Source organism: Burkholderia sp. S171, assembly GCF_009766085.1.
Classification (GTDB): Bacteria; Pseudomonadota; Gammaproteobacteria; order Burkholderiales; family Burkholderiaceae; genus Caballeronia.
Map to the genome: position 1 here is coordinate 762 of NZ_LMUF01000071.1, position 52,601 is coordinate 53,362.

A 52,601-nucleotide genomic window follows, 5' to 3' on the forward strand; every position below is an offset into this window, starting at 1 on the left:
AGCAGACCACTAACGCTAAGAGCAGCACCCCGGCATAGATCTCGACCACTAACACCGAAAGCAGCAACCCGGCACTAACCCCAACCGCTACCCTAAAACCTGGCGCCCCCCCCATACCCTCCCACGCTCAACGCCCCAAATGCCCCTTCAACGTATCGCGGAATTTCTGAATCAAAGGTTCCTTCGACCGCCCCCGCCTGACGATCAACGCAAACGGCGCCTGATAGCCGAACCCCGCCGGCGCGAGAGCCCGAAGCCGGCCCTTGTCCACCCACGCCTGCGCGTAATGCTCCGGCAGGAAGCCAATAAACGCACCGGACAAGATCAGGATCAGTTGCCCTTCCATACTGTCCACCGTCGCTTCGCTACGCTTGAACCCATGCCGCGCCAACTCTGTCTGACTCCAGTAGGCGCGCCCGACCATCCGTTGCTGGCTGATCGTTTCCTGCGGGATCTGACGCTCGTTAAAGAGCGGATGGCTGTCGCTGCAATACAACCAGTGTTGCTCGCGATAAAGCGAATGGTAGATCAGCCCGTTCATGCGCAACTGAAACGCGCCGATCGCCAGATCAAGACGGTTGCCCAGCACACTAAGCTGCAATTCATAAGGGCTTTGCACATGCAAATGCAAATGCAGCGCCGGATGCTCGCGCGTAAATGCACCAATGATGTCGGAGAGCGGCAAGGCCTTATCGCTGACCGTGGAGTCCAGTACGCCAAGCTTGATACTGCCGCGGAGTTCTCCACGCAGCCCCGCAGCGTAACGCTCGAAACCGTCCACCTCGCCGAGCAGCCGCAACGCTTCCTGATGGAACTCTTCACCCTTTGGCGTCAGACTAAAACCACCGCGTCCGCGATGACACAGCACCACGCCCACCAGCGACTCCAATTGGCTCATGTAAGTGCTGATAGCCGACGTGGACAAGTTGAGTTCCTGCTGCGCCGCGGCAAAACCCTGGTGTCGGATCACGCAAGTGAAAATGCGCAGAAGGCGTGCTTCAGGCAAAACAGTGGCCACATCAAACTCCATCGAATACGGTAAATAGCACCCAGCGAACTGTCCGATGACGAGACAGTCAAGCAATGCCCTCGGGCCGGACGTGCCGATACTTTAGAAATAACTGAACTAAATATTTCGCGCCAGCACTTTGTCGGTGCGTCTATGAGCGCCAGAATTCAACGCAGACAGTTCGACGAATGAAAGTGAGGACGTGCCATGGAAAAGATCTTTCACCAACCGCTCGGCGGTAACGAAATGCCGCGCTTTGGCGGCATCGCCACCATGATGCGCTTGCCGCATCTCGTCTCGGCTGCGGGCCTGGACGCTGCGTTTATAGGCGTCCCGCTCGACATCGGCGCGTCCTTGCGGGCCGGTACGCGATTCGGCCCGCGCGGGATTCGCGCCGAGTCTGTCATGATCCGGCCTTACAACATGGCGACGGGCGCCGCTCCGTTTGACTCGCTCTCCGTGGCCGATATTGGCGACGTAGCCATCAACACTTTCAATCTGCTGGACGCGGTGCGGATCATCGAAGAGTCGTATAACCGCATTGTCGAGCAAGATGTGGTGCCGCTGACCCTCGGCGGCGATCACACCATTACGCTGCCCATCTTGCGTGCGCTGCATCGCAAGCATGGCAAGATCGGCCTCGTGCATGTCGATGCTCATGCGGACGTCAACGACCACATGTTCGGCGAGAAGATCGCCCACGGCACGACCTTCCGGCGCGCGGTGGAGGAGGGCCTGCTCGATTGCGATCGTGTGGTACAAATCGGTCTGCGTGCGCAGGGTTATACCGCCGACGACTTCAACTGGAGCCGCCGGCAAGGCTTTCGCGTGGTGCAGGCGGAAGAGTGCTGGCACAAGTCGCTTGAGCCCCTGATGGCTGAAGTCCGGGCCAAGGTGGCGGGCGGTCCGGTGTACCTGAGCTTCGACATCGACGGTATCGATCCAGCGTGGGCACCGGGCACGGGCACGCCCGAGATTGGCGGCCTGACGACCATTCAAGGCATTGAGATCATCCGTGGTTGTCATGGGCTGGATCTGATCGGATGCGATCTGGTCGAAGTCTCGCCACCCTACGATACGAGCGGGAACACGTCGCTGCTGGGAGCGAACCTGCTTTATGAAATGCTGTGCGTGCTGCCGGGCGTGAAACGTCGTTAAGCTTCGACTCAGGCTTCGTTGTTAAGCCCCCAAGCCGCATCATCAGAAGGAAGGAACGGATCATGGAATCAAGTACTACGTCCATTGTGGCGGCCGAACAAAAGGTCCGCGAGGATCTGGCGGCGCTGTATCGGCTGATGGCGCATTTCCGCATGACGGACATGATCGACACGCACATTACCGCGCGTTTGCCGGGCTCGAAACCCGCGTTCCTGATCAACCGCTACGGCGTGTTGTTCCACGAGATGCGCGCTTCGGATCTTGTGAAGATCGACTACGAGGGCAAGGTGATCGACGAGCGTGCACGCGATACGCCCGAACTCTTTATCGTCAATGAGGCCGGTTTTACGATCCACTCGGCGGTTCACATGGCGCGCGAAGACATCGCGTTCGTCGTGCATACGCATACGGCGGCGGGGACCGCTGTGTCGGCGCAAGAGCAAGGGCTTTTGCCTATCAGCCAGCATGCGCTGAAGTTCTACGGCAAGCTGGGTTATCACGACTATGAAGGCATCGCACTTGACCTGGCCGAGCGTGACCGTCTGGTTGCCGATCTCGGCCCGCACAAGGCGATGATCCTGCGCAACCATGGCCTGCTCGCGGGTGGTGCGACCGCTGCACACGCGTTTCACGAGATCTACTTTCTCGAGCGTGCTTGCCAGGCGCAGGTGCAGGCGCTGGCCGGAGGCGTGCCATTGCGGATACCGCCAGAGCATGTTCGCGAACTCACCGCGCGGCAGTTTGAATCGGAAGGTGCGGACCCCATCATCGAATTGGCATGGCAAGCGGCGCTGCGCCTGATAGCCGATAACCTTCCCGATTACCGGTCCTGATCCGCCGTCCGGCCGCATGATTCTCACGTCGTGCGCCGGTGTTTCCTGATCTCTTGTCGGGCCACTCTTCAAGCCACTCATGACCAAGCTCGTACTCATCAGCCGAGACTACGACATGTCGGCGCTTGCGCCTGCGATCGTCGCAGCGGCACCCGAACTGCAGGTCCATTCATTCGGCGCGCCCGACACCAACGATGCGCAAGTCGCCGTGTGCTGGAATCCACCGGCGGGCGCATTGCGCTCGCTGCCTGACCTCCGGCTGGTGCACGGCATTGCTGCCGGCGTCGACAACATCTTGTGCGATCCCCATCTGCCTGCTGTACCGATATGCCGCGTAGTCGACCCATATCAGGCACGCGCCATGAGCGAATTCGTGATGTGGGGTGCACTGCATTTTCATCGACAGTTCGATCAGGTGCTTGCCAATCAACGAGCCGGAATTTGGCAGGTGCCGGCGCAAAAACTCGCAATCGATTGCACCATCGGCGTGATGGGACTCGGGGAAATTGGCGCGCGGGTTGCCACCGATCTATTGCACGCTGGTTTTACCGTAAAGGGCTGGGCGCGCAGCACCAAAACGCTGTCGAGTATCCAGTCATTCAGCGGCCGGGACGCGTTGCCGGCGTTCCTGTCGGGTGTCGATATCCTCGTGTGCCTGTTGCCTCTGACTAGCGAGACGCGCGGTTTGTTGAACGCCGATGTATTAAGGCAATTGAACCCGGGCGCGAAGTTGATTCATGTTGGCCGGGGCGAACATCTGGTGATGGACGCATTGCTTGCGGCCTTGTCTGACGGGCACATGGACGGTGCAATCGTCGATGTTTTTCCTAACGAACCGCTACTGCCCGATGATCCTCTTTGGCGCCATCCGAAGCTCATCGTTACGCCGCATATGGCGGCAATCGCGAGCCTCGAAACCATTGGTTCGCAGATTGCTGAGAACGTGCGGCGTCTGGTGCGTGGCCAGCCGCTTAACAATCAGGTGGACGTGGGTCAGCGGCAGTGAACGTCAGCGGGGCTGCGAGCCCGCGCTGACTTCATGCAGGAGCTACCCCCGCTCCTGAAGACATTCGCTAGCTGAAACGTTTCCAGCCGCGAACGTCACCGTGCCCAGTGTTGTCGATCATTTCCACAACGCGCAACGCGATATGGCTTTGGACCCGAATGCCTGCTCGCCGGGTATGGTCGCGGTGATCGTGTAGAAATCCCACGGCTCCTTCGACTCAGACGGTTTCTTCACCTGCATCAGGTACATGTCGTGAATCATGCTGCCGTCGGGCCGGATATAACCCTTGGCGTACATGTCGTCGATCTTCATCGTGTGCAGTTGCTCCATCACCTTCGTGCTGTCGGTTGAACCTGCCGCCTGCACCGCCTTCAGGTAGGTGGTCGCGGCCGAATAGTCCGCGGCCTGCAGGCTGGTAGGCATTTTCTTCATCTTGGCGAAATAGCGCTGCGCCCATTTGCGGGTCTCGGCATCCTTGTTCCAATACCAGCTGTCGGTCGCGAGAAGACCTTGGGCGGTCTCGAGTCCGAGGCTGTGGATATCGGTGAGGAAGATCAGCAGGGCGGCAATCCTCATCGACTTGGTCAGGCCGAATTCCTTTGCTGCCTTGATCGAGTTGATCGCGTCGCCGCCCGCGTTTGCAAGGCCCAGGACCTGGGCCTTCGACGCCTGCGCCTGCAACAGGAACGACGAGAAATCCGATGCCGATAACGGATGCCGCACCGCGCCGAGCACCTGCCCGCCATTCGCTTTCACCACCTCAGACGTGTTCTTTTCCAGGGCCTTGCCAAAGGCATAGTCGGCGGTCAGGAAGTACCAGGTCTTGCCGCCTTGCTTCGTCACGGCCAGACCGGTGCCGTTGGCGAGCGCGACGGTGTCATAGGCGTAGTGGACCGTGTAGGGCGTGCATTGCTCGTTGGTCAGCGCGTCGGCACCGGCGCCCACGTTGATGTACGGAATCTTCTTTTCAGCGGCAATCTGGTTGGTTGCGAGCGCGGTCGCCGAATTCGTGCCGCCGATGATTCCGTTGACGCCGTCGCGGTCAATCCACTCGCGCGCCTTCGATGCCGCAATGTCCGCCTTGTTCTGGTGATCGCCATACAGCAGTTCGATGGGCTTGCCATTCACCTTGCCACCGAAGTCGTCGATCGCCATGCGGATGGCTTCGAGACCTCCCTGGCCATCGGAGTCGGAGTAAAGGCCTGAAAGGTCTGTAATGAAACCGAGTTTGACTGAGTCGGCTGCTGCATGCGCCGCGCTCGCGGTGAAGCTCAGGATGGCTGCCGTGATGAGGCCGCGCGCAGAGCGTCGGGCGAGGGTGTTGTTCATTCCTGTCTCCATGGGTTCTTATAAGCGGCAGCGAGGCTGCTGGGTATTCCGAGCAATCCGTCAGGATCGAAAATAGCCGCTTGGGACGAATGAAGTCAAGGCTTACAGCATTGATGATGTGAGAAGACCGGGTATACCGGGGGCTGATCGTTACGCTGCGTTCCGCTGTTACACCTCCGGGGCGGTGGTTTATTCTCGGGCGCAACTATGGATGCCAGCGACCAGCGGTGCCCGCGCTTACTCGTCCACTGCCTCGCTTATTTTTTGAGCTGATTCGACATTTTTGCGGTTGTCAGGTACTACGTATTACTGATTAAAAATTTAAACCAAGCTACCGATCGTACATTACGACTTCGTCCCGATGCTCGTTGGACTGTTTATTGCGCTTCGGGCAGGATCTCCAGAAGCAATTCGGCCGGACGGCATAGACGCGTGCCGGCGGGTGTCACCACGAACGGACGATTGATGAGAACGGGGTGCGTCAGCATGGCGTCCAGCAATTGCTCGTCCGTTACCGCTGCGTCGGCGAGGTTGAGTTCCGCGAACAGCTTCTCTTTCTCCCTGATCGCTTGCCGGACGCTTAACCCGGAATCCTTGATCATCTGGACAAGAGTGCTGCGACTGGGCGGCGTCTTGAGGTACTCGATAACTTCCGGTTCAATGCCTGCAGTGCGGATCAGCGCCAGGGAAGTGCGCGACGTGCCGCAGGCGGGGTTATGGTAAATCGTGACAGTCATGCTTTGCCTCCCATGAATTGTTAACGAGGGGTTTCGCTTTATCGATGCCGTTCAGCGGAGGCGTGTCGAATGGCGCCGAAGTTCGTCGAATAGAAAATTAAACGGCCATTCTAGCGAACCTTGACCAAGCCGTCGGCTACAAATGCAGCCTGATCTGTGCCGCGAAGGCGCGAATAACTTCTTCGTTTCGCGAGAGAAACATCCACTGACCAACGCGGGTCGAAACGAGCAGCCTTGCTTCTATCAATGCCGCGACGTGCGCTGATACGGTCGACTGAGACAGCCCGCTGCGTGCGTGGATTGCGTTCGACGGTACCCCACAACCCAGGTCGATGCATCCTCGCGCAAAGTACTTGTTTGGCGTCTTTAACCAGCTCAGGATCTCGCGCCGGAACGGGTTTGCGAGTGCCTTATAAATTAAATTCTCGTCAGCCATAGATTTCGCCAAACACCACGATAGAAGCTGAAAAAATAGGAGAGAGGTAGCGACGAAACGCAAAGCGACGCCTTTGAGTCGTAGCATTCATTGCGACACCCGAACTCATCTGCGCTAGAACATGTCCGCAGCATTCTTGTGCGCAATGACTTGGGTTTGCGCTTCTTCCACGACTCGTGAGGGAATGAAGGGACCGGTGATCATGTTCGCGTAGCTTTGGCCAGGGCCTACCATCGGAAATACATCGGCGTTGTAGTCGATCATCACCTCAAGGAAGGCGGGTCCGTCAAATTCCACGAATTCCCTCAGCGTGTCCTCAAGCTCGTCTACCGCTTGAGCGCGACGGGCAAAATTAAAACCATCGGCTTGTGCCGCCATCACAAAGTCCTTGCTATGGAGCGCCTTGTCGCTGGTAAACATCCGCCCTTCGTAAAAGAGACGCTGCCACTGCCGGATCATTCCGTCCCCCCGATTGTTGAGCAGCAATACTTTGACGGGGATGCCGTAGGTGCTTGCCGTCTCCAGTTCGCCCATATTCATCCGAATGCTTCCATCGCCGTCGATGTCGATCACAAGTGCATCCGGTCGGGCCAATTGCGCGCCAATCGCCGCGGGCAGCCCAAAACCCATGGTTCCCATGCTGCCTGATGTCAGAAAGCTTCGAGGCTCGACGCACTCGAAAAACTGCGCAGCCCACATCTGATGCTGGCCGACGCCCGTTGTGATGATCGCTCGTCCACCCGTGATTTCGCTGAGCTGTTCGATAACCCGCTGCGGCTGGATCGCGAGGCTTTTTCGATCGTAGTTCATCCCGAAGGTCCGCTTCAGATCCATCACGTGCTCAAGCCAGTCGGACGATGACCGGGTCTCCGGACTGTGCTTGATCAAAGACGATAAGGCATCCTTTGCATCCCCCACGTGACTCCAGTGCACGCGTTTGACCTTGTTAATCTCCGCCTCGTCGATGTCGATATGAGCGACATGACGGGCGGCGCGAGCGAATGATTCGGGCCGGCCACCGGCGACCCGGTCGTCGAATCGCGCGCCCACCGCAATGAGAAAGTCGCAGTCGTCAACGGCGTAATTCGCGCAAGCGGCGCCATGCATGCCGAGCATCCCGAGACACAGTTCGTGTTTTGCAGGTATCGCACCAAGACCCATGAGCGTGGTCACAACCGGAATTCCGTTGCGCTCGGAGAACATTCGTAGCTCGGCGCTCGCACGCGCCGTGATGACGCCCCCGCCAACATAGAGCAACGGCCGCTTACTCTGCCGCAATAGATCGAAGAAAGCGTTAGCTTTATCCCCGTCAAGACGCGCGCCTTTCGCCACCATCCGGAGACGATCGGAATAGCCGCGAAAATGCAGCGTACCGTGCCCGTGATAGGGCCCCGTCCAGTTCTGGATGTCTTTTGGCACGTCCACGACGACTGGACCAGGCCGGCCGCTGCGCGCAATGTCGAACGCGCTTCGCAGTGTTTGCTCGAGCTTCGTCGGGTCCGTAATCAGAAACACATGCTTCGCGCACGCCGACATGATGTTGAAGACGGGCGCCTCCTGAAACGCATCGCTGCCGATTGCGGCACGCGGCACTTGTCCGCAGATGAGGACGACGGGAATCGAATCGCCGTAACAGTCGGCGATTGGCGTCAGGGCGTTGGTCGCGCCCGGGCCTGACGTGACCATGAAGACGCCGACTTTTCCGCTGGCCCGCGCATAGCCGGCGGCCATAAAGCCCGCGGCCTGCTCATTGGCCGGCACCACAAACTTGATTTGACGCTCGGCATGTGCCGCGTTCGTTTCGTTATAACGAAACACGGCGTCGTACGTCGGCAGAATCGCGCCGCCGCTGTATCCAAATATTGTGTCGACGCCTTGCTCGGCGAGTACGCGCAGGATGATGTCAGCCCCCGAGAGCGTTTCGCTCGGATTCGTTGGGCTCAGATCGGCGGGTGAAGCAATGATTGGGTTTTGGGTCATGACTGCCTCGACAAGGACATCGTAATGCTGCTGGCGAATGCTTCACCAAGGTCCTCCCTGATGAGAGCCAAGGCCATCTGGATACCGTCACTTACTCCGTGCGACGAGTACAGGTTGCCATCCCTTAAGCAGCGTTGATTGCGCATGACGTGGACCAAGGGATACTCGGACGAGAGGCGTTGCGCGTCGCGCCGATGCGTGGTCAACGAACGATGATCGGCAAGCCCGGCGCGCGCGATCAACAAGGCTCCGTTGGACACCGACGCGAGCCTTCGCACTCTACGTCCGGTAACGCTGAGCCAGTCCACCAGTGCACCATGCTCATCTCCCGGACTGATGACCGGAGAACCTGGGACTACGACGATGTCGAACGAAGTTCGCAAATCGAGCAGACATTCCGTCGTGCCTACCGCTACGCCATTCGAGCACACGACCGGCCCAGGGAATGGCCCCACGAGATGCTGCTCGTACAACGTGGCGCCCCACAAACGGTTCGCTTCGTGGAAAACGTCCATTGGGCCTGTTATTTCGAGTAGCCGAAATCCTGCGTACAGCATCATCGCAACATGCATGAGCCGTTACTCCTCAAATTCACTGCATACGAGCGTCGCGCGTTAACGGAAAGCACGACCTTCGAAGAGGCGGCCCTGGCCGCATTCACGAGTCCCAAGTCTACTCAGCCGGCACGGGAGAGGAAACACGTGGATGTCGCCATGCTGGGCCAATTAACGTGAGATTTGGGCCAACGGCGCGGCTGCGGTAACGTCGTACGTTTTGTTGAGCTGCGTCCGGAAGTTAATGTCCATCGCACATCGCTTTAGTGCAGTTTCGTTACGCGGGCGCAAAAGACTCTTACCGGCTAGCCCATCACCGTTTTTGGGCTATTGCGGTAATCTCGCCTGTCGCGCGTCAATACAGGTTGGTCGGCTTGGTCCAGTCGTTCGGGTGAAGCCAAGCGAATCGCTAGTATCGAAAGCGAGCTCAATAACGAGCTCAATAACGGGCTTACCAACTCCACGAAGGGTCAATGCATGAAAGTCGCCATTGTTATATTCGATGGTGTCCAGTCGCTCGATGTTGCGGGCCCCCTCGACGTGTTCGCGGAAGCAAACACGATCCTTTCCGATGAGCAGAAATATGAAGTCTCCCTTGTGGGTCCCCGGGCCGGCACCGTGACCTGCTCGAACGGAATGGGGCTTTCCGTGCCGTATGGTTACGCGGATCTCGATACCCAATGGGACCTGCTACTGGTCACGGGAGGGCCGCAATTGCCCGACGCCAAACTATCAGACGACTTTCTAACGTGGCTCCAAAATCAGGCTAAAGGCGCGGCACGGTTCGGTTCCGTTTGCAATGGGGCGTTCGTGCTCGCCCATGCGGGACTGCTCGACGGCAAGGAAGTGACAACACACTGGGCAGACGCGGGCCGCCTCGCTCGCGAATTTCCGCAGGCGTGTGTGCAGCCCGACAAGATCTTCGTTCGTGCCGGCCGCCTCTTTACCTCGGCTGGCGTGACGGCTGGCATCGATCTGTGCCTGTCGCTGGTCGCTGAAGACTGGGGTCACGAACTGGCGGTGCATGTTGCTAAACGTCTTGTGGTTTATATCCAGCGCGAAGGTGGCCAGTCTCAGTACAGCCCGTATGTTGGAGCGGGGAGGGACGAAGATCCGATCATCCGCAAAGTGCACCGCTATGTGACCGAGCATTTAACCGATGCGTTGTCGATCGAACAACTCGCGGGCGCGGTTGCAGTGAGCCGACGGACCTTCTCGAGATTATTTGCGAAGTATGCAAAGGTGACGCCGTCGGTGTTTGTTGAGCAGGTTCGCGTCGACAGCGCGAGGAAGTTGCTCGAAGACTCGGATGCACCGCTGAAGACCGTGGCGTTTAAATGCGGGTTTCGCAGTGCCACGCATATGCGCACGACTTTCTCCCGACGGCTGGAGGTAACACCCAAACAATATCGGCAACGTTTTCGTGGCGAAGCAGGCCAGCAGCCATGGGCGGATAACGGTGCCGGCAAACAGGTCTTTTTTCAATGACTGTCATATCTGCGAATGACGTTGATTCCCAACAATCCCTTCCTGATGTCCTTGAACCGGGTTTATCGATAATATTCTGCGGAATCAATCCAGGGATGCGAGCGGTATCGACAGGTCATCACTTTGAGGGCAGGGGCAATCGGTTCTGGCGGGTCATGCATCTTGCAGGCTTTACGCCCGAACAGCTTCGTCCCGAAGACGACCGCTCGATTCTTCGATACGGCTGTGGTCTCACCACGGTAGTTTCGCGGCCCACGGCGCAGGCCGCCGAGCTATCGCGATTGGAGATTGAACTGGCCGGCGATGCTTTCCGGCGAAAGATCGAATACTACGCACCCCGGAACATCGTCTTCCTGGGAAAGATGGCGCTCTCGGCAATCTCGGGTTCGCGCGATATCGATTGGGGCCTGCAAACCAGGCCATTCGGTGGCGCACGCGCGTGGGTCGTACCCAATCCAAGCGGCCTGAACCGGGCGTTCGACCTCGATGCGCTGGTCGCCGCCTACCGGGACGTTCGCATCGCAGTAGCGTCCACACCCTGAAGGTGCGCGTTTTTACGTAGCGTCTCCGTCACGAATTCGACGAACGCGCGAATCTTGCCGCTGGTGCTTCGGCGCTCTACATGGAGCAGACTGACCGGGACCGACTCGGGCTCAAATGCGCTCAGGATAGGCTGGAGCCTGCCATCGTCGACCTCGGGCGCCGCCTGGTACGACAGAAACTGGGTTATCCCTACACCGTCAACAGCGGCGAGAATGGCTGCGGGACCCAGGTCCACAATCATCCGCGGCCGAAGTCTGACAGGCAACCTTGAGCCGTTCTCGTTGAACACCCACTCAAGCGGCAGCGAGACGCCCGTGAATGACACAACATGGTGATTGGCCAGATCCCGGGGGTGAAGGGGTTCGCCGTGCGCGGCAAGATAAGACGGCGCCGCATACGTCCTGCGCCGCACAGAACCCAGCGGAATGGCGAATGTGGAGGAGTCGCCAAGATGGCCCACACGGATGGCGATATCCACCCCCTCCTCCAGAAGCCGCGTGGTTCGATCGGCATACACCGCGGTGATGCTGACGTCCGGATAACGCAACGCGAACGCGTTGACCAAAGGTGCAACGTATCGCTGGCCGAACAGGACCGGCGCGGAGATGGTCAATGTACCGACGGGTTTGAGTTGATCAGCCGCAATGTGTGCTTCTGCATCCGTGATGGCGTCCAGCACCGTCCTGCAGGCTTCGAGGTAGGTCAACCCTGCATCGGTCGGACGAACTGATCGAGTCGTCCGGGCAAGCAGCGGTGTGCCGAGGCGCGACTCGAGCGAACTGACCGCCCGCGAGACTGCGGCGGACGACATGCCTACTTTGTCGGCCGCGCCAGTAAAGCTGCCCCGGTCGACGATGGCTACAAAAATCTCCATCTCACGCAATTTATCCATTTCGCTTCCCTCGGGTCCCCGCATTCATATGACGTGATTTTATGCGTTGTGATGTGCACGGTGACGAATCGCGTCATTGGATCGTTTATTCGACATGGCAAGAAGCGGCCATTCATGTTTTTGTACGCGCTAGGGGAGTTTGCCTTATCCGCTTGAAAAAGACTCTTTCAGCGCGTGAAGGTTATCAGCGCATCAGCGGTTTGGTTGGCAGGATTCACCCACTCTTTGGCCGAATACGCGACTAGCTGCGGCCCCTTTCAATGGGCCTATCTCGGACAATTACTCCATGCCGTAAAGCCCAACCAACGCGAAAGAGGTTTCCATGTTTACCGCAATGCTTGAAGTTCACCCCATCCCTGAACAGTTCGATGCCTATCTCGGCATGGCCAAGATGCTGCGTCCTGAGCTCGAGAAGATCGAGGGGTTTATCGACAACAACCGCTATGCAAGTCTCACGCGCGACGGATGGCTTCTTTCGCTGTCGAGTTGGCGCGATGAGAAAGCACTCGTGCGGTGGCGCAGCCAGGAGACGCACCACAAGATCATGCAGGCTGCGCGTGACCGGGTGTTTTCCGACTATCGCTTGCGCATTGGACAAACCGTCAGCGACACGCGCGTTCCCACGGGACACGTCTTGCTTGAGCAGCGCCTGGATGTCACCGCGACGGGTCAAGGAACGGCCGTGACGCTGCATGATGGAAAGTTCTCGCCGGAGTGGATCAGGCAGGTTGGCGCAGAAGGAGTAGCGAAATCATTTGGCTTGGATACAAGTGCGTCCGGCTTTGTTTCCTGGGACGTATTCGACCATCTGATGACACCAGGGGACGCGATCGCGGTGGTGACGTGGCGCGACCATGCGGCGGCTGCAGCATTCCTGGGCAATGCGGCGTCGGTGGAGGTTTCGCGCCTGCGCAATATCCGCATCGTCCGGGAGTACGGAATGTTCGATCGACGGGAAGCACCGCAATACTTCAAAGAGGTGCAAGCGAGGGCGTAAGTCGGTCGCGTCCCGGCATTGGCGTTGGAGGATCGTCGTTTTTCGCAGGATCTAAAAATGAATCTATTTAGAATTCCTATTGAATATGAGAAACAAGGGAGTCCTATGGCTACAGGAAACTATTCAGCAACTGAAACGGCAACGCCGACCGTCGCAGAGTCGTCCGAAGTCGTTCCAGTGCCGACACAATCCGCGCTTTCGCTCCGTCTTGCCGTCGGCCTCGTTGGAATGCTGCTCGCGTCGCTATTGGCCATTCTCAACGAACAGGTCACTGCTGTGTCGATGGCGGACATTCAGGGCGCGTTCTCGATCGGCCATGACGATGGAACCTGGCTGACCGCTCTGTTCGAAGCGGCGAATGTGGCTACGATGGTGTTCGCCCCGTGGTTCGGGATCACCTTCACGCTCAAGCGATTCACGATCGGCGCCGTGATCGCGACAATGCTCTTCGGCATCCTTTGCCCCTTCGCGCCGAACCTGCTTACGCTGTATGTGTTGCGCGTCTTGCAGGGGATTGCGGGTGGATGCCTTCCGCCGATGTTGATCATCGTGGCGCTGCGCTATCTTCCGCCCAAGGTGAAGCTGTACGGCCTTGCAGGGTACGCGCTCACGGCAACCTTTGGACCGGCGCTCGGCACACCGCTTGCCGCATTGTGGACCGAGTATGTCGGCTGGCAAATGGCCTTCTGGCAAATCGTGCCGCTGGGTATCGCGTGCTGCGTGGGGATCCAGCAAGGGCTGCCTCCCGATCCGCTGAAACTTGAACGGCTCAAAGCATTCAACTGGACCGGGTTTCTGACGGGGTTCCCAGCCGTCGCCATGCTCGTGACCGGCCTTCTGCAAGGAGATCGTCTTGACTGGCTCAATTCCGATTTTATCCGCGTGATGTTCGTGGGGGGCGGGTTGCTGTTCGCGACATTCCTCGTCAACGAGTGGTATCACCCGCTGCCTTTTTTCAAGCTGCAATTGCTGTCGCGCAGAAACTTCACGCATGGACTAATGACGCTGGTCGGCGCGGTAATACTGCTAGTGGGCGTGGCTGCAATACCCGGCCAATATCTGGCCAAGGTTCACGCCTACAGGCCACTGCAGACTGCGCCGTTGTCGTTGCTGGTGGCCATCCCGCTATTGATCACGCTTCCTTTGACGGCTGCCGTCCTGAATCTGAAGCGGGTTGACCACCGGTGGGTCATGGCAATTGGATTGGGTCTCATGACCACCACGTGCCTGATGGGGAGTTTCATTACGTCCGAGTGGATCCGCAACAATTTCTACTGGCTTCAATCCCTGCAAATCGTTGCGCAACCGATGGTGATCCTGGGAATCCTGATGGGCGTAACGACGGGCTTGGCGCCCACCGACGGTCCATTTGCTTCAGCGATGTTCAACTCGCTTAAAACGTTTTCCGCAGCTTTGGCGACGGGTCTTATCGAAGGGTTGGGTACAGATCGCGAACATCTTCATTCGAACGTGCTCGTGGACCACTTGGGCAATCACGCGCTTGTGACGAGCCAAAGCATCGACGCGGCTCATGGTCTTGGCGAACTTGCACACCGGCTCCACGAGCAGGCAGTGGTGCTGACATCGGCGGATCTTTATCGCGTCATGGCGGGAGTTGCCATCGCCGTTCTTTTCCTGGTGCCCGTGTTACCCGTGCGTATTTATCCACCGTGGTGCGCCACGCCCCCCTCTTCGCATTAAGGGACGATATCTATCATGTCATCCATTGCCCGATCTCCCCTCAAGATTATTCGTATTGCCGCTCTGGTTGTCGCAGTCGGCGTTGGCGCATGGGCTTGCTCAAGCCTGTTAATCCACTCGAATACCGAATCCACAAACGACGCATACGTAGAGGCCGATTTCACCCTCGTGGCGCCGCGTATTGCCGGCCAGATATCCGACGTTTTTGTCGACGACAATCAATCAGTGAAAGCCGGGCAATTACTGGTGCGTATTGATGACCGTGACTTCAAGGCCGCACTAATGAGCGCAGAAGCGGACGTGGCTGCGGCAAAGGCATCGGTTGCAAACTACGACGCGGAGATCGCACGGCAGCCGTCGCTCGTCGAGCAGACTCGCGCGACACTCAAGTCCGACGATGCGTCTATCGAGTTTGCGCGAGCCAACGCCTCGCGGTATCAGAACCTCTCGGATGCCGGCGCAGGAACGGCTCAGGAGCAGCAGCACGCCTCGAGCACGCTTGCCGAGCAACTCGCACAGCAGGCCCACGATAGGGCTGCCATGGCGTCGACCGAGCAGAACCTGGACGTACTGCGGACACAACGCGATAAGGCCGCTGGCGCGCTCGCACGCGCCGAGGCGGCGCTTGAGCAAGCGAAGCTCAACGTGTCCTACACGGAGATACACGCGCCAATCGATGGCAAGGTCGGCCGGCGCTCTGCTCGGGTTGGTGCATTCATCACGCCCGGTGCGCCGGTTCTTGCGATCGTGCCGCTTTCCGAAGCCTATGTCGTCGCCAACTTCCAAGAAAACCAGATCACCGACATGCGGCCTGGCGAAAGCGTGCGGATCAAGGTCGACAGCTTTCCTGGCGTTGTGATTCACGGCCGTGTCGATAGCCTCGCCCCTGCAACCGGCGTGAGCTTCGCGCCCATCGCACCCGACAACGCGACGGGCAACTTCACGAAGGTCGTCCAACGCGTACCGGTCAAGATCGCCATTGACCGCGGTCAGGAGGCAGCGTCTGCATTGAGCGTGGGGCTGTCTGTGGAAACGGAAGTTGCCGTCGGCCGGCATGGCGCTACGTCAGTTGAAAGGGGAGATGAAAAATGAATACGAACGACTTTTCCTTCAGCGCGTTAGTGTTGGAGATACTGGCGTGCCTTGTGATAGCGGGTTGCACCGTGGGGCCGAATTTCGAATCTCCAACAACCTCCACGCCGCCGCAAGTTTTCGAGCGGACCCAAGCTGCGCAAGCACCCAGCAAGGCCGTCGAAGCCGGTTTTAATTCAGACTGGTGGACACTGTTTAACGATCCCACGTTGAACGCACTCGAACAGCAACTGGCCGATGCGAACCTTGACGTAGCGGCAGCATCGGCGCGCCTTCGGCAGAGCCGGGCCGAACAGCGCGTGGCGGGTGCGGCGCAATATCCGACGCTCGACGGCGCTGCGTCGTATGACCGCGAGCGCGGAAGTCCGAACGGTATTCTGTCGCTGCTCGGGGTGAGTCCGACCGAAACGCAATCGCAATCCGCTTCGGGTGCCTCGCCGCTTGGCGTGGCGCCGTTGCCGGGTTCCAAGGGCTCACCGGCTTACAACCTCTATCAAGCCGGTTTCGATGCATCGTGGGAACTCGACATCTGGGGCCGCAATCGCCGCGGTGTCGAAGCCGCATCCGCGTTGGCGGACGCTTCCTACGAAGACCGAAACGCAGTCTTGTTGTCGGCACGCGCAGAACTCGCGCGAGACTATATCGAGTTGCGCGACACACAGTCATTGCTGAGGATCGCGAAACAAAACCTTGAGCTGGCGCGCAATACCACGAAGCTCACGCAAATAAGGGTGCATGAAGGCGTGACGACGGATCTGGACGTGGCCAACGCTTCCGCACAGGCGGAGTCAATCGAAAGCCTGATTCCTACGCTTGAATCGCGATGCGAAACCACGATCAACGCCATAGGCGTATTGCTCGCGGAAGAACCGGGCGCGCTTCAACAAACGCTCGTCGAGGCGCATGACGTGCCCGAATTGCCTGGTCAAGTTCCCATCGGCTTTCCGTCGGAATTGGTGCAACGCAGACCCGATATCAGGCGAGCGGAAGCGCAACTGCATGCGGCCACGGCGTCGATCGGCATGGCAAAAGCCGATTTCTATCCGCGTATTTCACTTAATGGCAGCGCAGGTTTCCAGACGCTTCAACTTTCGAGTCTCGCCAACTGGGCGTCGGGACAGTTTGTTGTCGGACCCTCCATTACCATGCCGATCTTCGAGGGCGGGCGCCTCAAGGGGACGCTGAACCTGCGTGAGGCCCAGCAACAGGAGGCTGCGATCGTCTACAAACACACGGTACTCAATGCTTGGCGCGAGGTGGACGATGCACTTGTTGTCTACGATGCCGAGCAGCGCCGCCGCGATCGGCTGACGGAGGTGGTTGCCCTGAACCAGCGCGCACTCTCGGTAGCGCAGCAGCGCTACAAGGCTGGAGCACTTGATTATCTTGACGTGCTGAACGTGCAGAAGCAATTGCTCGAGGGGCAAAGCAACCTTGAACAAAGCAAGGCGACTGCGGACGCCAATCTCATCACCCTGTGCAAGGCGCTCGGCGGCGGCTGGCAATCGACTTACGACAACCGATACGTCTCGCGCTAACGCACCCACGGGGCGGCAGACGCGCATACATTTCGATTGTTATTTAAATGTAAGCCAGAGAGAGTGACGGCATTCACTCAAGTGACGTCTGAGTTTGCCGTTAAAGGGTATGGGCCGAATGACGCCGTCGGCTTCGGTTGCGTTCGCAGTCATCGATGCGCGCTACCGCTTGAATATCGATGTGAGATATAAAAGTGAGACGAACATGTTTTCGACGATTAAAGGCCGCCTGGGCATTGCCATGGCGCTTCTGGGTTTGTTGCTGATCGTGATCGGCGGGCTGGGGCTGTGGGGAATGAGCCGCGGTAACGACACGACTCGCGGGCTTTTCATGAACCAGATGCCTAGCGCTGTCGCGGCCGGCAACGCCGAAATGTTTACCGCCCGTGAGCGGCTCAGCTTCGATCGCGCGGCTTTGCTGGTTGGCAAGCCCGCCGCTGCGGAAACAGCCATTGGACGCGGTGCTTTGATGCGCACCCGCGCGGACAAGGAGTGGGCAACCTACGCTGCGCTGCCCCAGGGTCCGGGCGAACGCAAACTAGCCGATGACTTCCAGGCCAAGCGCCTTGAACTCCAGAAGCTGATGGATGACGGATACGCCAATATCAGGGCGAACGACGCAGACAAGATTGTCGCGTCTGCTGAATCCATGCAGGTTGCGTTCAACCAGCTGGCTGCGTTCGGCGAAGCGCTTCGCAAGTATCAATTCGACTCAGCCAAGAGCGACTACGACAACTCGCAGGAATCATTCGGCGACTTCCGCTTTATTAGCATTGCTGCCATTCTGGTCGGCCTCGCGGCAGCCCTGTTCTCCTGGCTTTCGCTGCGTCGTTCGATCGGGCGTCCGCTTGAAGAAGCGCTTGCGCAATTCGATGCAATCGCCGCCGGCGACCTGCGCCGCGAGTTGATCGTCACCTCGCGCGACGAGATGGGGCAACTGCTGTCGGGCCTCGCCAAGATGCAGGCGAGCCTTGTGAGCACGGTACGCACGGTGCGCTCGGGCAGTGAATCGATCGCCTCGGCGACCAAGCAGATTGCGGCGGGTAATATCGATTTGTCGTCGCGCACGGAAGAGCAGGCGTCGGCGTTGCAGGAAACGGCATCGAGCATGGACGAGTTGACCGGGACCGTGAAGCAGAATGCGGAGAACGCGCGTCAGGCAAGCTCGTTGGCCGCCAGCGCGTCGGACATTGCGAACAAGGGCAGCACGGTTGTTTCGCAAGTGGTCACCACCATGGGCGACATCAACCAGAGTTCAACGAAGATCGCGGACATCATTACGATCATCGAAGGCATCGCGTTCCAGACCAACATCCTGGCGCTGAACGCAGCGGTGGAAGCGGCGCGTGCCGGCGAGCAAGGTCGAGGTTTTGCGGTCGTGGCGGCAGAGGTTCGCAGTCTCGCGCAACGGTCGTCAGCGGCAGCGAAGGAGATCAAGGAGTTGATCAACACGTCGGTCTCGCGTGTGCAGACGGGCACGACGCTGGTGGGCGATGCGGGGCGCACGATGTCCGAAATCATCGGCGCGGTGCAGCGTGTGACGGACATCATGGGCGAGATCGCGGCGGCGTCCGAAGAGCAGAGCAGCGGCATTGATCAAGTGGCGCGCGCGGTCACGCAAATGGATGAAGTGACTCAGCAAAATGCGGCGCTTGTGGAAGAAGCCGCAGCCGCGGCGCAATCGCTGGAGGATCAGGCGGGTGCTTTGAAGGCAGCTGTTTCGGTGTTCCAGTTGGACGACAGGGGTCTGGAAAGCGGCAAGACGGCGCTCAGCGTGAAACCAGCGCGAGGGGCGGCGCATCGTGCGTCGGCGGTGCCGAAGGCACGCGCGATTGCCGTGAGTTCGAGTCCGGTTGCAGCGGTTGCAGCGGCTCCCCGGCTCAAGACACCGGCGCTGATCAAAGAGAAGTCCAAGCCCGTTGCATTGGCCGGCGCTGCGGATTGGGAGGCGTTTTAACTAGCGGCTTGATTTGATTGGGCCTGCGGTCTCAGGGAGGCGTTCGATGTTCGCGCCTCCCGACCGCGACAGGTTCGCGATTCGATCCGCCAAGGCATTCGGATGCAAGATCCGAGCTTTTTATCGCCACTTTGCAATCCCGCATCACGCTTACTTCGCGGGCAATGGCGACGGACTCATTCGTTTCATGCGCCTTCTTTCGAGGAAGGTCCATAGCGTCAAGCCGCCATACGTCGCGTATCGAAGAGTAGTAGAAACGTTGGCGATCCACGCAGCATCTCCCCACTCGATATTCAGCAGCAATCGCACGGCATTCTCCACCGTCAGACCCAGTCCCCACACCAGTGTCATCTTTCGAATGACCGCCACGAGGTCAGGGTTGTCGCGCCACCATTGCTCGAACTGAGCCGTTCCTCCGTCCTGCTCGCGGGAAACAGTCGACCGCCCGAGATAAAACACGAGCGGCCGTGGAAAAGCGAGTGAAATCAAAAACGCGATGCCGATCAAACCCGAGATGACGGGCTCTTCAAAAAGGCGCGTACGCGCGTTGTCGATATAGGACGAAACCGCCAGTGAGAATAACGTGCCGACCAGCACGATTGCGCTTAGCGCATCAAAGTGGCGCAAGCGTAAAAGATCCCAGGTCATCCAGGCTATTAGCGGCAGCGTCGAGGCGGCCAGTGCGCCAAGGTGGCCCCACTGCGGATACGCAAGGTGATAGGCGAGCCACGGGAAGAGCACGTTGATGCAGATCGCGGATAAATATCGGGCCCGGTTGTTCATACGAATTGCCTGAGTGACGAAGTTCGGCGCTGCCGAGGTGCCGGCGCGGTGTGAACAAACACACCCGCGCCACAAACATAATGGCGGTCATCAATGAAATGATAAGACCGCTCGAAAACTTTGGCGCACTTCTTTTGATGTTGAAACAACGAGTACGGCTGAATTCCTAGCGCTGCTTAAGCGCTGCCGCATCAAAGCATCGAAACGCAAGGCTGATGCGTGGCCCGTCAACGCCGCTCATCTTCGGTATGCCGTGATTGTGCGTAAACTGCGATGCGTAGCTCATCATGATCACACTGCCCGCATGCAGGTCCACATTGAGCGTGCGGCCCTTGCCCGACTTCGCGCGGATTGTCATGCGTCGGGTCGCACCCAGCGACAAAATTGCTAAGGGCGCTTTCTGCACCAGCCCTTGCGTCTTGTCGTTATGGGGCGCAACGCTGTCGTTGCCGTCGCGATACAGATTCAAGCCGACGCTGTTGAACTGTGCGCCGGCAATCGCGCGCACTTGGATTGCAGCCTCCATCAGAGGCTCCGGCAAGTCTGGTGCGTCCAGCGAGAAATGCGCCATCAGCCTGGGCACGTCGACCTCGCGTTCGTACATCAGGCGACGCTGATTGCCCCACGTCACTTGGCCAAGCGCCTGCTCAAACCACGCGTGCGCAGTCTCTTGCGTGACCACGTCGGGCAGGTAACGAATCCCGCTTTCGGCGTCTTCCACAAGGTCGAGCGGCACGGCATCGAACAGATCGCTTTGAAGCACGACAATTCCTTTCCTGGTTTTTCCTGGATTCGGCTAATTAATCTGCCGCGAACGGCAATTCACCCTGAACCGATTGCGGCTCTGCGACCTCTGACCCCGCCGGTAGCAACGCCGTCACGCGTACGCCGAGCAAACGCAGCCGCCGGTCCAGCGGCACGCGTTTCAGGCACTCGGTCGCGGCGCGCCGGATCTCTGTTGCATCGGCCGTTGGAAACGGGACCGTCAGGTCCCGCGTGACCGTGCTGAAGTCGTTGTAGCGCAGCTTGATGCCGACCGTGCGACCTTCGTACCCCTTGCGACGCAGGTCGTCGGCTACGCGCGTACACAGGTCGGTGAACGTTGCCGAGAGTTCTGCGCGATCGTGGCGTGCATGCAGGTCGCGCTCGAAGGTGGTTTCGCGGCTCATCGACTTAGGCTCGGAGCTGACCACCACGGGCCGTTCGTCAAACCCCTGCGCCACTTCCAGGAGCCATGCCGAGTAAGTCCGGCCAAAGCGGGCCTGCAGTATCTCCGGGTCCGCGCGCGCCAGATCACCGACGGTCTCAATGCCGATAGCCGCCAGTTTTTCATTCGCCTTCGGCCCGATGCCGTTCACCTTGCGTACGGGCAGTGGCCAGATTCGCAACGGTATGTCGGCGGGGGTGAGGATGGTCAGGCCGTCGGGTTTATCCAGTTCCGAGCCGATCTTCGCCAGCAGCTTGTTCGGCGCGACGCTGATGGAACACGACAGGGCGGTCGCGTCGCGTACGGCCTGCTTGATGCGTGCGGCGGTCTCGGCGGGGTCGCCCGGCAGGTCCGTCAGGTCGATATAGATTTCATCGATACCCCGATTCTCGATTTGCGTGGTGAACGTGGCCACCGCCTCCTTGAAGAGGCGCGAGTAGTGCCGGTACGAATCGAAGTCGGTGGGCAGCAGGATGGCGTCGGGCGCGAGCTGCGCTGCTTTCATCATGCCCATGGCGGAAAACACGCCGAGCGCGCGCGCCTCGTAGGTCGAGGTGGTAACAACGCCGCGGCCCGCGTAATCGCGCAGCCGTTTAAAACGCCGGGTGCCGTCAGCCAGTGTTTCGGGCGTAGCGTTCCTGCCGCCGCCGATCACGACCGGCTGGCCGCGCAGTTCCGGATAGCGCAGCAGTTCAACGGACGCATAAAAAGCGTCCATGTCTAGATGCGCAATGTGCCGCGTGGTTGTCACCGCTGCGCTCCAGCACGCAAGCGGCTCAACGCGATTGATGCGCAAGAAGCGGATGTGCCGATATTTTTGCTGAGATCCGACATGACCCGAATAGCTGTATGGATGTACAGTATTTTACATCAAAAGTGCCGGGCGCAATACGGCAGGTGAGGAGAATTGGTCGGACGGGTGGTCATTAGAAATCAAAGACTTGCCAATAAATTCGATCACGCGCCAGATTAAACAGGACTGAATATATTGGACTTGGCGTCATTTCGCTTGAAAGGATACGGCCGCGAAGACGCGGGAATTCGCCGACGCAAGGTCGCGGTCAAACAGAGGCTCGCCTGCGTTCTGATACGGTTCCCACGTAACTATCAAATGCCGTCACGAGATGCTGGATCGCCTGTTCGAGGTCATCCGCCGACGCTGGCGTTTCAAAAGACGGAATCGTTTGCATCGTTTCCTTCGTCGTCAGGGCTCTCAGCAGTCTGGCGGTCATCTCATCGTAGCGATTGGCACGCTCCCGGTCATATGCGTCGGGTTCCCCGCTCCGAAGGACTTCGATCACCGCGGCGGCGCCGCAAACCACCCGCACCGCGACGGTCAAGTTCCGCAATTGTTCGAGCCGCGCAGATCGCCGCTGGCCCTCCAAAAGCATACGTTCTCTCGCAACTTCAAGCCGTGAGCTGGCCAGACCGGCTTCGCGTTGGAGGCGATCGAGGGAGTCGGTTGATCCTCCAGCCATCCGAAGGACGGCGGACGCGAATGCCATGTTGGCCGAAATCGCGGCTGAGATCGCGGCATTCAGCGCGTTACTCTCCTTCGGCGGCCAGAGAAGAAAACCCGCGGCCACGCCTACGCAGGCACCGACGAATTCATTGGCAAGACGGGCGCCCCCCATCTTACGCGGCGCTCCTTAGCGAAGTGCGGCCGCCACCGCCTCATCAATCTGCAGCGCAAAGCGGGCTTCAACATTGGGCACCGTGAAGCCAATTGACAGTTCCAGATACGCATCGCCAAGCACCAGCTGAACGAATGTCGCTGCCCGCAATGCAGCCGTCGATTTGTTAAATCGCTTTCGCAGAATTTGTGCGGCGAAGGCACGCACGACCTTTGCGCCGTTCTCGTAAAACACTTGGCCCAGTTCCGGAAACCGCTCGGCCTCAGCAACGATGGCCCGATAAAGCCGCAGATAATCCGGCGTAATAAGGCTTCGTGCCAGCATCCATCCCAACTCGCGCAACTCGGCTTCGGGTGCGCCATCGGTTTGCTCGCCCTGGGCTCCGGCGAGCAAGACGCCCACTTGAGCGCACATCTCGCTGACCAGACCCACGAAGAGCGCCTCCTTCGACTTGAAGTGCCGATAGACCGTCTGCTTGCCGACGCCAGCGGCCGCGGCGACATCGTCCATTGTTGCCAAGCCGAAACCCTGGCTTAAAAAAACAGTTTTCGCGCCGTCGAGGATGGCGGACCGCTTACGGCGTTGCAGCGGGCTCAGGTCGGGGAGAGAAGAAGTATCCATGCAAGATAAATAACAGATCGTTGAGTAGTTGACAAGACTGGTCAGTCTCGTTTAGATTGCGTCAAACGAGACCGATGAGTCTCGTTTGTATGACTATTCGACTTCGCAACCCATCCTTGGAGAATGCTTTGAAACTGTTCATGACAGGTGGTACTGGCTTTATCGGGCAAGCGGTCGCGCGCAAGGCAATCAGCCTCGGCCATCAGGTGACGGCGCTGGTGCGCGAGGAGAGTTCGCCGGCCGCGAGCGCGCTGGCACGTCTCGGTGTGACGCTGCATCCCGGCGACCTGCGCGAGCCGCAGTCTTTCGCTGCGACTGCCGGCGCCGCTGATGGCGTGGTGCACATGGCATCGACCAACGATGCTTCTGCCGCTGCTGTTGACGAGGCTGCGGCTGTAGCGATGCTTTCACATCTGCATCCGGGCGCGGCGTTTGTCTATACGTCGGGCACCTGGGTCTACGGCAATACGGAGGGCGAGCCCGCGACTGAAGCATCGGCGCTGAACTCCACACCACTCGTCGCGTGGCGGCCCGCAGTGGAGCAACAGGTGCTGGCGCTGGCAGCACGCCGCTCGATTGCCGCAGTGATCCTCAGGCCGGCAATGGTGCACGGCTACGGCGGCGGTGTCTTCGGCATGCATGCCGGCATGGCCCGTCAGACCGGCAGTGTGAGGGTCGTCGGCGGTGGTCGCAATCACTGGCCGGCCGTTCACGTCGATGACCTCGCCACGGCCTACCTGAGCGCGGTGGAGCAGGCAGCAAGTGGGGACGATCAGGTCGCGGGACAGATCTTCAACGTGGTCGCGGAAGAAGCCGTTGCCGTTGCCGAAATGGGTGAAGCGATTCGGGCCTCGGTCGGTGCGGAGCGCGTCGAATTGTGGCCGCTCGACGATGCTCGCCAGTCGCTTGGGCCGTTTGCCGATGCACTGGCGCTCGACCAGACGGTAAGCGGCCAGCATGCCCGGCGAGTCCTTGCATGGGAACCCCACGGCCCCGGCCTGATTGCGGACCTCTCTGTGCAGAAGCACGATGAGCCAGGCAGCGGAGCATGACGATGGCGTTAAACACTGGATCCTTCGAATCGATTCTCGCGATGATCGTAGCGGTTCTCTTCGCGGTTGCCGGGGTGGTCAATCTCGCAGGACTCGGCGCGGTGAAGCGCGACTTCGCACGCTGGGGTTATCCGGCATGGTTTCGGTTGCTCTGTGGTGTTCTCGAGTTGCTCAGTGCAGCACTTCTTCTTGGACCACCAACCAGAGTGTTAGGCCTGACGCTGGCCGGTGCGATCATGATTGGCGCGCTCTTCACATTGCTAAGAAATCGGGAGCCGTTCCAGCATCTCGCCCCGGCGCTGATCTTCTCGGCTCTCGTTGCGGTGACGGTGGCGGTCCACGCTTGAGGCTTGCTCGCCAGCAGGCGAGTGAGCCCGGGATATGAACCGCGTGCTTGCGCTGGGTGGCGCTTTGTCGAGAACGTGTGTGCGCGAACATTAAAGTTGCGCTGACGCAGGTAGTGTTCGGTAAGCAGACAATAAAGTGCGCGTTAGCCACGGTGATTTGCGCCGCATGTCGGCGCTGCACAGGGATGACTGCCGATATGAAACCTAAACCACTCGCATCATTCTATGAATCAGGTCGTTTGCGCTACCTATAAACCTGCATTGCAACGGGGCCGTCCGTCGACTGGGGTAAAGGGTTCTGTCGATACGATCAGGGCGGACGTCCCTGCATCGAACCCGCGCTGCAATAGCGGTAAGCGGGAGCCAGGCGAGACAGCTTTTACAACGCTTGACGCCGCTGCGGGCGCGTCAATGACAGGCTCCGGAGAGGGCATGCAAAACCACGACTCGTCGTTTGACTCCGCCTTCGCCTCACTAACACCAAGCGACGGTCCCGACAACACGCGATCGCCGTTCAAGAGTGTGTTTCCCCCTACTGGCACCGCACGGGTCGCAGCGCAAGTCGATGTTGAGACTACGCGCGGCAACGCGCTGCGTGGCGCGCGTGTCGCGGCGCCGCAGGTTTATCCGGGCAACGGCGCCATCCGGACAAGCCTGCCGCTTCCGGCTCAGTCGGTCTTTCATGAAGCGTGGTGGCTCGACCTCGCGACCGACGGCAACTGGCGCGCGGCGACTGTGCGGCGGGGTAACGAGATCGTCGGCGAGATGCCGTACTCGCTCGGGCGCAAGGGACTGTGGCGCACGTCGCAGATGCCGCCGCTCACGCGCACACTTGGACCCGTCCTCAAACCTTTCGCAGGCGATCCCGCGCACACGATGCTTGATCGCATTGACATCACCACGCAGCTCATCGCGCAGATTCCGGAAGTCGACAGCTTTTATCAAATCTTCGATCCGCGCGTGGAAGATGCCCTCGCGTTCGGGCTCAACGGTTTTACCGTATCGACGCGTTATACGCTGCAGTTCGCTCCGGAACGCGACGTGGAGCAACTGTGGAAGGGATTGAACGGCAAGACCCGCAACCTGATCCGCACCGCGCAGAAATTTCTGAGGGTTGCACCAATCGAGTCACCTGCCGAATTCAACCGGTTCTACGAATCCAATCTCGCAGTACGCCACCGCTCGAACATCTACGGCACGGAGTTGATGCAGCGGCTCGTCAGCGCGTTCGTCGAGCGGGGCGCGGGGTATCTGCTTGGCGCCTACGACGCGAACGGTGTTCTCGTAGCGGCGATTGGCGTGACCTTCGACTCGCACGCGGCGTACTACCTTCTGTCCTCCCGCAGTCCGAGCGCTCATGGCGGCGCGATCAGCGTGCTGATCTGGGCCGCGATCCAGGATGCGATGAAGCGGGAACTCACCTTCGATTTCGACGGTATCCCCAACGCGAATACCTACCGCTTTCTGAGTGGCTTCAATCCGACGCTTAAGCCGAGACTCGTAGTCGAGCGGCACAAACCCGTCTGGTCGATGGCCAAGGCTGCACGACGCCTGGTCCTACCGAAGAAACCTGGATGGTTCTTGTCGACTATGTGAGGGGATGTGGGTGAGGGAGTTTGACGCGCGGACTTAGGAGCAGCCTTGCCGGCGTTTGTGTTTGTTATTCCCAGGTGCCGCGCCGCTTGTGCTCTGCGATGTATCCGGGCTTGCGCCCGTCGAGAAAGACAGGCTTTTGCGGTGCGCTTCTCTGCTTCAGGCTTCGCCGAGTTCCGGCGCTTGCGCCATGGCGAGAGATGGCCGCTTGTCAGCGATATCTGCATGAGCTGTCTGAGCGGCCGCCGCAGCGTTGTCGGCGGCTTTGTCAGTCGCTTTGTCAGCGGCTTTGCCGGCGCTGGCGCTTGCTCTCGCCGCGCGCATATCGACCAGCTTTTTCGCGAGACGCTTGGCGTAAAACGCCAGTCTCCCCCGCTGCGTGGTAGCAATCTGAAAGCTGGTGTTCGGCAGTACATTGCCCCGGCTCCAGTACGCCTTGAAATCTTCTGTGCCGACGCCGAAGTCGAGATCCATCCCATTTTCCCATGCCCACTTGACGCAGCGCTCCATCATGATCGACCCGGGGGCGAACCTGGAAAATTTGGCGTCGTAGCCCCCGACCAAGCCGTTCACGCACGTCCGCCCAAAGCCCATGATGTATGCGGCGACCGGCATGCCGTCGAGTGTCATCACGAAGACTATCGCCATCGGCTGCGTCTGCGTACCGTCGAGGAGACTGAGCAGAAAGTCTCGATAACCCTGCGAATACAGCCAGGGCCCGTCCTTTTCAGCGCGTTCTGCCCATTCGCGCTTACGCGCGAGCATCCAGTCCACCCATTGGGCGTGCGCGTGCGTATCCCCAGCTTCGAGGGTACGGATTTCCAAAACGCCTTCCTTTTCGAAACGCCTCTCACGCGCGCCAGGCTTCTTCTTCGACAACGTACCTAGCGTGTTGCAGTAAGCCGTCCAGTCCGGCTCCTTGCGCAGTAACGCCGTCGCGGAGATATCCTGCCTCGCTTCGACGAGGCCCGCGTGTCGCGAGGCGAGGTCGTACAGGCCGGCGTCCTTTGCAACATACGGAATAGAGAAGATATCGGCGCGGCAATGCCGGGTCGCGGCTCGCCAGGCTGCATCGAGCGCTGCGCTTGAGCCATTGGCCGTGAGGATGCTCGTGTGTTCGGCGGTACCGGGCGTAAGCGGTTCGAGGACGGTGCAGGCGAACCGCCGGTGGCTCACAAGCGGCCAGACGAGCACGAGTTCACCGTTCTCCCTGTACACGATGCAATGCAGCCGGCGGCCGCGCGTCTTTGCCACCTGATTCCAGCCCTGCCAACAGATGGCGAAAGCCTGGTGATGGCGTCCATCGGCTTTTGACCAGAGCGCATTCCATTCGTCTCGAAGCGCGAGGAAAGCGTCGGGGTCAGTGATGATATCGAGGCCGGATTGCTGGTTGCTCACGTTGTCTTCAGATCGCTGCATGGCAGTGCTCAGGCTGGTTTTATTTGGGCCGTCTCGCCGCTGTCCTCGCGGCATTGCCCGACGCGCTTCGGCGTGCGGGATAGCGGGTCCGGATTCGCGGTTTGCCAAACTTTGAGGCTTGAGACAGGTAGCGTCGGTGCGGTGGTCAACACACCTTGCAGGGCGGTCGGCTGATGCCGGCATCAACTCAGTAGCGCAGTCCACGAAGTATCGAACTCCACGATCAATGGTCGTGCGTCGATGGGCCGTATCGGCGTGGTCGGCATCCTGGATACCGTCGAGCAGATAGCGAACTGCATGCCGTGCTGCGGGTGAATCCGAATAGCCCGGATGTCCTTCTGGCTCAAGCGGTGGTTTGCGCCCGATAATTCACGAAGCCGGTATCTTCGCCGCCCGCACGAACTCGATGAAACGCGTAACCACCGCGTTATCACGCGTCGCCTGCCACGCGAGCCCGACTTGCCAACGGGCGGCTGCATCGCGCAAGGGCAGCACTCTAGCGTCCCGCAAAAGATACTTTGCCCTGGACGGTAAAAATGCAGCACCGACGCCTGCAGCGACAGCCGCAAGAACTGATTGAATATCGTCGGTCTGCTGAATCACCCGGGGCACGAAATCATGCTCACGACACCAATGATCTATCTGTGCTGCCAGTCCGGGCCCACTGCTGCGCGCGAGCGCGATCAAGCCAAGTTCGTTGAGATCATTCAGGTCAGACGGCAGACGCTTCCATTTTGCGTGGTGAGGCACGGCCAGCGCCAATGTCTCACTGAGCAACGGCACACACGCTAACCCGCTATCGGCCGGCATGCGGAGGAACCCGACGTCAAGCTTCCCCGCAAGAAGCCGGCGGGTTTGCTCGGCAGAAGAAAGGTCATTGAGCGACACGCTGACGTTCGGATTCAGCCGTCGAAATTCCGCGATCAGTTGCGGCGCCAAGGTCAAGGTCGTGAGCCCGAGACCTACGCGCAGATATCCACGTTTTCCACTGCTGGCTTCGCGCGCCCGTGCGACGAGTTCATCCGCATCACGTACCAGCGTTTGCGCGCCTGAAAGAAACTCGGCGCCGAAAGAAGTCAGTTCGGCGCCATGCCTGCCGCGTTCAAAAAGCCGCGCACCCAATGTGTCTTCCAACGCCGCAACCTGCTTGCTGAGGGCGGGTTGAGTGACATTAAGCGCTTCGGCGGCGCGGCCGAAATGGTGGAGTTCGGTCACGGTCAGAAAGGCGCGTAAAAGTTTGAGTTCCATTCCATGAAGTAATTGAATGTGTCGAATGATTCATTTTACTTATTGAATACCCGGCGGTCCAATGGACTCTTCATGAACTGTTCAGTCAGGTGGTAAACGATATGTCTCTATCCTCGTCTCCCCCATTCAAGGTTGCGACGGTCCCGCTCATCTCACAGCGCGGGAATGCATCGGATAACGTCGCGAACACGTCAGCGTTGCTTGCGGATGCTGCGCGCAAAGAAATCTCGTTGGTCGTTTTCCCCGAGGCGAGCCTGGCCGGATACGGCGATACCCTGAACCTTCGCCGCCGCGACCTTGTAACGCTCGCCGAGCCGCTAGAGGGGCGCTCGATCGATGCGGTCGCCAATGCCGTGGAACGCACCGGCGTGGCGGCGGGCGTGGGATTTATCGAGCGTGCGCCAGATGGGAGGTTGTTCAACAGCTATGTAATTTGCATGCCGGGCGGTGTGCGTTGTTGCCATCGAAAACTGCTTATGGTCGAACACCCGGGTATCGAATCTGGCGATCAGTACACCGTCCTCGATACAAAATGGGGCGTCCGTATCGGCATTCTGATTGGCGCAGATAATTATCTGGTCGAGAACGTTCGCATGACGGCGATGATGGGCGCGACATTGCTCGTTGCACCGCATCGGACATATGGTTCAGACAGCGATGGGAATGCTGCGTTACAGCGGCTTTCTCCAGCGCAACGAACTCGGCCGCGCACCGTTCCTGGCACAGTCGCCGCAGAAAGCGCCGGTGCAGCGGACTGGTTGCGGCGGTCGTTGATCGCGCGAGCATCCGATAACGGAATGTTCGTTGTCTTTAGCAATGGGTCGGAGTGGGGCAGCAATCAAGGCGGCATGATCATCGACCCTTTGGGGCGAGTGCTGGCCGAACATGGTTCCTCATCCGGCGCGATGGTTTCCGCAGAAGTGGACGCGAGCCTGATAGCGGGGAGTGTCGGCCAACAATGCTTGACGGCCCGTCGCTCTGACAGTAACGGGCCGCTCGTTCGCTCAATGCTTTCCCGCGGCAATTCTTTTACGGAGCGCAGCGGCACCGCATCAAGAGGCGCAATCGCGCTGAGCTTCGCTCAGGTCAGCCGGGCCCGCCAGACCTAGCGTCTCACGCGTTCAGTGTTCCCCATTCGCTTGGCCAATCGCGTCCAGTTCAGCGAGCACCGCATCTGATAAATTCAACTGTCCCGCCTGCAGATTTTCCTTCAGATGCGTAACCGATGACGTGCCCGGAATCAGCAGAATGTTGGGCGAGCGATGCAGGAGCCAGGCAAGCGCCACCTGCATCGGTGTCGCGCCGACCGCTTGGGCAACCGTAGACAGTACGGACGATTGAATCGGCGTGAATCCGCCAAGCGGGAAGAACGGCACGTAGGCAATGCCCTGGCTCGCCAGTTCGTCGACCAGCGTGTCATCTTCCCGATGAACGAGGTTGAAGTGGTTCTGAACGCAGACAATCTTCGCAATGCCCTGCGCCTCGGCGATCTGGGCCGCGGTCACGTTGCTCAGTCCAATGTGGCGGACAAGCCCCTCGCGCTGCAGTTCGGCAAGCGCTGTGACCTGCTTTTCGATCGATCCTTCTGCGGGCGCGTGTATGTTCCCCATGATCCGCACATTGACCACGTCAAGCGTGTCGAGGCTGAGATTGCGCAGGTTGTCGTGGACGCCGCGCCGGAGGTCTTCCGGTTCCATCGCCGGCAGCCACGCGCCGTCGGCACCGCGGATGGCGCCAAGCTTGGTGACGATCACGAGATCATCCTGGTACGGATGCAGCGCTTCGCGAATGATCTGGTTGGTGATGTGCGGCCCGTAGAAGTCGCTTGTATCGATGTGATTGACGCCCGACGCCACCGCTTCGCGCAGAACGGCAATCGCTGCGTCATGATCCTTCGGCGGTCCGAACACGCCGGGTCCGGCCAGTTGCATGGCGCCATAGCCCAAACGACGCACCGGACGACCGGCAAATTCAAACGTAGTTACGGGGGTGGAATTCGGCATGACGTGCTCCTTGGTGAATGTGGCGCCAGTATGGAGGCGATTGCGTTGTTAGATAATCCGATCTAAATTGCACGGGTTGTTTAAAAATGTGAACAGTGACCATGGAATTAAATGATCTCGCCGCGTTCGTTTCAGTCGCTCGCGCCGGCGGTTTTCGCGATGCAGCCCGGATCAGTGGCGTTTCTGCCTCGAGCCTGAGCATCGCCGTGCGCCGCCTTGAGGCGAAACTCGGCCTGCGTCTGCTCAACCGGACCACTCGCAGCGTGGCTCCGACGGAACCAGGGCTGCGTCTCATCGAAAAGCTCGCGCCGTTGTTCAACGAGATGGAGGCCGCGCTGGATGTCCTGAACGGCTTCAGGGACAAGCCCAGCGGTACGCTGAAACTCAACGTGCCGTCGAGCACCGCGCGGATCGTGTTGCCAAGTGTCATCGCGGCGTTCCTGAAGGCTTATCCCGACATCCACGTGGAAGTCGTGGTGGAAGATGGTTTCGTCGATGTGCTGTCGATCGGCTGCGACGCGGGCATTCGTTATGACGAGCGGCTCGAGCAGGACATGATCGCCATTCCGATCGGGCCACGCGTGCAGCGTTTCGCGACGGCTGCGGCACCGGAGTATCTCGATACGCACGGCAGACCCGAGCACCCCCGCGAGCTGCTTTCGCATGCGTGCTTGCGCGGCCAGTTTGCCGGCGGTGCGAAGCCTACGTGGGATTTCGAGCGGGACGGGGAGGTGGTGCGGCTGGATCCTACGGGGCCGCTCCTGGTCCGGCCCGGTGCGGCAATGGATCTGGCAATCAGCACGGCTGTGGCCGGCGTGGGCGTGATTCACCTGTTCGAGGGGATGCTGCGCCCGTATCTGGACAGCGGCGCGTTGGAGCCGATTCTTGAACCTTGGTGGCCGAGCTTTTCCGGGCCATTTCTTTACTATCCGGGGCGTCGGCACTTGCCCGCGCCGTTGCGGGTTTTTATCGATTTCGTGAAGGTGGGTAATTTCTCAGGGAAAAGCACGTAACCTTTGTGACCTGCCAACCGCTGAATCAATGGACCCGATGAAGTCACCGCGACGACAAGGTTCCCGCGGGCGCCCTTGACGTAGAAAAGATAGAGACAGCCAACGCGCAGCGTATGCAGTCCGTAGTTATGCTGAGTCAGCCCGATCTGAGTCACGCCTTCGCTGCCGACGCCTTCATGCATGCTCACCGAAACCCTCTTGGGCAACACCGCATAGCGCACCGGCAGAATAGGTAAGCTCGCTTTCGCGCTGTTCCCGAATTGAGTCAGTTCCGGCATGGCCTTCAGATTCTCGATGGGCCAGTGAGGCGTTCATCAGGGGAGTCTTTTCCGCATCGGAAATACAGCATGCCTACCTCAAGGCCTTCACCGGGGAGCTTATATTTTTTAGTGATTGCGGGTAGATCGATGTTCTTTACGTTCTTCCAACCGAAGCCCGCGAAGATGCTCTCGGCCAAGCGAACGGCGGGCATGAATTTGCGCGAACGGTTGATGGCGATCAGGCCGCTGATCGCCAAAAACAAGATGTTTCCACCTGCAAAAGGTATCAAAAACCTTGACTCAATCATCAAGTGGAGATTTTCGGAAAAAGTGCCTACGATCACAAATAAACCAAGACAGGCCGTCATCAAAACCGAGCTAATAATTAACCACCATTTGACTGTCGCCTTGAAGTGGGCGTATCGTCCACGACTGCAACAGGGGTGCAACGCAGTCACATAATCCGATCTCATAACGCCGAAAGCGTGCCACCCGCCGTTCTCTCGACTGGCAACTACAGTTACTTCGTCACCATTCTTGAACGGTGCGAACGTTAGCCAACCTTCGACAGGCTCCCCGTTAAGTTCGAACTCAACAAAGTCAGCCTCTTCCCGAATATTCATTGCATTCAGCCCGGCAACGGCGGCTCCGCCTTGACCTGCGAGTGCTGCCAATATCGCAGCGGCACCCGTAGCTCTGCGGTCTGCCGGTGTAATCAACAAGTCCTTTACCTGTCTTTTTTGCGGTAACCACTGATCGTCCCACGCAAGAGGGATGTAGTTCCCGGCGGTGCGATGTTCATTGCTGCCTCTGTGTACTTAAACCGACGTTCTCAAGGGCTTTTGCAAAAGCCTCGTTTTACTGTTTTTCCGTCCACAGCGGTTTAGGCGGGGCAATCCCGAACGCGCATTTTTCAAACCACCCTTGAAGATCGTCGTCGAAGAAGTACCAGATCAACCCTTGAATTAATGTGACAGCAATCATCACTTCCCAACCGGCAAGGTGTTACTGAGCCGTTCATCGAGCGAGTCTTTTCCGCATCGGAAGTACAACATGCCCACTTCAAGGCCTTCTCCAGGTTCCTTATATTTTTTGGTGATCGCGGGTAGATCGATACTCCTTACGTTCTTCCAACCGAAGCACGTAAAGATGCTTTCGGCCAAGCGGACGGCGGGCATGAATTTGCGCGATTGATTGATGGCGATTAAGCTGCTGAGTAATAAAAATAATCCGCCGCCGCCGCCTATATAGATCGTCCAAAACAAAGGGTCCAAGACCGCACGTAGACCATCAATGGCAGCGATCGTAAGCGCCATAAGTACCGAACCACTCATCAAAATTAGAGAGAAGATTATCAACCACCAACGGGCGGATGCCTTGAAATGAGCGTATCTCCCGCGACTACAACGTGGATGCAAAGCCACCACGCAGTCATCTCTCACGATGCCCAACACATTCAAAGCGCTTTCTTCGCGCACAGCCAATATTTCGACATGGTCTCCTTCCTTGAAAGGAGAAAATGTGAGCCATCCTTTAACGGGCTCCCCATTAAGTTCGAACTCAACAAAGTCAGCTTCTTCACGAATGTTCATTGCGCTTAGGCCTGCCACCGCAGCACCACCTTGACCTGCCAGCGCCGCCAAAATCACGGCTATACCTGTGGCTTTGCGGTCTGCAGCGGTGTATGCAAAATCCTTTAACTCGCGCCTTTTTCGATAATTCTCGATGGTTCCGCTCAGGAGCGTGGACGCGCCTAGTGTTGCCGTGCTCATTGTCGCCCCTGTGTACTTAAACCGACGGCTTGAAGTGCCTTCGCGAAAGCCTCGCTTTGCTGTTTTTCCGTCCACAGCGGTTTAGGCTGGGCAATCCCGAACGCGCATTTTTCAAACCACGTTTGAAGTTCGTCGTCAGAGAGGTACCAGATCAACCCTTGAATTACCGTGACAGCGACCATCACTTCCCAGCCGGCGAGAAACAGCACGGCTCGCCCGAAGGCCATCATGGCGGCGCGTTCTCCCACCACCTCGACTACGACTTCGCCTGCAGCGATAGCCGCTTGCCGGGCTGCGGCGTCACTAATGCCTGTTGCGACTTTCTCAAGGAACATCACATAACCTTTTCGACCGGCCAGACGCTGGATCAAGGGCGCTGACGAGCTCACTGCTATGAAAAGATTGGCACCCGTGCTGGTGAGCCCAATGAAGCCCTTCATTGCATAAAGCGAAGCTTCGAAATGGTGTCCTTGTCGCCCAGCGTCCCGCGCACTCAGTCCATCCGTCATCGCTCCAATACAAGCCGCTCCCGCCCCTGCAAATCCCCCCAGCGCCTTAAGCACACCCGCACTCTGGCTCGCCTCGCCAAAGATGCTTTTAAGTGGCAACGCTAACTGCAACGTCGCGCCCACCACCGACAACCCCGACGCCATCAACGCTGCGTACTCGCTACTCGTCTTGTCCGACTTCGCCAGCAGCTTTGCAAAGCTCGCCGCCTCGATCAGCAGCACGACCGTCGCGATACGCATGCCCGTGTGCACTTCGACCGAGCCCTTTCCCGACATCACGCTCGCCCACTTCGCGCGCATCGTCTTCGACCCTTCAGTCGCTGCCAATTCTTGCGCCGACTGCATGAACGCAGCATCCGCCGGAATGCCGATCGCCCTGAGTTGCCGCCAGCGGCTCATCAGCGTCACACGCAAAGGTCCATCGATCTTCGCCTGTGCGGCAAGCAGGCTTTTCATATCGGCCTGAGGAATACCAGCACGCACGAGGCACAGGCCGTGAACCACCTTCTCGCCAACAAAGTCACCCAACTGGTCGACGTGCAGCCACTTGAATACGGCCGCCCCGGCACTGGACATGAGCTTGTCCACGCCACTGTCCTGAACCGCTTTCTCGCGCGCGTTGGTTGGCTGAGCCTGATGCGCCAGACCATTGAACTTCTCGTACATCGCCGTGAATGTCTTGAACTGCTCAAGGATTCCGACAAGCTGGCTCGCGCCGTCACCCGCCACCTCAAGCGGCGTCTGCTTGTGCGCCTGCGCTGCGGCCAGCGCCTTTTCCAACTCGCGCCTCGGCTCCGCCTGGTTTAACGCGATCGCGCGCCAGAACAAGTGATCGGGCAAAGTGGGCTTGATCCGGGCCACCAGTTTGTCCAGGAGGTCCGCACCTTCACTTTCAGAACCCAGTCCGAACAGTCCCTCGGCGATGACCTTCTCAAACGCGATACCGTCGCTAAGCTGATGTTCGTCGTAGTCCGAAAGCGTATGCAGAAACACCGCAGCGCCCAGCCACGCCGCTATGTCGGGCGTGCGCTGCGCCTGCAGTCGGCGCACCGTGCCTTGCACCTTGTCGAGCGAATCGCGGAACGCATTGAGCTTGTGGTGATTAAGTTTGACGTCATATTTTGGCCACGCGGCTTCGCCAATTGCCTGAGCCTCAGACGCGCTAATTTTCCCTGCGTCCTTGATGCGCTGCTGCGAATCGGCCATCTCCTCGGACAACAACGATCTGGGCAGAGTGACACCATAGCCACTATTGGGCGGCGTTTGTATCATCGCCTCCAATCCTGCCTGAAAGCCTGAGCACAACTTGCTTTTAAATGCCACTGCGCCTTGCCTGATTACAATTTGCGCGGCGTCGATCGCCTGTATCGCGTCGATCTCAAACCCGCGTTCGTTGTAGTACTGAACAAGCCGACCATTAGCGTCGTTGCGAAAGCCATTCAACTCGTGCACGTTGCCGATACCGTCCCACAAGGCGAGCAGCATCGGCGGATGGCTTTTAGACGGCGTCACTCGACCAATACCGTTCATCAGATCCACCAGCGCCGTACTGGCTGAGTCGGGGGTGGCCTGACGCACGTGCAGCGAATACCGCGTTGTTTCCGCACTCAGCAGCGCCGGTGCGAACGCGCCGTTAGCTGCGCTCAGTTGTTGAGCGGAGGGCTGGAGCCATTCGGGGTTCAGCCCCGGCATGTATTCAACGACCTTGTCGATGCTTTTCGCCGTCGCTTTTGTCGCATGACCGCTTGTGCATTTTGCCGATCCGATCCATTTGGCAGGCTCAATGCGCTGCATCCGTTGTTTGCGCAACGCCGCGTCCGCTGCGTAACGTTTGAAGGTATCGTCAAGCCACTTATGCTCGGAAAACGCGATGTAGACCTCGGTGCACTTGTGTGGCTGCTCAATGGCGATGATGTCCATGGGCAACGCACGATCCTTCTGGACACACGCCGGATGCGTGACCGCTACGGCGGGCAGGGGCATCGACTGCTTCCATAGCCGTCCGTCTTCCGTCACCTCGTACGCTTCCCAGTACGCGTTACCGCGTGCGCCCTTGACGTAGAAAAGATAAACCCAGCCCGCGCGCAGCGTGCGCAGTCCGTAGCTGTGCTGAGTCAGCGCGATCTCGCTCACGCCTTCGCCGCCGATGCCTTCAGGCATGCTCGCTGAAACCATCCTGGGTACCACCGTGTAGCGCACCGGCAGAATCGGTAAGCCCGCTTTTTCGCAGTTCGCGCATTTCGTTGGGGCGGCTGATAACTTTGGCGTTGGTGCGTGTGGCAGGGGAGTGGACATAATTACTTGCCTATTTCTGATATTTGGTGAATACGTGGAATGGCATCGCCGCTGTTTGTTCCGAAAGTCGCTATGCCCCTTCCGCCCCTGACCGGATCTCGTCAATCTCTGCGGACGTCAATTCGCTAACGGCTGCGGCATAAAAAGACCCGGTTGAGACTTGCGAGAGGGCACGGCGTACGCTCGCGTGAGCGTCGAAGTTCGGATGCCACGACAACGCGTGCCGGATGAACGCCACCTTGTCGTCATCATCAAACAGGCCGTGCTGCTCGGCACGTTCAGCGCTTGCTTGCGCAGTTTCCACTTCGTCGGGGCGGGGCTGACGCTCGATCTCATGCATCTGCCGCCCTAGCGCTTTGTTGATCACGCTATGACGGCGAATGCTTTTCCATTGCTCGTGGGTAAGTCCGAGGCTCACCTGTGGGATGGCGTTACACGTGTAGACGCACTGCGACGCGCAAGCGTTGAGCGCATGCCACGCAACAGAGGGTCCCAATAAGGTTTTTTGTTGGGACACGGTCAAGACAGGCCATAACAGGGCCAATGCGCGGGTATCGTAGAAGCGGAGCAAACAGGCGCTGCCGTGCTCATCAGTGAGCAAAGCATTCCGCGACAAGTGGGCCGCCACGTCTTCGGCAGACGCCTCACTTATTAGCCACCCCCCAATACGTTGGCCGTGACCACGTGCAATCAAATCCGGTTCGCGATCTTCAAACGCAATGCGGATACTTTCGGTCAGAAGCGCGACGCCATCTTTGTCCGAAAGATCAAGTTCTATTAAGAACGGGCGATGCGCTAGCGGAAACGCTTCATGCTGAATAGGAATGAGCACAGGTGTTTGCCGGCTGAAAAACACGCCAATGTCCGGGCGATCCATCAACGCCCGACGACTCGGGTCAACGACGAGCAGGCAGCGAGCAGCCTTGTTTGATTCGACACCGGATCGCAATTGGGCCGCTATCTTACTGGTGGCGTCTTGGCGCACGGTGACGGGATAGGCCGCGGCGTTGTTTGAAATGTTGGGCAGGTGTTGTTCCATGGTCCGCTCAATCAAGTTGAACTATGGATGCACTTTCGCCAGACGCCGCGGCAGAGCGCCAGGCGCACTCCTTCAAGTCACCTGTACTGAGTTGCGGGGGTGCCAGACGCATGGAGTTAGCCCCGGCGGTGTCCCACATAGCGCACTTTTCGACAATGTCACCGGAGGTTCCATTCTCAATGCCGGTGCCTGTTATCTTGATATATGAACCGTCTGCGCCGATCCATACCTCTTTTGAAGCCGACAGGATGAGCTTTCCGTCTGTGCTGGTGATCGTCAAATTTTTAAGCGCAGCCAGTGTCATTTCGTCAGTTTGTGCGTGAATTTCAACCTTCCCCTTTGCCGCAAAAAATTTCATCCCAAGTTTTTGCGCAAATAGTGATACCGCTTCGCCTGCTGCGACCGTGAAGCGTTTCAAGACCCCGATGTCGGCGTTCCCGCCGGCAGTTGCGATTAGGTTCTCCGCCGCGGTAATCTGCAGATGTTCGCCCGATGTCAGGGCAATGCCCGCTGGCGCGCTAACCAGAATTCCAGCCTGCTTAAGGCCCTTCAGGGTATCGTTCAGCAGTTCCTTTTGTTCTTCGTAGTCTGCAGCGATGGCCTGTGCCGCGCTGGCCGCATCGGCGAGCGCCTGCATCTCTTGAAGGGCTCGCTCAAGCAGCCCTTGCGCGGCAGTCATTTCTAGCTGTTTGCCGTTTGCAGAAGGCTGGTCATCGGCGGAAATGAACATGCCTCTGCCCGCTCGAATTGCCCCCCAGCCGGAGGTCCTTAGCTCATAGCCTTCACCGCGTTTTTGCCGTTTACCATCGACGATATGACCGAGGGTCAGTTGACTCTTGCCAGAATGCTGGGTGCTGAACTTGACGTGCTCTTCGCCCTTCCAGTCTTCCATTTGCAGCTTGTTATCGCTCTGCGTGCGGATAACGTGACGCGACATCCACCGGTCCTGGTTGGTAATCAGATCGGTCTGCAGACTCGTGTGATGGAACTGCGAAATGAAGAGCTTGTTCGGGTCACCATCGCGGGCAATGATGACCGCTTCAGTGCCGTCGAGTACCGGGAAGTGAAAGCCCGTTTGCAGCCCACCCGCGAAGGGCTTCGCAAGCCGCAGCGGCACGCTTTCGCCGCCCGGATTCCACTCGTCGAAATCGAGGTCGAGCCGAACTACGTAATGACCGAATTTCGTGACGTACGGATAGGGGTATTTGTTCGGTGACGTGACGCGCGCACTGAGCGCCCCGCTGATTTTGGGCCACTTATTTTCGTCAATTTTTAGCCGAAATCGTCGATCGGACGGGATCGCTTTATACGAATTAGTGTAAGCCACGCCGCGTCCGCCGGAGTGCGTCACCTCGATAATCACCTGCCCACTGGGCGCATCGGGCAGCGCTTCATCAATGCGCAAAATGCGGCCTGGTCGCAACTCCAGCACATTGCTCTGCCCGTGATAGACCACCTGCCAAGCAATGGCCGCCTCGTGACGCAACTGCGCTTCCCACTGCGCACCGTCCTGGGTCAGGTGATTCGTGCCGTAGATGTAGGGCGTGCCGTAGGTCGTCGTATCGTTGATCGCGACGTTGGCTTCGTCTTTGAATCGCTCCCACGCGATCAGTGGGTTGTAGTCGGCGACCATCACCGATTGCGGCACCACTTCGGCGTGCGTCTCAAGCGCGAACACCGCTTCAATCCCCGCCTCAAGACCCGCGTTCTCCCGATACGGAACCTTCAATTCAGGCGTGTAGATGTAGTGATCGACGTCGTCGCCGAAGACGATTAAATCACCATGCTTCCCGTTTTCGATATAGAAGAAAATTCCTTCTTGCTCGCATAGCAAAACGATATAGTCGAAATCCGACATCTGATACTGCAACCGGAAGTCATGGACCGGGTATTCACGGCGCAGTTTGAACACAAACTGATGGTCCATGAACTTATCGCGCAGCAAGATCGATTCGATAATCTGCGGCGCGCTCTGGTGCTGAAATACGCGGCTTGCCTGCACGAGGCGCAAACGCGCGATCTGCGGCACGATCACGATCGTGTAGCGGAAGAAGTCTTTGGTCTTCTTGGTCCTTGTGAACTTCGCGATAACGCCACGATAGATGCGCGGCTCAGTACTGTCTTCGGCGGTGATCGTGAAGTGCCCATCCCGGCCGAGGTAGTCGGCGCGAGAGAGCAACTCCGGGTGCGTAAATTCGATGACGAGCTCGTAGGGTATGGCCATACCCTCGCGGGCGCTATACGAAACCACCGCAATGTCCTTCGCGTTCGCCGCGCTCGGCACGTCAACGTGATACGCCTGCCGGCCCGTTACGAGTTCGCCGTGTGAGCGTTTCGATTGCGCTCCCCGATCATTTTCCGCCATCTTTTTAAGCTCCTCGATTTGTCTCGCAAAGTTTGCGTTTGCATTACTTTGAACGGCGTGTATCGATGCAAAACGCGGAACGTTACCCCTGATTGTTTCGCGCAATATTCAAACTCGTGGATGATCGTTGAACGTGCGCAAAGAGGAAAGCGCTTTAGGTCACAAATGGTTGCAGACGGAAAAATCGGATTTTTCTGAGTATGGTTTAAGTAGATTTTTCCGCGAATCACGTGTTCTATTTTTCGCGAAATTGGTTGTACTGATCAAAATAAGGAAAAAATAGAGAATCAAGATGGTCGAATTTTTTGAATGATCCCGCTCCTGTTCCGATGGCATGGGGTTCGCCGTACGACGAAGAAAGCGTGCGGTTTCATATGCGGCAGAAATCGATCATGCCGCGGTGTCCGGAAAGCGCGGAGGAGGGCGCTGAGTTGGCGACGCTTACGGCGAAGTGGGGGTATTTTTGCGCGTTCGGCGACGTCGATGAACGCGCTCCCGGTGGCGCGACCGTGACCACGCGCATTATTTGCGTGGCCGGCTCGGTTTGCCATGGCAAACGCGTGCCCTTGGTTTCTGAATCGTTCGACAGCCAGATCAACCCCTGCCTAGTCCCTGCCAGGTTCCACGCTGGTTGTTGTGATAGGGGAGCCTCTTTGCATCGATCATCAGCACCGTGTCGTGATAACCGATGTCCAACGGCCCTTCCATAGAATTGGATCCGCTGGCCCTTTGATCTGCTGATCTACACCTCCTCTTGCGTTTGCGGCACGATCGAGCTCAACCAGTCCGAGAGCGCGACAAACGGCTCGTCGTGGGCAATTTCATCGGGCGCGACGAGGTAATAACCTGACTTGCCGGACATCGGTTTATTCAGCGGCACGGCCAGCCGGCCGGATGACAATTCGTCCGCGAGCAAGATCTCCGGCAGCAGCGCGACGCCCAAGCCCGCCTGAGCTGCGCTGGTGAGCATCGTGAACAATTCATAGCGCGCGCCGCGTACCGCCCGCACATCGTGCTCAAGTCCGTTTAAACGGAACCAGGTGCGCCATGCGTCGGGCCGTGTCGATAAATGCAGTAGCGGCGAATCAGCAAGCTGTTCGAGTGAAATCGATGCGCCGGGCGCGCTCTCTGCGAGCAGGGAGGGGCTGCACACCGGCACGACCTTGCCCTCGCGGAACAGCAGCTTCCCCTGTGTGCCGGGCCAGACCGAATCGCCGAAGTAAAGCGCGGCGTCGAAGGGAGAATCGCTGAACAGGAAAGGCTCGGTGCGTATCGACAGATTCACGGTAATGTCCGGCCGCAGCGCGCGAAATTGCGGCAGGCGTGGGATCAACCACTGGCTGGCGAGCGTAGGAACGACCGCTATCTCCAGAATTCGACCCACACCGCGTTGCGCCATCAGTTCGAGCGTATCGCGCTCAATCCGGTCCAGATTCTTGCGCACGAGCGCCGCGTAATCACGGCCGTGCGTGGTCAGCACAATCCGCTTCTTGACGCGCAGGAACAATGCGACGCCCAAGCGGCTCTCTAGTCCCGCAACCTGGCGGCAAACCGCGCTTTGCGTGAGCGAGAGCTCATTGGCGGCCCGGGTGAAGCTCTCGTGGCGCGCCGCGGCCTCGAAAATCTGCAAGGCGACCAGATTGGGAATACCTTTTCTCATGTTTTACCGGTACCGTTTGCGGTCGCATATCGACGAGGATTTGACCACTTAGTTCTTTTTTCGAATGAAGTGATGAGTTTATATCAATTGCGCGGCTTTTTGCCGCCCTCCAGAATTGCCTTCCAGCGAATCGCCGAACCGGGCCTTGGGCTCGCGTTACGCTTGGCACCACGCTAGATCAGCCGGAACTGGACAAATGAACTCAAATCTCGCCGCATTACTTGCTGTTGCCTTTCCGGAATCGGATGTAACCGGGTTAGTGCGATTGATGAACTTGCCGTCCGTGTTGGCCGATGCCACACCCGCCACGCCGGGCATGGTCAGCCGTGCCGAACTGGCGCAGGCGATGAACATGGCGCTGTTCGTCGGCCTGCTCAAACGCGTGCCAACAGGCCGCGCTTATACCGACGACCTTCAGCACACGCAAACCCGCGTTCAGTTCGACCACGGCGCGTTGCGCACCGTGCGCTGGGCTGAATCCGGCGCGTTGCCGCCGGGCGAAGCCGCGTTCACGCGCATTCTGAAGCCGCTGGGTTTTGTGCTGAACGGCACGTACCCGCTCGATCGCATCAAGATGACGGGGCGTTCGTACATGCACGCCGATGCTCCCGATGAAATCGCGCAGTATTTCGTCAGCGAGTTGCATCCCGAGCGCTTCAGCCCCGAGTTCCAGCAAGCGGTAACGAATGTGATAGGCGAGAGTGTCGATCCGCTGACGCCGCAAGCGGTCGCGTCGCTGGCCGAGCTGGAGCGCGACCGTTCGTTGCCGCTGGCTATTGCCCTCGACCTGCTGCCCGTGCTGGTGCGCTGCTTTGAGCGCCAGCACCCGGAGCCGCGCCTGACCGACTATGAAACGCTGCGCGCCGAGTCGGCGGAAATGGCGTGGATCGCGACCGAAGGCAACGCGTTTAATCACGCGACGGACCGAGTGGACGATGTCTTCGCCGTCGCCGATGCCCAGCGCGCGCTCGGCCGTCCGATCAAGGATAGCGTTGAAATTTCGAAGACGGGCCGGGTGCGCCAGACAGCGTTTCGGGCCGATCCCGTGCGTCGGGTGTTCATCGGCGTGGACGGTGCGCGGATCGAGCGCGATGTGCCCGGTTCCTTCTACGAGTTCATCAGCCGCGACGTGTTCATGGACGACGCCACGGGCCGCAGCAAGCTCGATCTCGGTTTCGATGCCGGCAACGCCACGGGCATCTTCAAGATGACGGCGGCCGCGTGAGTTCCTCCGCCGAATCTGCTAACCCCGCCTCCGATCTGTACGAGTTTACGGAGCCCTTCAAGGCGCCGCAAGGCTCGGCGATCCGTGAGCTTTTCAAGTATCTCAGCCGGCCCGGGATGATCTCGTTCGCGGGCGGATATCCGTCGAAGGATCTCTTTGACCGTGCGGGTATCGGCCAGGCGATGGAGGCCGCTTACTCGTCCGATCCGATCGCGTGCCTGCAATACGGCGATACGGCCGGCTCGCCCGCATTGCGTCGCGCGATCCTGCGCTTGATGAGTGACCGCGGCGTGACGCGCGATGTGGACGACGTGATCGTGACCACGGGCTCGCAGCAAGGTCTCGACCTGCTGATCAAGAACCTGGTCGCGCCGGGCGATGCGGTGCTGATCGAAGAGCCGGCCTATCCGGCAGCAATTCAGGCGCTGCGGCTCGCGGGCGCAAGGCTGATTCCGGTGCGCACTGACGCGCAAGGTATCGATGTGGATGCGCTCACCGAGCAACTCGAAGCGCTCGATCCGGCTACGCGGCCGAAGCTGCTCTACACGGTGCCGACCTTCGCGAACCCGACTGGCGCAACCTTGCCGGCGGCGCGTCGCGAAGCGCTTGCTCGGCTCGCGATGCGGTTCCGTTTCGTGCTGGTCGAAGATGATCCGTATGGCGAGCTGCGTTTCTCAGGTCAGCCGGTGAAACCCATTACCGCGCTCGCCGATGCCATCCCGGGCGCGAGCGACTGGGTCGTGTATTTCGGCAGCCTCTCTAAGATCGTGGCGCCGGGCTTGCGCATCGGCTGGTCGATTGCGCCGCCTGCCATCACACGCCGCATGCTCGTGGCGAAACAAACGAGCGATCTCTGCACGTCGCCGCTCGCGCAGGAAACGGCGCGCCACTACCTGGAGCGCGGGCGCTTGGCTGACCATGTGCAGACCATCGCGCTGGCTTATCGCAAGCGTTGCGAGGCGTTGTGCAGCGCATTGCGCCAGTTTGTGCCCGACGAGATCGAGTACGTGATGCCCGAAGGCGGCATGTTTGTCTGGGCGCGATTGAAGGGCGGCCGCCATTCCGCCGATTTGCTCAAGCGCGCGATCGAGCAGAACGTGATCTATGTGCCGGGACCGGCGTTTTACGCGCGCGATCCGGACGAATCGAGCATGCGTCTTTCTTTCGCCGCGGCGCCGGGCGAGGCCGAAGTATTCGAAGGCGTGCGGCGGCTCAAGCTCGCTCTGGCGAGCCGATAGATTCACGTGCAGATCACGAGCAAGCCGCTGGATGGCTCCCCCAAGGCTCGCCAGATCCAGCGAAACGCGTTCTAATCGCATAACCTGAACGCAGATGGACGCCCGGCTAGGTGCAGTTGGTTCCTGCAACGCACCAAGTCGTGCCGATTAATCAATTGCAGCGGTTTTTTTAAGCCCTGAAACTCTGCTCCGACGAATGCATGTATTTTCGCGCCGGAGCGGGTTTCAGAGCGGCGCTAACGGACCGTGGCCTTGGGCCGCGCCGCAGCGCCCGGCAGCCACCCGACATAGAGAGGAAGTGATGAAACTGAACGATATTCTTGGCGCACTCGGTGTAGACCTCGGCCAGTGGAAGGGCGACGCCCTCACGGCGCGTTCGCCGCTCGACGGTGCGACGCTGGCCGGATTGGCAGTAGATACCCCCGCCGATGCCGCCCGCAAGATCGACGCTGCTCACGCCGCTTTCCTCAAATGGCGTACGGTGCCCGCGCCGCAACGCGGCGAGCTCGTGCGCGTTTTCGGTAATGTGCTGCGCGAACACAAGGCCGCGCTTGGCAGCCTCGTCACGCTGGAAGCCGGCAAGGTCACGTCCGAAGGCCTGGGCGAAGTGCAGGAAATGATCGACATCTGCGACTTCGCCGTTGGCCTGTCGCGCCAGCTCTACGGTCTGACGATCGCCTCGGAGCGTCCGGGTCACCGGATGATGGAAACGTGGCATCCGCTGGGTGTGGTGGGTGTGATCTCGGCGTTCAACTTCCCGGTCGCGGTGTGGTCGTGGAATGCGGCGCTGGCATTTGTCTGCGGTGACGCCGTGGTCTGGAAGCCATCGGAGAAAACGCCGTTGACAGCTATCGCCTGTCACTCGTTGTTCGAAAAGGCTTTGCGTGAGTTCGATAAAACCCATCCGGGCTTAGCACCTGAAGGCCTGAGCCAGTTGCTGCTCGGCGCACGCGATGTCGGCCAGGTGCTGACCGAGTCGCCGAAGGTGCCGCTGGTCAGCGCGACCGGCAGCGTGCGCATGGGGATTGAAGTGGCGCAAGTGCTGGCGAAGCGGCTGGGTCGCAGCATCCTCGAACTGGGTGGCAACAATGCAATGATCGTCGCGCCCAGCGCTGACCTCGATCTGGTCGTGCGCGGCGTGACCTTCTCGGCAGTCGGTACGGCGGGTCAGCGTTGCACGACGCTGCGTCGCCTGATCGTGCATACCAGCGTGGTCGACCAGTTGCTGCCGCGTCTGGAAAAAGCGTTTGGATCGGTGAAAGTGGGCAGTCCGGTTGAGTCGGATACGCTTGTCGGTCCGTTGATCGACCGTGCTGCGTTCGACGGTATGCAGAAGGCATTGGGCGATGCGCGCGAGCAAGGTGGCAATGTGAAGGGCGGCGAGCGTGTCGATGTAGGCGGCCACGCCGATGCTTACTACGTGCGTCCGGCATTCGTACGGATGCCTGAACAAACGGCTGTGGTCGAACGCGAGACCTTCGCGCCGATCCTCTACGTAATGACCTACAACGACTTCGCTGAAGCGCTGGAACTGCAAAACGGCGTGCCGCAAGGTTTGTCGTCGGCGATCTTCACGAACGACATTCGCGAAGCCGAGCAGTTCATGTCGGCGGCGGGCAGCGATTGCGGCATTGTGAACGTGAACATCGGCACGAGCGGCGCTGAGATTGGCGGCGCGTTCGGCGGTGAAAAAGAAACCGGCGGCGGTCGTGAATCGGGTTCCGATGCGTGGAAAGGCTATATGCGCCGCGCGACCAACACGATCAACTACAGCCGTGAGTTGCCGCTTGCACAAGGCGTGAAGTTCGACGTTTGATTTAATTGAAGCAGAAGCAAAAACGATATTAAACCTGGCGTCCCACCCCGACGCCGACTTCTTTCATCCGCTTGGGTGCACGACAACCGCGTCGCGCCTAAGCGGACGTCAGGCTTCCGCGGTCATCCCCGGTTGTTGCGCTCGAATCTGTCTTGCCACTGTCCTATGGCGCGCCTCTGAATCAAGAGGTGCGTTTTCATCTGTTCCGCCTGTCTACGTGCTGTTTTTGCGTTGCCTTTGCGTAAATACGCCACGTCCGTTCAACTGTTTTTCGCTAGACCCTGGGGGCCACCGTGTCGTTTCTCGTGCTGGACAAACTGACAAAAGCCTACGGCGATCTGAACGCCGTGAGCGACGTGAGCCTCTCGGTTGAAAAAGGCGAATTCGTCTCGCTGCTGGGGCCTTCGGGTTGCGGCAAGACGACGACGCTGCAAATGATCGCTGGTTTTATCGATGTAACGCGCGGGCGGATTTCGCTCGATGGCAAGGACATCACGCATGTGCGGCCGAACAAGCGCGGCCTGGGTGTGGTGTTCCAGAGCTACGCGCTGTTTCCGCATATGACAGTCGCGCAGAACGTCGGCTTCGGGCTCGAAATGCGCGGTGTCGGCAAGGTCGAGTGTGCGGAGCGGATTCGCGAGACGTTGGCGCTCGTGCGGCTCGATGCGCTCGCGGCGCGGTATCCGCGTGAACTGTCGGGCGGTCAGCGGCAACGGGTGGCGATTGCGCGTGCGCTGGTCATCAAGCCGCCGGTACTGCTGCTCGATGAACCCATGTCCAACCTCGACGCCAAGCTGCGCGAAGAGATGCAGTTCGAATTGCGCGGGATTCAGCGCAAGGTCGGCACGACTACGGTAATGGTTACCCATGATCAATCCGAAGCGCTGTCCATCAGCGACCGCGTGGTCGTGATGGAAGCGGGGCGCGTGACGCAGGTCGACTCGCCGTATCGCGCGTATGAACGGCCGGAGAATCGGTTTGTGTCGCAGTTTATCGGCAAGGCGAACATGCTGGCGGGTAAGGTGACCGAGGCGCGTCACAACGAAGTCCATGTGGATCTCGGGCATGACCTGACCGGCATTGCCTGCATTGAGGCGGGCACGGTGTGGCGCGAAGGCGATACGGTGACGTTATGCATCCGTCCGGAAAAACTGCACTTGTGCGCGGTGGGAACGGGGCGTCTGACGGCCACTGTCACCAGCCGCTTTTTCCTGGGCAGCCAATGGCTTTATCGTGTCGATACCGCCATTGGTGAAGTGCTCGTCTGCAGCCAGAATGAAGGCACGGAGCCGGTGGCCGAAGGTGCGATGGTCGGTATCGACTGGCATCGTGACGCCGTGCGCGTGCTTCAGGAAGTGAGCCATGGCTAGTACCATCGACTCTACGAGTTCCGACAATAGCGGCGGGCTGAAGAACGATCGCGCGCCGTGGCATGCATTCGTGCCGCCCTGGCTGATGAGCTTGCCTGCGTTCATCCTCTTCGCGGTCCTCGTGCTGACGCCGCTCGCGATGACCGTTGTGCTGACGTTCTATCGTTTCGATCCGGCCAGTGGTCCGATCGCGGCATTCCAGTTCAGCAACTATGTTGAAGTGCTGACAGATAGCTACTACCAGACCATTTTTGCGCGGACCTTCGGCATCGCGATCCTGACGACCGTGCTGTGCGTCGCGATTGGTGCGCCTGAAGCTTACGTGCTGTACCGCATGCGTGATCCGTGGCGCTCGATGTTCCTGCTTGTGATCCTCGCACCGTTGCTTGTGTCAGTCGTGGTGCGCGCGTTCGGCTGGAGCATGTTGCTCAATACGGGCGGTATCGTGAATCAGTTCTTCGGCCTCTTCGGGCTGGGTCCGTACAAGCTGGAGTACACCACCTTCGCGATTGTGATCGCGCTCGTTCACGTCATGCTGCCGTTCATGGTGATCCCCGTCTGGACCTCGCTGCAGAAGCTTGATCCGCAGGTTGAAAACGCGGCGCTCTCGCTGATGGCGTCGCCGTCAACCACGTTGAGGCGCATCGTGTTGCCGCAGATCGCACCGGGCATTTTGTCGGGCAGCTTGATGGTGTTCGGCCTGTCGGCGAGCGCGTTCGCAATTCCCGGCCTGCTCGGCGGCCGTCGCCTGAAAGTAGCGGCAACCGCTGTCTACGATGAATTCCTCGGCTCGCTCAACTGGCCGCTCGGCGCGACCATCGCGATTTTGTTGCTGATCGCGAACCTTGTGATCATGATCACGTACTACCGGGTTCTGGAGCGTCGTTACTCCAGAAGCCTCGGTTAAGCAAAGGAGACCGCTGCAATGCGAAAGAACGGCCTCGTTGCCCTGAGTTTCCACACGGTCGTGATCTTGTTCGTGCTGGCGCCGCTCGTGATCATCGTGCTGGTTGCGTTCACGCCGGACCAGACGCTGACGTTGCCCACGCACGGCTTTTCATTGCGCTGGTTCCGCGCGATTCTCGACTACCCTGATTTCATCTCGGCGTTTTTCAACAGTATCAAGCTGGCGTTTGCGTCGGCTACATTGTCGCTCGCACTGGCGTTGCCGGCGGCGCTTGCTATCGGCCGTGAACGTTTTCCGGGGCGCGAATTTCTCAATGGCCTGTTCCTCTCGCCGCTGGTGATTCCAAGTCTCGTGCTCGGCATTGCGTTCCTGCGCTTCTTCGCGATGATCGGCGCAACCGGCTCGTTCATCTGGCTCGTCGCAGCGCACATGATCATCATCACGCCGTTCGTGATGCGGCTGGTGCTGGCATCGGTGAGCGGCATGGATCGCAGCATCGAACATGCGGCGCAGTCATTGGGCGCGGATCGATGGACGGCGTTTCGCCGCATCACGCTGCCGATGATCCTGCCCGGCATCACGGGTGGCTGGCTGCTTGCGTTCATCAACAGCTTCGATGAGCTAACCATGTCGATTTTCGTGACTTCGCCGCAGACCATTACGTTGCCGGTGCGCATGTATATGTACGCGACGGAATCGATCGACCCGATGATGGCGTCCGTATCCGCGCTCGTGATCTTCATTACGGCCGGGGCGATGATCGTGCTCGACCGCGTGTATGGACTGAACCGGATCCTGATCGGTTCGCATTGATTCGCTTGGGCGCCCACGACTTCACTCTACGCGATGACAAATATTCCCAGCGCACCATCCACCGTCCAGCCGCACAGCGTGGCCGATGCCGCGCCGCAATTCGTGCGTCTTACGGAATCGCATCGCAAGCCGGTTACGCTGACGCTGGACGGCGTGGCGATCACGGCCCTGACCGGCGATACGGTGTTGAGCGCCATCCTGCTGCACACACGGCGCGTGCGTGACACCGAGTTCAGCGGTGAACCTCGCGCGGGTTTCTGTCTGATGGGCGCATGTCAGGATTGCTGGGTACAACTGGAAGAGGGCACACGGATTCGGGCGTGTTCGACCTTCGTCAAGGACGGCATGCACGTCCTCACCCGGCCTGCGGGAGTGATCGGAGCGTGAGCGCGGCTATCGATAAAAACAGCATGCATCGGGTCGTCATTGTTGGCGCGGGGCCGGCCGGTGTGCGTGCGGCTGAGACCCTGGTGGCGGCAGGCATTGTGCCGGTCATGATCGACGAAGCGGCGCGCGCTGGTGGCCAGATCTATCGCCAGCCGCCGGCGGATGCGGGTTTTGCCCGCAGCAAACGCACGCTGTATGGCATGGAAGCTGGCAAGGCCGACGCGGTGCACTCAACCATGGCTGGGCTACTTTCGACACTCGACTATCGGCCTGACACGCTGGTGTGGGGATGCGGCGCCGCACGGCTCGATACCTTGCACGCCGGACGGCAACGCACAGTGCCTTACTCGCACTTGCTGATTGCGACCGGCGCGACGGATCGCGTGCTGCCGTTTCCGGGCTGGACGCTGCCAGGCGTCTACACCCTCGGCGCGGCGCAGATTGCGCTGAAATCGCAGGGCTGCGCGATTGGACGTCGCGTGGTATTCGCGGGAACGGGGCCATTGCTTTACCTCGTGGCGTATCAATACGCGAAGGCGGGCGCGCAGGTGGAAGCAGTGCTCGATACCAATCCGTTCTCGCGTCAGTTCGCCGCGACGCCGCGTTTGTTGCGTCAGCCGTCCACCTTTGCGAAGGGGCTGTATTACGTTGGCTGGCTGGCGGCGCATGGGGTTCGTATCGAACGTGGCGTAACGCTAGTGCGCGCAACGGGCGATAAAGCCGTGCAGGCCATGACTTATCGCCGTGGCGAGCAAGAGCTGACCATTCCCTGCGATGCCGTCGGCTTCGGATACGGCCTGCGTTCCGAAACGCAATTGGCTGACCTCGCAGGTTGCCGTTTTCGCTTCGATCCACTCAATCGCGCGTGGCTGCCGGAGCGCGATTCAGCTGGTCGCACTTCGGTGCCGGGCGTTTATCTCGCGGGCGATGGCGCGGGTATCGCGGGTGCGGATGCTGCGGAACTGGCTGGCCGTCGGGCGGCGCTTGCGATGCTGGAAGACCTTGGATATCGAGCCGGGAACGCTGACGCTCAGGCTCAGGCTGCGAAGCTGGACCGGCAACTGGCGAACATCGCCGAATTTCGTATCGGGCTGGAACAGGCGTTTGCGCCGCCCTCCGATTGCGCGTCGCAGTGGCCGGACGACATGACGGTGTGCCGCTGCGAAGAGATCGATGCCGGCACGCTGCGCCGTTGTATTCGCGCTGGCGAGGCGAGCGAGATCAATCGGCTGAAGGCGCTTACGCGCGTGGGCATGGGTCGTTGCCAAGGGCGCATGTGTAGCGCGGCGGCGGCGGAATTGCTGAGCGCGGAAACGGGCAAACCCATCGCGGAGGTCGGACGTTTGCGTGGACAGGCGCCGATCAAACCCGTGCCTTTATCGATAGCGATGATGGACGAAGCCTCGCAAGCCGATCATCTGGCCGCTATTCCGGAGCACGCACGCGATGACTGAGACTTTGCGGTTTGACGTGCTGGTGGTCGGCGGTGGTTTGGTGGGATCGTCGACGGCCTTGATGCTTGCAAAGCGGGGTCTCAAGGTTGGGCTTTTCGAACGTCGTTATTGCGGTGCGCAGGCGAGTGGCGTGAACTACGGCGGCGTGCGCCGTCAGGGCCGTCCGGCTGAACAACTACCGCTGGCGGTGCGTGCACGAGCGATCTGGGACCGGTTGCCGGAACTCGTGGGCACGGACGGAGAGTTTGTCGTTTCGGGGCATTTACGCTTGGCTCGCAGCGAAGCCGATCTTGCGGCGCTTGAAGCGTACGCGCAGCTTGCCAATCCGTTCGGCCTCGACTTAAAGTTGATGAGCGGAGCTACGTTCAGGCGCCGTTACCCGTGGCTTGGAGCGGCTGCGGTGGGCGGTTCGCTGTGTCCTAATGACGGTCATGCGAACCCGCGGATTGTGTCGCCAGCATTTGCGCGTGCGGCGCGTGCTGCCGGTGCTGATGTTCGCGAACAGACCGCGGTGACGAACATCGTGCGTGCGGGGGATCGGTTTGTTGTCGGGGCTCGGCATGATTCGGGTGCTGCGATCGAGGTTCAAAGTGATTGGTTGATCAATGCTGCCGGCGCGTGGGGCAACACGGTGGCCGGGTACTTTGGCGAGACCATTCCGATGGAGCCGATCTATCCGAACATGTGGGTGACTGAGCCGCTGCCGTATTTCATCGATCACAATCTTGGCGTCTATGGCGGCGGCATTTATGCCCGTCAGGTATCGCGTGGCAATGTGGTGATTGGTGGTGGTCGTGGATTGGGTGATGGCGAGTACGCGCAGCCGCTCACGGAGACGACACGCACGGTGATGAGAGCGGCGTGCGCGCTCTTGCCGACGTTGAAAGATGCGTTGCTTTTGCGGTCCTGGACAGGGGTGGAAGGCAGTACGCCTGACGATAATCCGGTGATTGGTCTTAGCCGCACGACGCCGCGATTGCTGCATGCATTTGGATTTTCGGGTGGCGGGTTTCTGCTTGCCCCGGGGGTTGGAGAGGTGCTTTCTGATCTTGTTGTAGAGGGGAGATCGGGGACGCCGATCGAGGCGTTTTCTATTGGGCGGTTTGGGCGGTTGGAGTCTGTGCCGGGTTGCTAGGTTCTGGGGTTAGAGGTCGGGGTTGGTGTCGGTTGCTGGGTTCCCGGGTTAGCGGTCGGGGTCAATGCCGGGTTGCTGCTTTTAGTGTTAGTGGTCTGCGAGAGTTGGATTTTCTCTTTATCACTGTTAGCCACTGTGCGTGGCAGCACGTCATTTCTTTGTCCAAAGCGACAAAGAAACGAAGCA

General features: G+C 59.4%; 46 protein-coding genes. 24 read left to right on the plus strand and 22 right to left on the minus strand.

Going from position 1 to position 52,601, the window contains the following annotated elements; translation table 11 throughout:
* Positions 1-127: 127 nt before the first annotated feature.
* Positions 128-1,018, minus strand: a complete 891-nt coding sequence (locus GSQ93_RS36335; protein WP_158941028.1) for a LysR family transcriptional regulator — start codon at positions 1,016-1,018, stop codon at positions 128-130.
* Between the two features lie 198 nt (positions 1,019-1,216).
* Between GSQ93_RS36335 and speB the strand changes: the two genes are divergently transcribed.
* The 3 genes from speB (at position 1,217) to GSQ93_RS36350 (ending at position 4,006) form a co-directional block, all read left to right on the plus strand.
* Positions 1,217-2,167, plus strand: a complete 951-nt coding sequence (gene speB, locus GSQ93_RS36340; protein WP_158941030.1) for an agmatinase — start codon at positions 1,217-1,219, stop codon at positions 2,165-2,167.
* A 62-nt stretch (positions 2,168-2,229) separates the two neighbouring features.
* Positions 2,230-3,000: a class II aldolase/adducin family protein gene (locus tag GSQ93_RS36345; protein WP_158941032.1), complete on the plus strand. Its 771-nt coding sequence runs from the start codon at positions 2,230-2,232 to the stop codon at positions 2,998-3,000.
* 79 nt (positions 3,001-3,079) lie between these two features.
* Positions 3,080-4,006: a glyoxylate/hydroxypyruvate reductase A gene (locus GSQ93_RS36350; protein WP_158941034.1), complete on the plus strand. Its 927-nt coding sequence runs from the start codon at positions 3,080-3,082 to the stop codon at positions 4,004-4,006.
* 117 nt (positions 4,007-4,123) lie between these two features.
* Here GSQ93_RS36350 and GSQ93_RS36355 read toward each other — a convergent pair whose 3' ends face one another.
* The 5 genes from GSQ93_RS36355 to GSQ93_RS36375 form a co-directional block, all read right to left on the minus strand.
* Positions 4,124-5,335: an ABC transporter substrate-binding protein gene (locus tag GSQ93_RS36355; protein ID WP_158941036.1), complete on the minus strand. Its 1,212-nt coding sequence runs from the start codon at positions 5,333-5,335 to the stop codon at positions 4,124-4,126.
* A 377-nt stretch (positions 5,336-5,712) separates the two neighbouring features.
* Positions 5,713-6,072 (minus strand): arsenate reductase (glutaredoxin), encoded by a 360-nt coding sequence (arsC, locus tag GSQ93_RS36360; RefSeq protein WP_158941038.1) that lies wholly within the window; start codon positions 6,070-6,072, stop codon positions 5,713-5,715.
* A 136-nt stretch (positions 6,073-6,208) separates the two neighbouring features.
* A complete protein-coding gene (locus GSQ93_RS36365) occupies positions 6,209-6,508 on the minus strand; it encodes a helix-turn-helix transcriptional regulator (protein WP_158941112.1) in 300 nt (99 codons plus the stop codon).
* Between the two features lie 114 nt (positions 6,509-6,622).
* Positions 6,623-8,488, minus strand: a complete 1,866-nt coding sequence (ilvB, locus tag GSQ93_RS36370) for a biosynthetic-type acetolactate synthase large subunit (RefSeq protein ID WP_158941040.1) — start codon at positions 8,486-8,488, stop codon at positions 6,623-6,625.
* Positions 8,485-9,060 (minus strand): AraC family transcriptional regulator, encoded by a 576-nt coding sequence (locus GSQ93_RS36375; protein WP_158941042.1) that lies wholly within the window; start codon positions 9,058-9,060, stop codon positions 8,485-8,487. Before GSQ93_RS36375 ends, ilvB begins: the two co-directional genes overlap by 4 nt.
* A gap of 459 nt (positions 9,061-9,519) precedes the next feature.
* On the opposite strand from GSQ93_RS36375, the gene GSQ93_RS36380 reads away from it, so the two are divergent.
* Positions 9,520-10,530 (plus strand): GlxA family transcriptional regulator, encoded by a 1,011-nt coding sequence (locus tag GSQ93_RS36380; RefSeq protein WP_158941044.1) that lies wholly within the window; start codon positions 9,520-9,522, stop codon positions 10,528-10,530.
* A complete protein-coding gene (gene mug / locus GSQ93_RS36385) occupies positions 10,527-11,072 on the plus strand; it encodes a G/U mismatch-specific DNA glycosylase (protein ID WP_158941046.1) in 546 nt (181 codons plus the stop codon). The genes GSQ93_RS36380 and mug overlap by 4 nt, the downstream gene beginning before the upstream one ends.
* Here the strand turns inward: mug and GSQ93_RS36390 are convergent.
* Positions 11,033-11,965, minus strand: a complete 933-nt coding sequence (locus tag GSQ93_RS36390; RefSeq protein WP_158941048.1) for a LysR family transcriptional regulator — start codon at positions 11,963-11,965, stop codon at positions 11,033-11,035. The two genes, mug and GSQ93_RS36390, sit on opposite strands and share 40 nt — an antisense overlap.
* A 322-nt stretch (positions 11,966-12,287) precedes the next feature.
* On the opposite strand from GSQ93_RS36390, the gene GSQ93_RS36395 reads away from it, so the two are divergent.
* The 5 genes from GSQ93_RS36395 (at position 12,288) to GSQ93_RS36415 (ending at position 19,250) form a co-directional block, all read left to right on the plus strand.
* Positions 12,288-12,962 carry an antibiotic biosynthesis monooxygenase gene (locus tag GSQ93_RS36395; protein ID WP_158941050.1) on the plus strand — a complete coding sequence of 225 codons (675 nt, stop codon included), beginning with the start codon at positions 12,288-12,290 and terminating at the stop codon, positions 12,960-12,962.
* Between the two features lie 228 nt (positions 12,963-13,190).
* Complete coding sequence (locus GSQ93_RS36400) at positions 13,191-14,663, plus strand: MFS transporter (protein ID WP_254074249.1); 1,473 nt, start codon at positions 13,191-13,193, stop codon at positions 14,661-14,663.
* A 15-nt stretch (positions 14,664-14,678) separates the two neighbouring features.
* Complete coding sequence (locus tag GSQ93_RS36405; protein WP_158941054.1) at positions 14,679-15,755, plus strand: HlyD family secretion protein; 1,077 nt, start codon at positions 14,679-14,681, stop codon at positions 15,753-15,755.
* Positions 15,752-17,293 carry an efflux transporter outer membrane subunit gene (locus GSQ93_RS36410; protein WP_158941056.1) on the plus strand — a complete coding sequence of 514 codons (1,542 nt, stop codon included), beginning with the start codon at positions 15,752-15,754 and terminating at the stop codon, positions 17,291-17,293. The genes GSQ93_RS36405 and GSQ93_RS36410 overlap by 4 nt, the downstream gene beginning before the upstream one ends.
* A 205-nt stretch (positions 17,294-17,498) precedes the next feature.
* Positions 17,499-19,250, plus strand: a complete 1,752-nt coding sequence (locus GSQ93_RS36415) for a methyl-accepting chemotaxis protein (RefSeq protein WP_158941058.1) — start codon at positions 17,499-17,501, stop codon at positions 19,248-19,250.
* Positions 19,251-19,400: 150 nt separating this feature from the next.
* Here the strand turns inward: GSQ93_RS36415 and GSQ93_RS36420 are convergent, their stop codons facing one another.
* From GSQ93_RS36420 to GSQ93_RS36440, 5 genes are all read right to left on the minus strand, one after another.
* A complete protein-coding gene (locus GSQ93_RS36420; RefSeq protein ID WP_158941060.1) occupies positions 19,401-20,033 on the minus strand; it encodes a VC0807 family protein in 633 nt (210 codons plus the stop codon).
* Positions 20,034-20,199: 166 nt separating this feature from the next.
* Positions 20,200-20,796, minus strand: a complete 597-nt coding sequence (locus tag GSQ93_RS36425; protein WP_158941062.1) for an alpha-ketoglutarate-dependent dioxygenase AlkB — start codon at positions 20,794-20,796, stop codon at positions 20,200-20,202.
* A gap of 37 nt (positions 20,797-20,833) precedes the next feature.
* Entirely contained in the window at positions 20,834-21,991 is a 1,158-nt protein-coding gene (gene dinB, locus GSQ93_RS36430; protein ID WP_158941064.1) for a DNA polymerase IV, read from the minus strand.
* A 310-nt stretch (positions 21,992-22,301) separates the two neighbouring features.
* On the minus strand, positions 22,302-22,874 hold the full coding sequence (locus GSQ93_RS36435) for a hypothetical protein (protein WP_158941066.1): 573 nt from the start codon (positions 22,872-22,874) through the stop codon (positions 22,302-22,304).
* 15 nt (positions 22,875-22,889) lie between these two features.
* Positions 22,890-23,495, minus strand: coding sequence for a TetR/AcrR family transcriptional regulator (locus tag GSQ93_RS36440; RefSeq protein ID WP_158941068.1), 606 nt, complete (start codon positions 23,493-23,495; stop codon positions 22,890-22,892).
* Between the two features lie 140 nt (positions 23,496-23,635).
* Between GSQ93_RS36440 and GSQ93_RS36445 the strand changes: the two genes are divergently transcribed.
* The 3 genes from GSQ93_RS36445 to GSQ93_RS36455 all read left to right on the plus strand — a co-directional run bounded on the left by GSQ93_RS36445 (position 23,636) and on the right by GSQ93_RS36455 (position 26,490).
* Positions 23,636-24,547, plus strand: coding sequence for an NAD-dependent epimerase/dehydratase family protein (locus GSQ93_RS36445; RefSeq protein ID WP_254074245.1), 912 nt, complete (start codon positions 23,636-23,638; stop codon positions 24,545-24,547).
* Positions 24,544-24,894: a DoxX family protein gene (locus tag GSQ93_RS36450; protein ID WP_254074246.1), complete on the plus strand. Its 351-nt coding sequence runs from the start codon at positions 24,544-24,546 to the stop codon at positions 24,892-24,894. Before GSQ93_RS36445 ends, GSQ93_RS36450 begins: the two co-directional genes overlap by 4 nt.
* Positions 24,895-25,326: 432 nt before the next feature.
* A complete protein-coding gene (locus tag GSQ93_RS36455; protein ID WP_158941072.1) occupies positions 25,327-26,490 on the plus strand; it encodes a GNAT family N-acetyltransferase in 1,164 nt (387 codons plus the stop codon).
* 156 nt (positions 26,491-26,646) lie between these two features.
* Here GSQ93_RS36455 and GSQ93_RS36460 read toward each other — a convergent pair whose 3' ends face one another.
* Together GSQ93_RS36460 and GSQ93_RS36465 are read right to left on the minus strand one after the other, a co-directional pair.
* Complete coding sequence (locus GSQ93_RS36460) at positions 26,647-27,906, minus strand: GNAT family N-acetyltransferase (protein WP_158941074.1); 1,260 nt, start codon at positions 27,904-27,906, stop codon at positions 26,647-26,649.
* Between the two features lie 369 nt (positions 27,907-28,275).
* On the minus strand, positions 28,276-29,154 hold the full coding sequence (locus tag GSQ93_RS36465) for a LysR family transcriptional regulator (protein WP_158941076.1): 879 nt from the start codon (positions 29,152-29,154) through the stop codon (positions 28,276-28,278).
* Positions 29,155-29,255: 101 nt separating this feature from the next.
* On the opposite strand from GSQ93_RS36465, the gene GSQ93_RS36470 reads away from it, so the two are divergent.
* A complete protein-coding gene (locus GSQ93_RS36470; RefSeq protein WP_158941078.1) occupies positions 29,256-30,263 on the plus strand; it encodes a nitrilase-related carbon-nitrogen hydrolase in 1,008 nt (335 codons plus the stop codon).
* A 12-nt stretch (positions 30,264-30,275) separates the two neighbouring features.
* Here the strand turns inward: GSQ93_RS36470 and GSQ93_RS36475 are convergent, their stop codons facing one another.
* Entirely contained in the window at positions 30,276-31,157 is an 882-nt protein-coding gene (locus GSQ93_RS36475; protein WP_158941080.1) for an aldo/keto reductase family oxidoreductase, read from the minus strand.
* 101 nt (positions 31,158-31,258) lie between these two features.
* On the opposite strand from GSQ93_RS36475, the gene GSQ93_RS36480 reads away from it, so the two are divergent.
* A complete protein-coding gene (locus GSQ93_RS36480; RefSeq protein WP_158941081.1) occupies positions 31,259-32,170 on the plus strand; it encodes a LysR family transcriptional regulator in 912 nt (303 codons plus the stop codon).
* Here GSQ93_RS36480 and GSQ93_RS38820 read toward each other — a convergent pair.
* From GSQ93_RS38820 to GSQ93_RS36510, 7 genes are all read right to left on the minus strand, one after another.
* On the minus strand, positions 32,083-32,448 hold the full coding sequence (locus tag GSQ93_RS38820; RefSeq protein WP_367889810.1) for a toxin VasX: 366 nt from the start codon (positions 32,446-32,448) through the stop codon (positions 32,083-32,085). The two genes, GSQ93_RS36480 and GSQ93_RS38820, sit on opposite strands and share 88 nt — an antisense overlap.
* A 5-nt stretch (positions 32,449-32,453) precedes the next feature.
* Entirely contained in the window at positions 32,454-33,152 is a 699-nt protein-coding gene (locus GSQ93_RS36485; RefSeq protein ID WP_254074247.1) for a putative type VI secretion system effector, read from the minus strand.
* A gap of 261 nt (positions 33,153-33,413) precedes the next feature.
* Positions 33,414-34,202, minus strand: a complete 789-nt coding sequence (locus GSQ93_RS36490) for a putative type VI secretion system effector (RefSeq protein WP_158941082.1) — start codon at positions 34,200-34,202, stop codon at positions 33,414-33,416.
* Entirely contained in the window at positions 34,199-37,006 is a 2,808-nt protein-coding gene (locus GSQ93_RS36495) for a T6SS effector BTH_I2691 family protein (RefSeq protein ID WP_301952116.1), read from the minus strand. The genes GSQ93_RS36490 and GSQ93_RS36495 overlap by 4 nt, the downstream gene beginning before the upstream one ends.
* Before the next feature lie 70 nt (positions 37,007-37,076).
* Positions 37,077-38,045: a DUF4123 domain-containing protein gene (locus GSQ93_RS36500; RefSeq protein WP_158941084.1), complete on the minus strand. Its 969-nt coding sequence runs from the start codon at positions 38,043-38,045 to the stop codon at positions 37,077-37,079.
* Between the two features lie 7 nt (positions 38,046-38,052).
* On the minus strand, positions 38,053-40,410 hold the full coding sequence (locus tag GSQ93_RS36505) for a type VI secretion system Vgr family protein (RefSeq protein WP_158941085.1): 2,358 nt from the start codon (positions 40,408-40,410) through the stop codon (positions 38,053-38,055).
* 742 nt (positions 40,411-41,152) lie between these two features.
* Positions 41,153-42,070, minus strand: a complete 918-nt coding sequence (locus GSQ93_RS36510) for a LysR substrate-binding domain-containing protein (protein ID WP_158941086.1) — start codon at positions 42,068-42,070, stop codon at positions 41,153-41,155.
* 196 nt (positions 42,071-42,266) lie between these two features.
* Here GSQ93_RS36510 and GSQ93_RS36515 point away from each other — a divergent pair, with 196 nt between their 5' ends.
* The 9 genes from GSQ93_RS36515 to GSQ93_RS36555 all read left to right on the plus strand — a co-directional run bounded on the left by GSQ93_RS36515 (position 42,267) and on the right by GSQ93_RS36555 (position 52,415).
* A complete protein-coding gene (locus tag GSQ93_RS36515) occupies positions 42,267-43,295 on the plus strand; it encodes a DUF1338 domain-containing protein (RefSeq protein ID WP_158941087.1) in 1,029 nt (342 codons plus the stop codon).
* Positions 43,296-43,330: 35 nt separating this feature from the next.
* The gene (locus tag GSQ93_RS36520) at positions 43,331-44,533 is read left to right on the plus strand and encodes a PLP-dependent aminotransferase family protein (RefSeq protein WP_254074251.1); all 1,203 of its coding nucleotides are present in this window, start codon (positions 43,331-43,333) and stop codon (positions 44,531-44,533) included.
* 301 nt (positions 44,534-44,834) lie between these two features.
* Positions 44,835-46,349 (plus strand): aldehyde dehydrogenase family protein, encoded by a 1,515-nt coding sequence (locus tag GSQ93_RS36525; protein WP_158941088.1) that lies wholly within the window; start codon positions 44,835-44,837, stop codon positions 46,347-46,349.
* A 293-nt stretch (positions 46,350-46,642) separates the two neighbouring features.
* Complete coding sequence (locus GSQ93_RS36530) at positions 46,643-47,719, plus strand: ABC transporter ATP-binding protein (RefSeq protein ID WP_158941089.1); 1,077 nt, start codon at positions 46,643-46,645, stop codon at positions 47,717-47,719.
* Positions 47,712-48,626, plus strand: a complete 915-nt coding sequence (locus GSQ93_RS36535; RefSeq protein ID WP_158941090.1) for an ABC transporter permease — start codon at positions 47,712-47,714, stop codon at positions 48,624-48,626. Before GSQ93_RS36530 ends, GSQ93_RS36535 begins: the two co-directional genes overlap by 8 nt.
* Positions 48,627-48,644: 18 nt before the next feature.
* Complete coding sequence (locus GSQ93_RS36540; RefSeq protein WP_158941091.1) at positions 48,645-49,439, plus strand: ABC transporter permease; 795 nt, start codon at positions 48,645-48,647, stop codon at positions 49,437-49,439.
* A gap of 33 nt (positions 49,440-49,472) precedes the next feature.
* Positions 49,473-49,826 (plus strand): (2Fe-2S)-binding protein, encoded by a 354-nt coding sequence (locus GSQ93_RS36545; protein WP_158941092.1) that lies wholly within the window; start codon positions 49,473-49,475, stop codon positions 49,824-49,826.
* Between the two features lie 23 nt (positions 49,827-49,849).
* Entirely contained in the window at positions 49,850-51,280 is a 1,431-nt protein-coding gene (locus GSQ93_RS36550; protein ID WP_158941115.1) for an NAD(P)/FAD-dependent oxidoreductase, read from the plus strand.
* Complete coding sequence (locus GSQ93_RS36555) at positions 51,273-52,415, plus strand: FAD-binding oxidoreductase (RefSeq protein WP_158941093.1); 1,143 nt, start codon at positions 51,273-51,275, stop codon at positions 52,413-52,415. The genes GSQ93_RS36550 and GSQ93_RS36555 overlap by 8 nt, the downstream gene beginning before the upstream one ends.
* Positions 52,416-52,601: the final 186 nt, after the last annotated feature.

What these genes read in the sequence shown, in the direction of transcription:
- speB (WP_158941030.1), top strand. Translation starts at nt 1,217, where the DNA reads ATGGAAAAGATCTTTCACCAACCGCTCGGCGGTAACGAAATGCCGCGC.
- GSQ93_RS36345 (WP_158941032.1), top strand. Translation starts at nt 2,230, where the DNA reads ATGGAATCAAGTACTACGTCCATTGTGGCGGCCGAACAAAAGGTCCGC.
- GSQ93_RS36350 (WP_158941034.1), top strand. Translation starts at nt 3,080, where the DNA reads ATGACCAAGCTCGTACTCATCAGCCGAGACTACGACATGTCGGCGCTT.
- GSQ93_RS36355 (WP_158941036.1), bottom strand. Translation starts at nt 5,335, where the DNA reads ATGAACAACACCCTCGCCCGACGCTCTGCGCGCGGCCTCATCACGGCA.
- arsC (WP_158941038.1), bottom strand. Translation starts at nt 6,072, where the DNA reads ATGACTGTCACGATTTACCATAACCCCGCCTGCGGCACGTCGCGCACT.
- GSQ93_RS36365 (WP_158941112.1), bottom strand. Translation starts at nt 6,508, where the DNA reads ATGGCTGACGAGAATTTAATTTATAAGGCACTCGCAAACCCGTTCCGG.
- ilvB (WP_158941040.1), bottom strand. Translation starts at nt 8,488, where the DNA reads ATGACCCAAAACCCAATCATTGCTTCACCCGCCGATCTGAGCCCAACG.
- GSQ93_RS36375 (WP_158941042.1), bottom strand. Translation starts at nt 9,060, where the DNA reads ATGCATGTTGCGATGATGCTGTACGCAGGATTTCGGCTACTCGAAATA.
- GSQ93_RS36380 (WP_158941044.1), top strand. Translation starts at nt 9,520, where the DNA reads ATGAAAGTCGCCATTGTTATATTCGATGGTGTCCAGTCGCTCGATGTT.
- mug (WP_158941046.1), top strand. Translation starts at nt 10,527, where the DNA reads ATGACTGTCATATCTGCGAATGACGTTGATTCCCAACAATCCCTTCCT.
- GSQ93_RS36390 (WP_158941048.1), bottom strand. Translation starts at nt 11,965, where the DNA reads ATGGATAAATTGCGTGAGATGGAGATTTTTGTAGCCATCGTCGACCGG.
- GSQ93_RS36395 (WP_158941050.1), top strand. Translation starts at nt 12,288, where the DNA reads ATGTTTACCGCAATGCTTGAAGTTCACCCCATCCCTGAACAGTTCGAT.
- GSQ93_RS36400 (WP_254074249.1), top strand. Translation starts at nt 13,191, where the DNA reads ATGCTGCTCGCGTCGCTATTGGCCATTCTCAACGAACAGGTCACTGCT.
- GSQ93_RS36405 (WP_158941054.1), top strand. Translation starts at nt 14,679, where the DNA reads ATGTCATCCATTGCCCGATCTCCCCTCAAGATTATTCGTATTGCCGCT.
- GSQ93_RS36410 (WP_158941056.1), top strand. Translation starts at nt 15,752, where the DNA reads ATGAATACGAACGACTTTTCCTTCAGCGCGTTAGTGTTGGAGATACTG.
- GSQ93_RS36415 (WP_158941058.1), top strand. Translation starts at nt 17,499, where the DNA reads ATGTTTTCGACGATTAAAGGCCGCCTGGGCATTGCCATGGCGCTTCTG.
- GSQ93_RS36420 (WP_158941060.1), bottom strand. Translation starts at nt 20,033, where the DNA reads ATGAACAACCGGGCCCGATATTTATCCGCGATCTGCATCAACGTGCTC.
- GSQ93_RS36435 (WP_158941066.1), bottom strand. Translation starts at nt 22,874, where the DNA reads ATGGGGGGCGCCCGTCTTGCCAATGAATTCGTCGGTGCCTGCGTAGGC.
- GSQ93_RS36440 (WP_158941068.1), bottom strand. Translation starts at nt 23,495, where the DNA reads ATGGATACTTCTTCTCTCCCCGACCTGAGCCCGCTGCAACGCCGTAAG.
- GSQ93_RS36445 (WP_254074245.1), top strand. Translation starts at nt 23,636, where the DNA reads ATGACAGGTGGTACTGGCTTTATCGGGCAAGCGGTCGCGCGCAAGGCA.
- GSQ93_RS36450 (WP_254074246.1), top strand. Translation starts at nt 24,544, where the DNA reads ATGACGATGGCGTTAAACACTGGATCCTTCGAATCGATTCTCGCGATG.
- GSQ93_RS36455 (WP_158941072.1), top strand. Translation starts at nt 25,327, where the DNA reads ATGCAAAACCACGACTCGTCGTTTGACTCCGCCTTCGCCTCACTAACA.
- GSQ93_RS36460 (WP_158941074.1), bottom strand. Translation starts at nt 27,906, where the DNA reads ATGCAGCGATCTGAAGACAACGTGAGCAACCAGCAATCCGGCCTCGAT.
- GSQ93_RS36465 (WP_158941076.1), bottom strand. Translation starts at nt 29,154, where the DNA reads ATGGAACTCAAACTTTTACGCGCCTTTCTGACCGTGACCGAACTCCAC.
- GSQ93_RS36470 (WP_158941078.1), top strand. Translation starts at nt 29,256, where the DNA reads ATGTCTCTATCCTCGTCTCCCCCATTCAAGGTTGCGACGGTCCCGCTC.
- GSQ93_RS36475 (WP_158941080.1), bottom strand. Translation starts at nt 31,157, where the DNA reads ATGCCGAATTCCACCCCCGTAACTACGTTTGAATTTGCCGGTCGTCCG.
- GSQ93_RS36480 (WP_158941081.1), top strand. Translation starts at nt 31,259, where the DNA reads ATGGAATTAAATGATCTCGCCGCGTTCGTTTCAGTCGCTCGCGCCGGC.
- GSQ93_RS38820 (WP_367889810.1), bottom strand. Translation starts at nt 32,448, where the DNA reads ATGCCGGAACTGACTCAATTCGGGAACAGCGCGAAAGCGAGCTTACCT.
- GSQ93_RS36490 (WP_158941082.1), bottom strand. Translation starts at nt 34,202, where the DNA reads ATGAGCACGGCAACACTAGGCGCGTCCACGCTCCTGAGCGGAACCATC.
- GSQ93_RS36495 (WP_301952116.1), bottom strand. Translation starts at nt 37,006, where the DNA reads ATGTCCACTCCCCTGCCACACGCACCAACGCCAAAGTTATCAGCCGCC.
- GSQ93_RS36500 (WP_158941084.1), bottom strand. Translation starts at nt 38,045, where the DNA reads ATGGAACAACACCTGCCCAACATTTCAAACAACGCCGCGGCCTATCCC.
- GSQ93_RS36505 (WP_158941085.1), bottom strand. Translation starts at nt 40,410, where the DNA reads ATGGCGGAAAATGATCGGGGAGCGCAATCGAAACGCTCACACGGCGAA.
- GSQ93_RS36510 (WP_158941086.1), bottom strand. Translation starts at nt 42,070, where the DNA reads ATGAGAAAAGGTATTCCCAATCTGGTCGCCTTGCAGATTTTCGAGGCC.
- GSQ93_RS36515 (WP_158941087.1), top strand. Translation starts at nt 42,267, where the DNA reads ATGAACTCAAATCTCGCCGCATTACTTGCTGTTGCCTTTCCGGAATCG.
- GSQ93_RS36525 (WP_158941088.1), top strand. Translation starts at nt 44,835, where the DNA reads ATGAAACTGAACGATATTCTTGGCGCACTCGGTGTAGACCTCGGCCAG.
- GSQ93_RS36535 (WP_158941090.1), top strand. Translation starts at nt 47,712, where the DNA reads ATGGCTAGTACCATCGACTCTACGAGTTCCGACAATAGCGGCGGGCTG.
- GSQ93_RS36540 (WP_158941091.1), top strand. Translation starts at nt 48,645, where the DNA reads ATGCGAAAGAACGGCCTCGTTGCCCTGAGTTTCCACACGGTCGTGATC.
- GSQ93_RS36545 (WP_158941092.1), top strand. Translation starts at nt 49,473, where the DNA reads ATGACAAATATTCCCAGCGCACCATCCACCGTCCAGCCGCACAGCGTG.
- GSQ93_RS36550 (WP_158941115.1), top strand. Translation starts at nt 49,850, where the DNA reads ATGCATCGGGTCGTCATTGTTGGCGCGGGGCCGGCCGGTGTGCGTGCG.
- GSQ93_RS36555 (WP_158941093.1), top strand. Translation starts at nt 51,273, where the DNA reads ATGACTGAGACTTTGCGGTTTGACGTGCTGGTGGTCGGCGGTGGTTTG.